The sequence below is a fragment of the Intrasporangium sp. DVR genome, from assembly GCF_040365325.1.
Classification (GTDB): Bacteria; Actinomycetota; Actinomycetes; order Actinomycetales; family Dermatophilaceae; genus Intrasporangium.
Genome location: NZ_BAABZW010000001.1, coordinates 170325 through 226387 on the forward strand (window position 1 = coordinate 170325; position 56063 = coordinate 226387).

Sequence of the window (56063 nt, forward strand, 5' to 3'; positions counted from 1 at the left end):
CCGGACTTCCTGCGGCACAACCACTTCCTCGACCGGGTCGACATCCGGCTCGACCCCGCGACCGCCGGCTGGGCGATGGGCCGGCCCTCGATGCGCGGGCTCATCCAGGGCTGGCTGCGGCTGCGCGACCCCCGTGAGCCGGACACGACGATGCTCGCCCTCGCCCTCGACGCCTTCCCGCCGGTCGCCTTCGACCTCGGGCTCTACGGCTGGACCCCGACGCTGGAGTTCACCGGTCACATCCGCCGGCGGCCGGCGCCGGGATGGCTCCGGGTCCTGCTGACCACCGAGAACGTCGGCGGGGGCCTCATGGAGGAGGACGCGCAGATCTGGGACTCGACCGGCACTCTCGTGGCCCAGTCCCGCCAGCTGTGCGGCGTCCGGCCCGCTTCCTGAGGTCAGCGGGCTCAGGGCGGCGGGCTCAGGTCGGGAGGGCTGGGAGCGCGGGCCCGGCTGGGAGCGAGCTCAGCGGCATACGACGTGGTCGGGAGCCCGCCACACGGCCACTAGACTCTTGTCCCCGTGGCACTCACCATCGGAATCGTCGGGCTCCCCAACGTCGGCAAGTCGACGCTCTTCAACGCACTGACCAAGAACAGCGTCCTCGCGGCGAACTACCCGTTCGCGACGATCGAGCCCAACATCGGTGTCGTGCCGCTGCCCGACGGGCGTCTCAACACGCTCGCCGACATCTTCGGCTCCGAGCGGATCCTGCCGGCCACGGTGAGCTTCGTCGACATCGCCGGCCTGGTGCGCGGCGCGAGCGAGGGGGAGGGGCTCGGCAACAAGTTCCTCGCCAACATCCGCGAGTCCGACGCGATCTGCCAGGTCGTACGCGTCTTCAACGACGACGACGTCGTCCACGTCGACGGCAAGGTCGACCCGCGCGGCGACATCGAGACCGTCGAGACCGAGCTCGTCCTCGCCGACCTGCAGACGCTCGAGAAGGCGGTGACCCGCCTCGAGAAGGAGGCCCGGGTCAACAAGGACCGCAGGGCAGCCCTCGACAACGCGCTCGCCGCCCAGAAGGTGCTCGAGGACGGCAGGACGTTGTATGCCGCTGGGCCCGCTTCCGGGGTCGACCTGGCCGAGGCGAAGGGGCTGGGTCTGCTGACGACGAAGCCCTTCATCTACGTGTTCAACCTCGACGAGGACCAGCTCGCCGACGAGGACCTGACGCGCCAGCTGGCGGCCTCGGTGGCCCCGGCGGACGCGGTCTTCCTCAACGCCAAGCTCGAGATGGACCTCATGGACATGGAGCCCGACGAGGCCCTCGAGCTGCTCCAGTCGTTCGGTGCGGAGGAGTCGGGGCTGAACCAGCTGGCCCGGCAGGGCTTCCACACGCTGGGGCTGCAGACCTACCTCACGGCCGGGCCCAAGGAGGCTCGCGCGTGGACCATCGGCAAGGGGTGGACCGCCCCGCAGGCGGCGGGCGTGATCCACACGGACTTCCAGCGCGGCTTCATCAAGGCCGAGGTCGTGTCGTTCGACGACCTCGTGGCGGCGGGGTCCATGGCGGCGGCGAAGGCGGCCGGCAAGGTGCGCATCGAGGGCAAGGACTACGTCATGCAGGACGGCGACGTCGTGGAGTTTCGTCACGGAGCAACAACAGCTGCCAAGAAGTAGGGGCCCGCCCTGCGGCCATCCTGGGCAGGCGCCGGAGGATGCGTGATCGGCGGGCGGGTCGAGCGCGGGCACCCCCCCAAGAGCGGGGACCCCCGGCGGGGGCGTGGGCCAGTCAGGCGTCGTCTATTTCGCAGGACTCGGAAAGATCGTTACGTAGCCAAGAGACCTGAAGGTGAGGCAGGACCTCGGCATACTTCACGCTTGCGTCGCTGAGTGCCTCGAAAGAGATGAACCTGCACGTCTTGTGGAGAGGCTTCTTGGTCTTCATGGCCTTGAACGACGGACGGTTGACCTCACGAATCACCCGGTCGCGCCGGTCCTCCGGGGCGACGAGGAAAATCGGGATGTCCAGGTTCGGCTGCATCACCAAGAGGTCACTCATGCGGAGGAGCCCGCTGTAGATCACGGTGCTGCGCTCGACCTCGAATGCGGCTGCAACGGCGTTGTCATCGAGCCAGAGGACGTCGATGAGCTCAATCACCTTGTTCGTGGCGTCGTTGAACTGCGTGGGCAACGTGTCGACCACCCCCGGTAATGACGCGAGCGGCTGGCCCCGCCACTCCCGGCTCCGGTCATTACGGGCGATGAAGACTTTGTGCCCCATCAGACGGCCCATGCGTGCCAGAAGACCCTGTATCTCTGTGTGCTCCGACGCGGGTGCTGAGCCGGGTGGTAGCTCCTCGGTTTCGTCCTCCGCCTCAGGCAGCGCCACGGTGCCAAGCTCGGGGGCTTCAGCTGTCCTGACACGCTTGCGCAGAGCTCGCTTCGGGATAGGTCTGCTGACCGGATGGTCAATGGCCGCACGCACCGCTTCCGCTACCACCTTGCCGTCGGCGTCCGCCCATGCCGCAGGGCTGCCCATGAAGAAAGCGCCCCATCCCCTTGTGCCGTCGAGCTTGTCAAACATGGGCATTTCAGGGAGAAGCTCGATGGCAGGGACGGCGGTTTCAGGAGTGAGCTCCAGCTCGACCTCGACTTGCACTCTCGCGGGGAAAGCATCGCTCTCCCAGATTCGCGGCTCTGCAGCGTAGAAGGGTTCGCCCGTGATCTTGAGTACGGCGATCCAGCGCTGTAGGCCCACGACGTAGCAGAGCAAGAGGTCGCCAGGCTTCATCTTCCTCACCCGGCCCCAGCGGGATTCTCGGAACCCTGACGTGGTCGCCCCAGCGGCCTTGAACTCCTGCCACGTCTCGACGGTGAATAGGTCCAGCCAGTACGTCAAAAGCCCCCCTAGTGGTCATTCCGAACACTAGACCTCGGAGTGGTCGGTTTGCGGCTTTACGTACATCGAGCGGCAAACCGTTGGGCGCGCATCCGGGCCTTGGCTCGCCCGTGCAGGACCCGCTCACGGCGGCACCGCAGGCACAGCACGTCCGACGCGGGCTCGAAGCACACCGAGCAGGGCCGGGACGGCGCGACAGGCGCGCACCGGTCGCACAGCTGCCCGTCGCAGCAGGAGCCGCAGAGGGTGCACACGTCCATGCCGAGGTCCTTTCCACTCGACCAGGTGCGGGGTCCGGCGCTGGTGCGGCGCTCGTGGCTGCGAAAGGAAACCCACGAGCAGGTGCCGCCCATCGGTCCCGGTCAGGGTCCCCGGTGACGCCATGGAAGAGGGACCCTGCCGGGTGGCGTTGACGCCGGACCCCAGCCGGGGGCGGTCAGGCCGTCAGGTCGACCACCGCGACGGCCCACGGCTGCTTGGCCGCGAACCCGAAGCGGCCCTCGACGCGCATCGTGGCCGTGTTGTGGGTGAAGTTGTCCCCGCCGAGGTCGATCGCGAGGGTCGCGTCCTGCCGGACCACCAGCTCTGTCGTCGTCCAGTCCGCGAGGATCGCGGTGCCTGCCGTGAGGGAGGTCGACGTGACACGGGGGATGGACCACAGCTGCAGGTCGGACGCAGCGCCGGGACCACCGAGCAGGTACTGGCCGGTGCCCGCACCCTCACGGAGCAGGTCGAAGGCCTCCGCGTCGGCAGGGGCCATGACCCACGCGTTCGGGGTGACCCCGTAGTTGTCCATCGCCGTGATCGCCTTGCGGGCGGTCGTGAGCAGGTCCGTCGCGAACGGCACGGCTTGGACGCCGCTGGTGTTGAGGACACCGACGAGCTGGGCGCTGGACGGGTCGCCGGGGATGGTCTCGGCCCCGGTACCTGAAATGACCTGCTGCTCAAGCTTCTCCCGCAGCCCGTACTCCATCTCCATCCGCAGGAAGTCCCGGAGGCGGGGGTGGTCGGCGAAGTAGCGCAGCGGCACCGGCTCGGACAGGTGGGCGATGATGCGGAACCAGTCGTTGACCTCATCGAGCGTGTAGACGCTGGTGGGCTTGAGGGCGAGGTCCGGGGTGACGTTGGCGTTGTTCGTGCGGACCGTCTGGCGCAGGTACTGGAAGGTGTTGGACCCGTCCTGCGTGGCCCCGTCGCCGAGGCTGCCGGGGGCGGTGCCGAGCGTCGACGGGTCCGGGTTCCACTGCGGCCCGCGGGGAGGCGGGGTGGGGATCAGGTCGAGCACCGTCCGGGCGGTGCGTGCCATGGGGACGGGGTTGGCCTCGATGACGTTGGCGGTCGTGATGGTGCCGGACACGAGGGCCTTGGTTCCGCCCGGACCCGCGGGCATCGCGGCCATGAGCGCGTCCGCGGTCTTGGTCGACCAGGTGGACGACTTGCGGTCGGTCCCCGGTCCGGGTTCGAGGCCGAGCAGCTGCTCGAAGCCCTTGAGGCCGGTCGGCCAGCCGGGCGTGCTGGGCTTGGTGCCGGCCAGCCAGCTCTCGTGGGCCTTGAGGTGCTGCTCGACCTGCGCCCGCTCGTCGGCGGTCAGGTCACGGTTCTCGGCGTCGGCCTTCGCGAAGACGTCGCGGGCTGCCTTGAGGTGCTGCGGAATCTGCTTCATGTCGTGCTGCTCTCCTGCCGCAGCTGTGGCGGCATGGGCGAAGTGATGGGGGGTGCCGCTGCGCCGGGTGCGGAGGCTCGACCCCCGGGTGAGGGGGGAGCGTCGGCGGGTCCGACCGCTTCGGGTGCACGGTCCTCGGTCTTGACCCGGGGGTGGGTTCCTCGGCCTTGCCCTCGCGGGTCCTCGGCCTTGACCCCCCGTTGGGGTTCCTCGACTTTGCCGTGCAGCCTCAGCGTATCGCGCTGTGGGGCCGCTGGGGCTGCTGTGGCGCGTGTCCCATCCAGCAGTCGCGGCAGGGCCGTCGAGGCCCGCAGCGAGGCGCACAGCGAGCCCCGGCACACGTGTCCGGGCGGACGGGCTACTCCCGGGCTGCGGCGCGCAGCCCGGCGACCACCCGCTCCCGCGTGTCCGGGTCGACCAGCAGCAGCACCGACCCGGCAAGGCCGACAGCTGCAGAGGCCAGCTCCCACGGGTCCGTCGAGGCGCGCACGAGGTGGTCGGCCCCGTCGAGGTCGCCACGGACCAGGGCATCGACCGCTGCGAGGGCGTCGAGCCGGGCGTCAACGGCATTCGGGTTCTCGGTCATGGGTGGGGTCCTTCCGTCGTGTTCCTGCGGGGGTGGTCTCGGGTGGTCGAGCGGCTGCAGCTGCGGCCTCGGAGCAGCTCGCCGGGAGGGGGGTGGTGCGTCGGGAGGCAAAACGCCCGAGGGTCGACCCACGCGCGCGCGTGAACGGGGGTGGGGGGTGCCGGAGGTAGAGCCCCTGCTACCGGGGCAGGGGGGAGGCGATCTGGTGCAGGGATTGGGCACCCCCTCCCCGCCCTCGTCGTGTCGGGCTGTCGCTGTGCGCCTCGCTGGCGGGCTCGAGCTGGTGTCCGGGTCTGGTTGGGTCGGGTGGGGCTGCCGTGGCTGCTGTGAGGCGCACAGGCACCGTTTACGGGCATGTACGGGGTCATGGGTCGATCACCGTCTCGGGGCCGGGTTCGCCGATGTGGTAGCCGCCCCGGTTGCAGTAGGCCATGCGGTGCCCGGTCGGTTGGCTGGCGATCAGGTTGCCGTGGAGGTGGGTCCGCCCGCAGTGGGGGCACTCGACCCACAGGAGGACCGCGCCGGGGTAGTCGGGGTTCGGTGCTACCCGGGCGGGTGTGACGGTCGGGTCCTGCGCTGTCGCGGTGGATGGGCGGCGGGGTGTCATGCCGTTCTCTTTCGGGGCGGTGGTTTGCGCAGCCAAGAGGGTGCGCGGTCGGCGTGGCGTTTGCATTGGATGGTGCCGTCGCGCAGGACGATCGCGGCACGGCGCTCGCAGTTGGGGTGTGAGCAGCTGGTGCTCATGTGCTCGCGCCTCCCGTCGAGCAGGAGCACACGACGCGGTCGCAGGTGCGGCAACGGCCTCCCAGCTCTGCGATGACCGCGGCCAGATCAGTACCAGAAATGTTGGTAGGTAGGCGCGCTGTCTGCTCCGTCTCGGGCTCCTTACTAGGGGAGTGGGGATGGGTACTAACAAATCTGGTACTGATTTGCTCGACGTCGAGCGCGGAGGCCTCGATGCCCTCGGCCACGCGGTAGCGCCACACCGTGGAAGGCTTACCGGCCCACATGCCCTCCTGCTCGTCCACCTCAAGCACGCCCAGCATGTGGAGCGCCTGCAGTTGCCGGTCCACCGTCGCCCGCGGCTTGCTGAGTCGCTTCCGAACCTCCGCCGTGGGGCTGTCCGGGTGGGCCGCCACGTCATCGAGGATCGCCAGCCGCAGGGGTGGCATCGAGTCGCGCGCGCACCGGACCGCGAGACGCATCGCCCGCCCACGGTCCATCCCGATCGCCACGCCACCCCGAACGATCTGCGCGAGCTGCTTGGCAAACCGGGTCGGCATCTCGGGTGCGTGCGCGTCGATCACGTCACCCCGGTAGTCGTACTCGACCCCCGTCCGGGCCAGCGTGACCAGGTCTGCGGCAGCGAGCAGCACGCCGGTCTCTTCTTCGGTGACGTCGACACCGGGGGTCCTTACACCAGCGAGGACCCCGGCCACCGCGTCGGCCAGCTCAGCTCGCATCTGCACCTCGTGCCCGGTGTTGCCAATCGCCTTGCGACCAGCGGCTTGCCGTCCCTCGCGCGAGTCCATCCGCAGGAGCACGAAACGGTCGCCCATGGACGCGATCACGTCGTGCGCGCGGTCCCACGCTGTCGTGACGGCTCCCACGAGGACGACACGACCTGACCACTCAAGCGCGCGCCCCCCGTCCGTACCGACGCGCCGCGACCACCTGCCGTCGTAGACCTCGCGGAGAGCCCCGAGCACTTCGGCGCGCATATCCCGGTTCATGGACAGGATCGAGGTCACATCCTTGATCACGAGCACCCCGCGGGCGCCGAGCTCCCGCAGCAGGCCACCGGTCGCGTCCTTGCTCCGCTCCCGCTGGGCTGTCGCGGACAGGAGCGCGCCGGTGGAGCTGATGGTGCTGACGATGTGGGCGTGGATCCCGTCGAGGCTTTGCACGGTCTCTGTCTTGGCGTTGCCGGAGCCGCTGAGGATGAGCAGCCACACCGGGTCGCCGTCCAGTCGCTCAACGGCAACCGCGGCCAGCATCGCGTCGAGCGCGTCGAGGTCGTAGTCATCCCCAAGCCAGCGGGCGAAGACGGCGTGCGCCTCTTCGAGTGAGACAACGGGAACGGTCGGGTCGTACTCGACCGGCTCCGGGTAGTCCTTGCCGTAGAAGCTCATGCGGACCACTCCTCGCGCCACGGCACTGCCGCGGCGTCCTCGACCAGCGCCGCCCACGCCGGACCCACCTTCGAGGCCTCCGACCTCGCCAGCCCCAACGCCTCGACCGCGCGCTCGTGGACCAGCTCGTACGCCCGCTGCTCCGCCTCGACGTCGACCCGCTCCATCCGGCCCTGCTCGATACCGGCGAGGTACGCGGCCTGCAGGTCATCGAAGGTGTAGCCGGGGTGTGGTTCCCGGACTGTGTCGCCGGGGCCTGCCACACTGAGAGCGGATGTTCCCGCAGGTGCGTCCTTGTGCGCGGCCTCGACCCTCGACAGGTCGGGGCCGCTGCCATGTAGGCGGCTCACGGCGCACCCCCGGCGAGGATCAGGGCCAGCTCGACCCGCACCTCGTCAGGCAGGTCCCCCTGCTCGACCAGGTGGCGCACCCGGCCCCGGTGGTCGACGCACCCGGCGCAGCTGCACCCCGCTATGTCGTGCCCGGCGTCTGCGGCCTCGATCAGCGACCGCAGGGCCAACCTCGTGTCGTGGGCAGCATTGAGGCTCATGGCGTTTCACCACCCGCAAGGAGCCGGGACAGCTCGGTCTTCCGGGCTTCGGACAACGGGGGCGCGGTGTCCACGAGGCGCTTGACGTACTCGCGCAGCGTCTCGACGGGCTTCGGTTCCCGGGGGGCGCGGTCGGTGGTGGTGGTGGTGGTGGTCATCGCTTCCCACCCCGCACCAGCGAGGTGAGGCGCTTGACCTGCTCGGCGGTGAGCGGTGGAGCCTCGGCAACGACTTGCGAGACGTGCTCGGCCAGCTTCGCGACCTGCATGGCGCGGCGGTGACGGACGACCTCCGGGTGGTCGTAGGCGTACCCGCGGCCAATGAGGTTGGCGTGCAGGGCACGCTCGTGGTGGTACTCGGACCGGCTCATGGCTGGAAACCTCCATACACGGTGCCAGCCACTTTGAGGTTGAGCCCACGCTATGCGCCGTTAGCGACGGGCAGCAAGTTCAACACGCCGGAATCCCCTTGTGTAAACAAAGGATTCGTGTAAACACAAGCGAGTGCAGAGTGCTACTTCCACACGGGGTCGAGGCGCTCCGGGTCGAACCTGTTCCCCGTGCTGCGGGTGGACGGGCGCACCATCACCGCGTCCAGCACCGACTCCACCACGGCCCGCCGCCGCTCGACGTCGAGCCGGTCCCACCCGGCCTGATCCAGCCGAGTCAGTCCGGGGACAGCAGCCGCGGCCTCGACCTGCTTCCTCGCGGCGCGCAGCTCGTCCCGCTCCTGCTCAAGCGCCCGGACCGCAGGGAAGACGACCTCCCCGGACAGGGCACGGGAGTTGAACTGCCCCATCAGGTACGCGGGCTCGACACCGTGCTCGGGCCGGTCGACGTGCTCGCACTCGACGCGCAGCTCGTAGGTCATGACGCAACCTTCCACTCCACCCCCACGGAGGACGGGTCGAAGGTCTTGCTGCCCCGGGCCGCGCCGTGCAGCGTCACCGTCACGAAGAAGTCGATCACGGCCCGCTGGCGCATCAGCGAGGCGCTGCGGAAGGCCGCTACGGGGTCCTTCGCCGTCAGGATCGCGGCAGGACCCACACCGGCGAGCAGCCGGGCACGCTCGACCTCGACCCGCTGCAGCGAGGCCTTGACCTTCGCCGTCGAGGCGGCATACCGGCGACCGTCGATCAGCTCCGCGTCGTAGTCGGCCTCGATCGTGGCCAGCCGGGCCTGCAGCCGGTGGCTCTCCGCGAGCAGCACGTCGGCCTTGGCGTTGTCGATCCGGGAAGCGAGCACGTCCCCGAGGTCGGGCCGTGACAGCCGTTCCTCGATCACGTCGCGAACGAACGCGTCGACGTTGCGCCCGGAGCGGGAGTGGCAGCCGTCAACGCACCGGTACCGGTGGCCGGACCAGCCGCGGACGGGCAGGCCGCAGGCGCACCGGTAGAGGCCGCTGCCGAGGTGCTTGCGGTCGGTGCCCTCTCGGTTCATGGCCCGGCGTGGGTCGGCCAGCCGGTGCTGGACGAGGGCGAAGACGTCCGGGCTGACCAGCGGCTCCCAAGACACGTCCTGCGCCGTGTCGAGCACCTTGCCGCAGTAGACGGCGTGCCCGGCATACCGGGGGTTGGTGAGGATGGAGCGGACGGTCGAGGGAGACCACGGCTTCCCGCGGCGGGTGGTGTGCCCTTGGGTCGCGAGCATCCGGCAGATGCCCCGCAGCGACTCCCCGGCGTTGAAGGCGGCGAACATCCCGCGCACCATCTCGGCCTCGTCGGGGACCAGGTCACCGCTCGTGGTGTAGCCGGTGAGGCGCACCCCCAGCGGGGGCCTGCCCTTCTCGGCCCGCTGCTGCAGGGCCCGCTTCTGCCGGGCGGCCTTGCGCTGGACCTCGCTGCGGGCCACGGACACCTTGACGCGGGCGAACAGCTGCCCGCCGTCCGTGGACAGGTCTGCCTCCCCGTTCGCGGTCACCAGCTGCAGCCTCCGCTTCTCCGCCGCCTCGATCCAGTCCTCAAGCTGCCGGGGCTGGCGGGTGAGCCGGTCGAGGTCCCAGCAGACCAGCGCGTCGAATGCCCCGTCCCGGTAGTCCTGCACCATCCGCTCGTAGGCGGGCCGCACCTTCTCTGAGTCGCTGGCGCTTATGGAGTTGTCGACGTACTCCCCGGTGACGGTCCAGCCTCGGTTGGCGGCGATCTTGCGGCAGTCCTCCCGTTGGCGCTCGACGGCCAGCATCTCGCCGGTGGCATCGAGGGAGACGCGGAGGTAGACGGCGGCTCGGGGTGCGGTGCTGGTCTGTGTGGTGCTCATGGAACCACCGTAGACCCGTTCACGTTTAACGACCACGAAGATGCGTGGAGTTCCGCTTCAACGTGTGATCAGAGGGATTTGCGCAGGTCAGACCGCGCCGGGCCTTGACCCTTGGTTGTCGGACACGGGGTGGGATGGCGCCGCTGGCGGGAGCGTAGCGGCGGTGAGGGCCTCGTGGGCGATCGGTCTGCCGTTGCCGCACCCGGAGTGGCGTCGGCGGGCGTTCTACCGGGTGAGCGCCCAGGCCCAAGCGGTCGACCGATGCCCCGGCCTGGCCACAGGGCGCCGTGCAGACGGTCCATCGGTCCCCGGGGCCGTGGCCTCCGTCGCTGGCGTCGAGGCGGTGGACGTGGACGAGGTGCTCCCGCTCGAGGACCCACGGCCTGGCGCCGCGCAGACACCGACGCCCCAAGACCCGCCAGGGTCCGCGACTCCGGCGGTCAACCCCTACATGCCGATCGGCGACACTGGCGCGGCGCAGTTCGTCGCGGCTCATCCGACGTGGGATGGGCGCGGGACGACCATTGGCATCATTGACACGGGTGTCGACCTGGCGCATCCGGCCCTCTTGGCCACCCCGGTGGGTGAGCGCAAGATCGTTGACTGGGTCACTGCGACGGCCCCCACGTTCACGGACGGGAAGAACGACGACGGCGACCCCACGTGGATCCAAATGGGTACCCAGGTCAGCGGGTCCTCGTTCGGCTACAAGGGCGTCACCTACATCGCACCGGCGGCCGGCTCGTACCGCATCGGCGTCTTCGACGAGCGCGATCCGGCGCTGGGGGGCGAGCTGGGCAACGATGTCAACCGCGACGGCAACCCCGCCGGCTCGTCTGGCCTGTTCGGGGTCCTGTGGGACGCGAAGGCGGGCAGTGTCTGGGTGGACACCAACCAGAACAGCTCGTTCGCGGACGAGATGACCATGACTGACTTCAAGGTCCGCTACGACGTCGACTATTTCGGCGTGGACAACCCGGCCACCCCGGTCCAAGAGCGGTTGCCGTTCGTCGTGCAGACCGACGGCGGCAACAAGGCGGTCAACATCGGCATCGTCTCCGGTGCGCATGGCTCGCACGTGGCGGGCATCACTGCGGCGAACGGCATGTTCGGTGGGGCGATGACAGGCGCCGCGCCTGGCGCGAAGATCGTGTCGGTCCGTGCCTGCCTGTTCGTGGCCGGGTGTACAGCGCACGCGCTGATCGAGGGCATGATCTACGCGGCCAAGACGGCCAACGTCGATGTCATCAACATGTCGATCGGCGGACTACCAGCTCTCAACGATGGCAACAACGCTCGGGCGACGCTCTACGACAAGCTGATCACGCAGAGCAACGTGCAGATGTTCATCTCGGCCGGCAACAGCGGTGCCGGTCTTAACACGGTCGGCGACCCCTCCGTGGCGTCCAAGGTCATGAGTGTCGGCTCGTACATCACCAAGGCGACCTGGGCGAGCAACTACGGTTCCACGGTCGAGGACCCCGACAACATGCACCCGTTCTCATCACGCGGCCCGCGCGAGGACGGCGGCTTCAAGCCGCAGGTCATCGCTCCAGGATCGGCCGTGTCCACGGTTCCGACCTGGCAGAGCCCTGCGGGCGCGTGCCTGCCGTATGCATGCCCCGTGGGCTACGCGATGTTCAACGGTACGTCGATGGCCTCTCCTCAGGCGGCCGGCGCTGCGGCGCTGCTGGTCTCGGCGGCTAAGCAGACCGGTGTGCAGTACCAGCCGGAGAAGCTTCGCAAGGCGATCAACTCGACGGCCCGGTTCATCGACGGCTACGGCGCGTACGAGCAGGGCAACGGGCTCTTCCGTGTCTCCAACGCTTGGGACGTCCTCAAGACCAACGTCAAGACGGTCGATATCCGCTCGTCCGTGCCGGTCCGCACGGTGCTGTCCGGCTTCTTGGCCACCCCGGGCAAGGGGCAGGGCATCTTCGACCGTGAGGGCGTCAAGGCAGGCGACTCGTACGTGCGGACCTACACGTTCACCCGCACCAGTGGCGGTGGCGGCACCCGGACGTACGCCGTCGGCTGGGTCGGGGGCGACGGGACCTTCTCGTCCGCCTCGTCGATCGCGCTGCCGCTGAACAGCCCCGTCACCTTCCCGGTGACGGTGGCCCCGACGACGGCTGGGGTGCACTCCGCCATCCTCAACCTCGACGACCCATCGAGCGCCGGCGTAGAGGCCCAGACGCTCAACACCGTGGTCGCCGCCGAGCAGTTCACCGCCGGTAACAACTACACCATCAGCCACACCGGAATGATCGAGCGCAACCACTCGGTCAGCTACTTCTTCAACGTGCCGGCCGGCACCCCCGCGTTCAAGGTCGACCTGCAGGGCGGCGGCACCACTGCTGGGACCGGGCAGATCCGGTTCCTGCGGTTCCACCCCTACGGCGTGGGGATCGACAGCAACGCGTCGACGAGCTGCTACAACCCGTCTGCTGGTTCCTGCGGGGGCAGCCCGACGAGCCGCACGACGAGCAACCCGCAGGCGGGGGTCTGGGAGGTCACAGTGGAGGCCCGACGCACCTCTGACGTTCTCGATGCCTCGTACACGGTCACGGCTTCGATTCTCGGGGCGTCGGTCACGCCGAACCCCGACGTGATCGCATCGGCCACCCTCGGCACTCCGCTGGGCCGGTCGTACACGGCGACCAACCTGTACGGCGCGTTGACCGGCCGGATGGTCGGCACCACCTTCGGCAGCGCCAAGTTGTCCGTCGAGTCGATCGCCAACGGCGCGCAGCAGCAGTCCCCGATCACGGTGACCGCCGGAAGCACATCGCTGCGGGTGACGATCGGCGGCACCTCCGATCCTGGCGCCGATCTGGACCTGTATGTCTTCAACTGCGTCTCCGGCTCGTGCGTACTCGCCGGACAGTCCGCCGACGGTGACAGCGAGGAGTCCGTGACGATCGCCAGCCCGGCGGCCGGCACGTGGGTCGCGCTCGTCGATGGGTACGCCGTCCCAGCCGGGACAACGACGTACAACTACACCGACGTGTTCACCAACGCGGCCTTCGGTTCCATCAACGTCACCGACGCCAACGCGGTCCGACCTGCGGGCACTGGTTGGACGGTGCCGGCGACGGTGTCGGCCGACTCGGCGGCGGCGGCCGGTCGGGTGCTGCTGGGCAACGTGCAGGTGCGCACCGATGGCAACATCCTGGTCGGCTCCGCAGACGTGGTCGTCCAGGCCGTCACGCCCTGAGCACCTCGCTCCCAACCAGTCAGGGCCGGTCACGCACGCCGTGACCGGCCCTGCCGGCCCCCGCGCCTTCCTGCTCAAGACCATCTCTTTGCGCCTTCTCGTCACCGCTACGGTGACGAGCAGCGATATCCGTATCGGGCAGTGGCATGCCCGGCCAGGTCCTGGAGTGCCGAAATAGGTCTGCGGACATGGCGGTCATCACCCAGCAGACAGAGTTTGCGACGTGTGCTGGGACCCAGGACGTGAGGTGAGGGTTTACCGCGTCGCAGAGCAGGAACGACGTGTCAGGGTGGCGCTCTGCGCCGCCGAACATGCTGCGGCGTTGGAGAAGCTAGTCGCACTCGGGACGGCCTTCCCGGGACCTCGCCACACGTGCGTGTGTGGGACATGGAGGAGATCGAGCGCTAGAAGGCACAGCAGGGGAGCCGTCGGCCAGTGTGAAGTCCGGACTTCGTCCGTCACTATCCCCCTCCGAGCGAATCAAGCCTCGTCGCGATCTGGCTTCTCACTAGCCCGGTGTCAATGCCTTCTCATCGGCGCACCCGGAAGAAGTAGGGCTCCACCTCCGGGTCAGCGAGCCGATCCACCGATCTGCCTCCTGAGAACGAGCAGGACGGCGATACTGTCCTCATGAGCGAGCGGGTCGACCCCGCAGAGTTGCTGGGCTCGCTGGCCGAGGGCTTCCTCGGTTCGCGGTGTCTGCACGTCGCGGTCAACCTCGGCCTGGCCGATGCGGTCACCGATGAGCCGCGCAGCGTCGCGGACGTGGCCGAGCAGGTGGGCGCGGACGCCGGGGCGCTTGGCCGCGTCGTCCGGCATCTGGCCGCTTTGGGAGTCTTCGCCTGCGCGGGTGAGCGGATCGGGCACAACGACGCGTCACGGCTGCTGCGCGCGGACGACCCGGGCGGCCTGGCACCGTTGATCCGAATGTTGGGCCTGCCCGTCATCTGGGAGTCGGTGGGGCACTTGGAGGAGGCGGTGAGGAGGGGGCGTCCCGGCACGAGCTTCGTTGACCCCGAGGGCTTCTTCAGCTACCTCGACGGGCACCCGGAGGAGTCGCAGGTCTACGACGAGGGAATGTCGGCCATGACCCTTCGACGGGTCGCCCGGATGGTGCCGCGCTACGACTTCACTCCGTTCGGGGTGATCGCCGACATCGGCGGCGGCCGCGGTCACCTGCTCCGGGCCGTGCTCGAGCAGACACCGGGCGCCCGCGGAGTGCTGTTCGACCGGGCCCAGGTGGTCGGTGACCTGCCGCCGGATCCGCGGATCGAGGTACAGGCCGGCAGCTTCTTCACCGACCCGCTCCCGCAAGCCGACTGCTACCTGCTCTCGAACGTCGTCCACGACTGGTCCGACGAGGACGCGGTGTCGATCCTCACCGCGGTCCGCGCGTCGGCCACGCCGTCGTCCGTCCTCTTGTTGTTCGAGTTCGTCATCCCGGACGGCGATGGCGACTTCGAAGCCACCGACATCGACGTCTCCATGCTCGCGCTCGTGGGAGGGCGCGAGCGCACCCTCGGTGAGTACAGTGATCTGCTGGCTCGGTCCGGTTGGCGCATCACCGGCACCGTTCCGACGCCCGTGCACACCATCATCGAGGCCGGTCCGGCGCAGGGTGAGGCCGCGGAGCGGGACGTCGAGGGGTCTGATGCGGAGCAGGACGGCACATGATCGCCGACGAAGAGACCCGGCTCGCCGTCCTGGCCCTGGTCCAGACGACCTACGATGCCATGTCCACGCCCGATTCCGAGGTTGGCGAGCTCTTCGGGGCTGAGGACATCGCGATCGCAGGCTCCGGACAAGGTGAGCTGTGGAGCGGGCCGGAGGAGGCCGTGGCCGCGGCGCGGGCCGTGTCGTCCTGGGGTCTGAGGTGGACGCCGGAGACGGTCACGGTCTGGCGGCGAGGCGAGGTCGCCTGGGCGCAGATCCTGGGCTCGGTGCATGTCATCCGTGACGGGGTGGACGAGCTCGTTCCGTACTGGACAACGGGCGTGTTCCAACTCGACGGCGACCGGTGGCGCTGGTCCTACTGGGGCGGGTCGGAACCACAGGCATCGGCGAAGGTATAGGAGCCCGCCGCGGCAGGCGCGAGTCGTCGCACCATCGCTCGACCTCGAGCGACGTTGGCCGGCCGCTCACGCCTATGCGGCGGGGACGCTCCTCACGATGAGCTTGGACCGAGTTCTGGTCGCGCAGCCGGATCCGGGTTACCAGCGGATGTATCCCTGGACGTCAGCGCTGAGGTAGGTCGACGCCGACGTCACGATGCGAACCTTTCCGTCACTGCCCACGGGCACGACGACGGTGTTGGTCACCGACCGGCCGTAGGGGTACTTCGCCGAGGCGTAGGCAGGCTCGGGTGTGCCGCTGGGGTGGGCGGTGAAGTAGCCGGACGCTGTCGGGGACGTGGCCCTCACGGTCAGCACGACGGCCCGCACCCCGGTCGACGGCACGCCGGCGAGACCGACCACGTTGAGGGTGACCGCTCCGCCCGCTCCGACGCGACCGGCAGGGTAGCCGAGCCCCTTGGCGGTGTTGAGGATCGGCTTCGGAGTGACCGCCACCTGGTCGGCGCCGGTGGGCAGCCAGCCGACGACGTCGACGAGGACATTGGTCTGAGCGGTCGTGTGGATGCGGACGGCGCCCGACGACCCGATCCGGGCCACGACGAGTCCTGTCGCGGGCTTGGCCGTCCCGAAGCGGACCTGCGGCGTGGACGGGCGCGTGACCCCGTTGGGGTACGCCGTGAGCCAGCCGGCGCTCGAAGCATCGGTGGATGACACGTTGAGCACGGCGGCTGCAGCGTCGGTAGGCACGCCGGCCTTGCCGGTGACCGTGAGGGTGAGGGTGCCGCCCGCGGCGAGCTTCCCCGTCGGGGCGCCGAGACCCTTCCGGGTGTCCAGGACCCGCGCGGGCGCGCCACCCGAGAGGAAGCCGTCGGTCGGCGACCAGCCGACGACGTCGGCGGAGAGGTCGGTGGTCGCCGACGAGTACAGTCGCACCTTCCCGTCGGCGCCGACGCGGCTCAGGACGACCTGCGTGTTGACCGAGCTGGCCAGGAAGGACATGCTGCGCGAGCCGGGCTGTGTCGTCCCGTTCGCGTGGACGGTGAGGTAGCCGTTCGACGTCGGCGAGGTGGCGTTGACGTTGATGAGCACCTTGTCCACGCCGGAGGCCGGCACGCCCCCGCGGCCGGTGACCTGCAGGGTGACGGCTTGGCCGGCGAGCACCTTTCGCACCGGCGCTCCGACTCCAGTGCGCGTGTCCAGCAGACGCACGGGTTCGACCACCTGCCAGGCGCGTGCATCGGTGGCGACGGTGGAGCCTTGGTCCTCGAGGTGGATGAAACCTGTGGGCCAACGCCCGCCGCCGAGAGTGACTCGCCGCCAGCGGAAGTCGCCGCCCCAGTTGTCCTCCGAGATCACGATCTCGGAGGCCGAGATGACCTGCTCGACGTAGGCGACGTGGCCGGTGGCCGAGAAGGAGGTGTCCCACCACGCGATGGACCCGACCGCGGGGCTGGAGTTCGTCTGCGTGGTGAACGAGGGCCCCCAGTTCGAGGCGTTGCCGCTGAGCGTGGCGGGCTTGGTGCTCGACATCCCGTTCTGGACCAGGCGGTAGGCGGCGTAGTTGGTGCAGTTGTGGCCCGTGGACTGGCTCCACCAGCTCGTCGACGCGTTCTCCTTGTACCCCGAGTGCGAGTACCCGGCGGCAGCGCACGCGTCGTAGCCGGTGCACAGCACGATCCACTCCGCGGACCGTGCGGGCGCTGCGACGCCGAGGGTCGTCGCCCACATGGTGAGGAGCGCCATGACCAAGGCAAGGGGACGCGCGGGTCTGGGCTTCGCTGGCGTCTGCCGGCCCGGTCGGGTCGTCGCGTCCATGGTTCTCCCGTTCGCCGTGTTCTCCGTCGCAATCTAGGACGAAGTAGGCGCTGCGTCTCAGGAATCCCAATAGAAACACGCGACACGTGCCTGACATGCGGGCCAAATCACTTCATTTGTGCTACGGGTCGGCAGGGAGTTCTCGTCCGGTCCATCCCTCGAGCGGCTGTATCAGCCTGTCCGCCGGCTGCTTCTGACCGAGGAGTCGGAAGGGGGTCTCCGTCGTGAGTGCTCATGAGCTGTTCCCGCTGATCAGGGTTCCGTCCGGGTGGCCGGTGCCGGTCATCGCGACCGTCGCGATGGTCGTGCTCGCCGTGCTCGATCTCGTCGGCGCGGTCGCCGCCAAGGAATGGGCCGACAACGGCACGGTCCGCGCCCTCGCGCTGGGCTCGGTCTCCTTCCTCGTGCTCTGGTGGGTGTATGCCTCCTCACTGAGGTACGCGGAGCTGTCCCTGGTGACGATGGGGTGGATCGTCATCCTCCAGGTCGGGCTGCTGCTCATCGACCGGTGGAGGTACGGCGTCGAGCTGCCGACCGGCAAGTGGGTCGCGATCTGCGTCGTGCTGATCGCGCAGGGCTACCTGCTGCTCGCCCCGTCCGCGGAGTCGACGGCCGCGGCACCAGGCTGACGACGGCGAGGTCCCGTATGCCGCTGAGCTCCTTTCGTGGTCAGCGTCCTGCGCGTCCTCCCGCCGTGACCGGTCGAAGGTCTCCCCGCGATCACCAGTCCAGCTCATGGCACTCGGTGCTGCGGGCGGGCTCGACCTGGAGCGTGGCGTGGAGGACTCCGTGCGTATCGCGGAGCACCGCTCTGGCGCTGTGCAGGACCTCGGGTGTCTGCGCGCCCTCCTCTGCGACGAGGTGTGCGGTGGCGACGAGCATTCCGGAGGTGAGGGTCCAGAGGTGCAGGTCGTGGACGTCGCACACGCCGGGGATGCCCTCGAGATCGGCAGCCACCTGCTCGGGATCCAGGCCCTCGGGGACGCTCTGGCCGAGGACGTCGAGGACCTGCCGCCCGAGGAGCACGGCCCGCACCGCGACGAAGGCACCGATGGCGAGTGCGACGACGGTGTCCCAGATGACGTCGCCGGTCGAGCTGACGAGCCACCCGGCTGCGATCACGCCGACCGAGCCGGCAGCGTCGGCCAGCACCTCGAGGTAGGCCCCCTTGACGTTGAGGGACTCGGTGGCGCCGCCGCGCAGCAGCAGGAGCGCCAGGATGTTGACGCCGAGGCCGATGGCGCCGACGACCAGCATGGGGCCGGCCCGCAGCTGCACGGGCTCCCCGATGCGGCCGACGGCTTCGACGACGACGTACGCCGAGACCCCGAGCATGAGCAGGGCCGCCAGGCCGGAGGCGAAGATCTCGGAGCGGTAGGAGCCGTAGGTCCGTCGGCCGGTCGAGTCAGGGCGCGCTGCGACGGTCGTCGCGACGAGGGCGGCACCGAGAGCGACGACGTCGGCGGCCATGTGGCCGGCGTCGGAGAGCAGGGCCAGGGACTGGGTGAGCCAGCCAACCCCGAGCTCCACGCCGAAGAACGCCGCAGTGAGCAGGAATGCTGCTCGCAGGCGCCAGCGGTGGCGGCGCCCGGCATGGCCCGGCGTCACGTGGCCGGTCTGGCCGTGCCCATGCGCCGTTCCCATCCGGTCAGTCCTCGCCGTGGCGCTCGTGCTGGTCGACGTCATCGTCATCGTCATCGTCGTCGTCGTCGTCATCCTCGACGAGCTCGCCCTCCCAGGCCTCGCGCCCCTCGTTGATCGCGAAGGCGGCGATGACGAAGCCGGCCACCGGGTCCAGCCACGCCGCCCCCGTCAGGGCGTAGAGGCCGAGACCGAGCAGCGTCGAGACGCTGAGGAGCACGCAGATCTTCGTCTCCGCGGCGTCGGCGAGGATGAGCCGGTCGCCGCCGAGCTGGTGGCCGACCCGTTCCTTGGCGGCGGCGAGGAGGGGCATGACGATGAGGGACGTGCTGAGCAGGATGATGCCGACGAGGGACTGGTCCGGCTCCTCCCCGGAGATGAGGGACCGGATTCCCTCGACCACGACGTAGGCGGCGAGGAGGAAGAAGGTGATGGCCACGCCACGGAGGGCGCGGCGCTCCTTCTGCTCGTCCGCCTCGCCGTGGCGCAGTCGCGCGGCGAGGCGGAGGCCGACGAGGACGGCCGCGGCCGACTCGATGCCGGAGTCGAGCCCGAAGCCGACCAGCGACACCAGGCCGGCCATCAGCCCGGCGGTGACGCCGACGATGCCCTCGACGATGTTGTAGGCGACGGTGAACTGGGCCAGCCGTAGCCCTCGCCGCGTCAGACGCTCGGTCTCGGCGGCCTCGTGCTGCAGGAGGGCGTGCTCGTGGGACGGGGTCGACATCAGGACTCTTCCGTGGCTTCGGCGCCGTAACGGGGACACAGCACGACGGCGTCGCCGGTGAGGCCGAGCAGACGCTCGGCGGCCTCGAGGAGGTCCAGGACTGCACCGGGGTGGCTGAGCGAGAAGACCGAGGCCCGGCCCTCGGGCCTGGAGGTGACGAGACCACAGTCCTTCAGGCAGGCCAGGTGCTTCGAGACGGTGCTCTGGGCCAGGCCGAGGTGAGCGGTGAGGTCGACCACGCGGTGCTCGCCGAGGGCGAGGTGCTGGAGGATCGCCAGCCTCGACGGGTCGGAGAAGCCGCGGAAGAGGCAGGCCGCCGCCCTGAGATCTCGGGTCTCCACGTCGGGCTGCTCAGGTGGACGTTCAGCCAGCATCGTCATGCGGCGATGCTATCGCTACAGGTTGCGGCTGCTGAGCACCGTCGAGCTGTCGATCTTCAGGACGCCGTCGTCCTCGACGAGTCCGTACGCCGTGCGCTCCTCGACGACTCGGCCGGCATCGAACGTGTACGTCAAGGTGGCCTCAACCGCCCCCGGCGGGGAGGCGCTCAGGTTGCGGACGCTGACCTTCCTGATGTCGTCCCAGAACGCCTCGTACGTGTCCTGGCTCCCGGCGGTCGTGCTCCGATACCGCTCGGTCAGCAGCTGGTATCCCTCGTCGGTGTCGTCCGGCAGCAAGGCGTAGTAGTCCCGGACGGCCTTGGTCAGCTGGGCGCTGCGGGGCGCGGGCTCCGTGGCCGTGGTCGTCGTGCCAGCTGTCGGTGACGCGCTGGAAGAGCTCGTGGTCGGCTCGGACGGTGTGGTCTTGGTCGGGCGGCTGGTCGCCCGCGATGACGGCGAGCTGCCCGCCGCGGCAGACGTCTCAGGCGGTGCTGCGGCGGGGGTCTGACCCTCTCCACCGAGCAGGGCCTGGACCGCAAGAAAGGCCACCAGAGCCAGTGCGAGCACCGCGACGGCGACGGCGACCCCGCGGCGCGAGCGGCGCTGGAGCGGCGGCGGGCCGGCAGTCCGGTGCCCCTCCGACGGGCGCGGCGGCAGCGCCGGCGGCAGGGCTTGGGTAGCAGCGGCCGCGGCCGGCAGGGCGACCGTCGGCTCGGGGACGGTCGGCTCGGGGACGGTCGGCTCGGGGACGGTCGGCTCGGGGACGGTCGGCTCGGCGACGGTCGGCTCGGGGACGGTCGGCTCGGCGACGGCACCAGCCTTCAGGTCGAGCCGTTGCAGCGACTCGACCACCTCTGCCATCGACGGCCGGTCCTCGGACCGGGCTGCGAGCATGCCGAGCAGGAGGGGAGTGAGCGCGCCCGCGCTGGCGGGCGCCGAGACCTGCTCGGAGGCGACCCGATGCAACAGCGCCATCGGGTTGTCGTCGAGGCCGAAGGGCGGCGCGCCCTCCACTGCGGCATAGAGAGTCGCCCCGAGTGAGAACACGTCGGACGCCGGCGACGACTCCTCTCCGCGCGCCACCTCCGGGGCGAGGTAGGCCGGCGTCCCCGTGACCATGCCCGCAGCCGTCAGGGTGGCATCTCCCAAGGCGCGCGAGATCCCGAAGTCGGTGATCTTCGCCGAGCCGTCCTCGGTGATGAGGATGTTGGCCGGCTTGACGTCGCGGTGGACGATCCCCGCTGCGTGGGCGGCGGCGAGCGCACCGCCGACCTCGGCCCCGATGAGCGCCACCTCGTCCGGCGCCAGCGCCCCACCCTCGGCGAGGACCTCCTGCAGCGTCCGCGAGGGCAGGTACTGCATGATCAGGCACGGCTGTCCCTCGTGCTCGACGACGTCGAAGACCGGCACGGCGTGGGGATGGTGCAGCTTCGCTGTGATCCGCGCCTCCCGCATCGCGCGGTTCTTCGCCGTCTCGGCCTCGGCGTCCGTAGCGCCTGGTGGCAGGTGGAGCAGCTTCGCCGCCACGGTCCGCTGCAGGCGCTCGTCCCGGGCCTGCCACACCGATCCCATCCCGCCGACGCCGATGCGTTCGATCAGGCGATAGCGCCCAGCGATGATGACATCGCGTTGGCTCATTCCTCGAGCTCCGTCCCGTTGCTGGCGGCCGCGCGGCCGAGGTCACCCCGTCGACGTACCCAGCAGCACGCCAGGCACCACCCACCGGCCCCAGTCGCTCAGCACGCCTGAGGGGCGCCTGAGCGGGGCCCGAGCGGCGCCTCAGCGGCGCCTCAGCGGCCTCGGCGATGACTGCGGCGGCTCCGTTCCGGGTCAACCCAGGGGGCCGGTCGCCGGGCGAGCAGGGTCGCCGGGTCTGCGCTCGTGGTGAGGCTGCGCAGCAGGCGCAGCTCGTCGCGCAGCCGCGGGGGCGTGGGCAGCCGGTAGACCGTCAGGGCTCGCTGGTAGGCGAGCATCGCGAGGAGGTAGTCGCTGCGTGCCCTCTCCAGCTGCGTGTGCGCGGCCGGGACTCGCCGGGCTTCCATGACGGCCTCGCGGGCTTCTTCCATGCTGTGCCGGAGCGCCTCCAGCAGGTGGGAGGCGTCGCGACCCATGGAGCCGGTGACGGCGGAACCGGCATCCGGAGGGTCCATGGTCATAGCGGAGTCGGGCCGCTCATGCGTGCCACCCTGCTTTCCACCGCTATCGGAGGGGTCGAGCGCGGTTCCCTCCACCATACGCTCACCCGAGCGGGCAGCGGGTCTGGGCGATCAGTGGGACGAGCCTCACACACCGGGACGTTCGACTCTGGTGCAGCCCCGCCGGCGCCACGACGCTGAGTCGGCGGTGACCCGTCGCCGACCTTCGGCGGCCATGGCGCCGCAGAAGGAGGACACCATGGATTCCACCAAGAAGCCGCTCAGTGACGCCGCGCTTCGCTCCTTCGCGAAGGCCCACTTCGACGCCTGGAACGCGCACGACGTGGAGGCCTGCATCGCGCTGATGACGGACGACGTCGTCTACGAGGACCCCGGCTTCGAGTCGGCTGCGCACGGCAAGGCCGAGGTGGCCGCCCGGATCCGCGCCATCTTCACGGCGTTCCCGGACATCCACTTCCCGGAGGAGATGGCGCACGTGCACACCAACGTCGACGACGCCGAGTGCGTTCTGACGTGGACGTTCTACGCCACGATGACCGGCGACCTCGTCGCCCCCGAGGGGAAGATGCCGGCGACCGGCAAGAAGATCCAGGTCAGCGGCGCATCGTTCAACCGCTTCCGCGGCGACCTGCTCAGCCACTTCACGATGTACTACGACAGCCTCGACATGATGGTGCAGCTGGGCTTCCTGCCGAAGACGAACGGGCTCGGGTTCAAGGCCGTGGTGCTCGCCGACCTGCTGGCGGGCAAGGCCAAGAAGGTCCTGCACATGGCCTGACCGTCCCGGATGGGGACGGGGCCGTTAGGCGCTCTTGTCCCGCTTGGGCGCGGCGCTGAGGGGCGCCTCTGGAGCCGGGCGAGCCGGATGGGCCGGGCGGGCGGAGCGAGCGGTGGCCCGGCGAGGCCGGCTCCGCGGGTGGGCAGCCCGCGCCGGCCTCGGCGGGAGGTCGTCCTCGCGCTCGGTCGTCGCCATGAAGTCACGCAGGACGTCGACGAAGTGGTCCGGCTGGTCGAGGTGCGGGAAGTGGCCGGCGCCGTCGAAGAGCTCGACCCGGCAGGCCGGCGCCAGCTCGGCGGCGCGCTTGGCGTGCTCGGCGGGGATGACCATGTCGTTGGTGCCCCAGACGATGAGCACGGGGACACCGGAGAGCTCGGTGAGGTACTCGAGCGCGGCGATCCGCTGGCCGTTGGCGTTCATCACGGCCCGCGTCGTGGCGAGGAAGGCGCGCCGGCTGTCGGCGTCGCTCAGCTCGGTGAAGCCCTCCCACGCTGCGCGGATGTCGTGGCTCGCCCGCCACCCGAGCAGGGCCAGGCCCCGGCCGACGAGCTCGGCGCCGCCGCGCACCCAGGGTGAGGCGATGACCGGGAGCACGACGTCGGCGACGGGCAGGGTGGCGGCGCGCAGGACCGGGCTGACCTCGCGGCCGAGCCCGCCGGTGCCGACGAGGACGAGGCGCTCGACCCGCTCGGGGAAGAGGTAGCCGAAGGCGAGGGATATGCCGCCGCCGAGCGAGTGCCCGACGATGGTGACGCGGTCGATGCCGAGCCGGTCAATGAGGTCCCGCAGGGTCCCGGCCTGGGCGGCGGGGGAGTAGTCGCCCTCGTGCTTCTCGGACGCGCCGTGCCCGAAGAGGTCGGGGACGATGACGCGGTTGGTGTTGTCGAGGCGGTCGACGAGGTAGCGCCAGTTGCGGTGCGAGCCGAGCAGGCCGTGGACGAAGAGGATCGCCTCGCCCTCTCCACTGTCCACGTAGGACAGGGTGTGGCCATACAGCGTGGTCTGCCGCGGGGTGAGGGGACTCACGACGCCTCCTCGGGTCATCAGTGCTTACTTGAGAGTAACCCGAGGAGGCGCCGGGCCCCGCCAGAAGCTGCCAGACTCACCCGTGTCGTGACCGGATCCTTATCCGGCGCGGGTCCCCGTCACGAGCAGGTACTCCCACTCCATCCGCCCCGAGCCGTCGGAGTGCTCGGCCGCCAGCGCGTCCAGAGCAGCGTCCAGCGCGGCGGCGCGGTCCCCGTCGTCGCCGATGAAGCGGTAGGTCGCGATCGTCGGGCCGTAGTTCGCCTTGAAGAACTCCCGGAAGTCCGTCGGGCCGGGGAAGGTCTCCGTGACCGTGCGCCGCTCCATCGAGAGGCCGTCGAACGCCTCGTCGAAGAGGCCCCGGACGTGGTCCTCACGTCCCCACAGCGGCGGGGGTGTCGCCCCGGGAGGGGGCTGAGCGGCATACGGCTTCATCACGGCGAACATCTGCCCGATGAAGCCCTCGGGTGTCCACGAGATGAGCCCGAGCCGGCCCCCGGGGCGCGTCACGCGCGCGATCTGCGCGGCGGAGCGCTCGTGGAAGGGCGCGAACATCACCCCGACGCACGAGATGACGGCGTCGAACTCCGCGTCGCCGAAGGGCAGCGCCTCGGCGTCGGCGACCCGCCAGTCCAGCTGCGCCCCGGCTCGCTCCGCGGCGGCTCGGCCCGACTCGACGAGCTCCGGCGTCAGGTCCGACGCGACGACGTCGGCGCCGGCCAGCGCGGCCGGGATGGCGGCGTTCCCCGAGCCGGCGGCCACGTCGAGGACGCGGTCCCCGGGGCCGATCCGGGCCGCCTGGACGAGCTCGGCGCCGAGCCCGGAGATCAGCTGCCGCGCCACCTTCGGGTAGTCGCCCAGCGCCCACATCGCCGCGTGCTTCGCCTTGAGTGCCGCGTCCGCGGCAGGGTCGATGACGGTGGTCATGAAGGTCCTCCCTGTGTCGGCCGGCGCCCCCTCGGCCGGGCGGCCCCACGCCGCCCCTTGCCGGCCTCCACCGAGGATGCGGCCGCATCCGCGAGCCGCGCCAGTACAGGGATTGGACTGACAGCGCGCCGCCGCCTGCCGATACTCGACAGATGGGACGTCACCAGCCCGGCGCCGGGCAGTACTGCCCCATCTCGCGGGCGCTCGACGTGCTCGGGGAGCGGTGGACCCTGCTCATCGTCCGCGACATGCTCGTCGGCGCGACGCGCTTCAACGACATCGCGCGCGGGCTGCCCGGCCTCTCGCGCACGCTGCTCGCCACCCGCCTTCGCCACCTCGAGCGCGCGGGGATCATCGAGCGGTCCGACACCGGCTACGGGCTCACCCAGTCCGGCCGTGCCCTCGAGCCGCTCGTCTTCGGGATGGCCGAGTGGGGTGCGCGCTGGGTCTTCGGCGAGCCGGAGGAGCACGAGCTGGACGCTGAGCTGCTCGTCTGGTGGATGCACACCCGCCTCGACACGAGCCTGCTCCGGTCCGAGGGCCCGTCGGGCGAGCGTCAGGTCGTCCACGTGCGTTTCGCGGACGAGCCGAAGCGCTTCTGGATCGTCGTCGACCGCGGTGTCCCGTCGGTGTGCACGGCCGACCCGGGCTACGAGGTGGACCTGACGATCCGCTCCGACGTGCGCTCCCTCTACGAGGTCTGGCTCGGGCGGCTGCCGATCGCCACCGCGATGCGCCGGGGCGTCCTCGCCGTCGACGGTCCGCCGGGCGTCTCCCAGCGTCTGGGGGAGGTGCTGCGCCTCAGCCCGGTCGCGGGCGCCGTCATGAACGCCTGAGGGTGCATCCCGAGCTCAGGAAAAGAAGATTCGGGGAGTGTGTAACGTCCGCGTGCCCCCGAGCGCTGTACGGGGTGAAAGAGGCGCCACTCGGACCCCCGAGCGAGTGGCGCCTCTTCCTTTGTGCCCGGGCACGTCGAGTCCGTATGCCGCTGGGCTCGCTCCCGCTTGAGGATCCTCCCTCGCGGACGTGGCTTGGGTCACGGCGTCCACCTTCGGCGATTTTGGATGTTCGGGTGCCTTTGTCGGCACCCCGACATACCATGCTTGTGGGTTGCCTGGGGGAGGCATTGGGTGTTCGGGGTGGTAGGGGTTCCAGGGGTGTCAATCTCAATTTTCAATGACAGGCGATGGCTCGTCATCGCCTGGGACGCGATGGCGTGGGTCATCGCCCTGTTCGCGTTCATCGTGGTGCGCTTCGCGATGGTCCTGCCCGCTCGCGTCTGGCAGGCCGCCCTGACGTACGTCGTGCTGGCCATCGTGCTGCAGATCGTGGCCGGCTACCACTTCCATCTCTACCGCGGCCGGAGCCGGCTCGGCAGCTTCGACGAGGTGAGCCTGTCGGCCCTCATCGTCGCCGGCATCAGCGTGGTCCTGGGCGGCTGGTACTTCATCTCCCAGCCGGTCTTCTCGCGGTCACTCGTGATCACGGTCCCGGCCTTGGCGTTCGTCATCATGGGTGCGGGCCGCTGGGCGTTCCGCACCGCGACCGGCAGCACTCGCCGCAACCGGGACCAGGAGTCGTCGGTCCCGGCGCTCGTCTACGGCGCGGGTGAGGCGGGGCACCAGGTGGCCCACCTCGTCGACCTCGACGACCACCCTCCCTACGCCATCGTCGGCTTCCTGGACGACGACCCCCGCAAGCGGTTCCTGCGGGTCAGCGGCCGGCGCGTCATGGGCCGTGGGGCCGACCTCCTTCAGGTGGCCGAGGCGACCGGGGCCGAGGTCGTCATCGTCGCGATCACGCATGCGTCGCCACAGCTGCTCCAAGACCTCTCCGACCGCTGCACCGAGGCCGGGCTGAGCCTCGTCGTCGTGCCCCCGGTCCGCGAGATGATCGGTGGGCGGGTCGAGCTCGACAAGCTGCGCGAGTTCAACGTGAGCGACCTGCTCGGCCGCCGCGAGATCGAGACGAGCGCCGCCCAGATCTCCGGCTACGTCACCGGCAAGGTCGTGCTCATCACCGGCGCCGGCGGGTCCATCGGCTCGGAGCTGGCGCGTCAGGTGCACGCCCTGGGGCCGGCCTCCCTCGTCCTGCTCGACCGGGACGAGTCGGCGCTCCACGCGGTGCAGCTGACCATCGACGGGTCGGGCCTGCTCGACGACGACACCATCGTCCTGTGCGACATCCGGGACGCGGACGCGCTCTGCGACGTCTTCGACCGGCACCGCCCCGAGGTCGTCTTCCACGCCGCGGCGCTCAAGCACCTGCCGATGCTCGAGCGGTTCCCCGAGGAGGGCTGGAAGACCAACGTCCTCGGGACCCTCAACGTCCTGCAGTGCGCCGTGGACATCGGCGTCGAGCACTTCGTCAACGTCTCCACCGACAAGGCCGCCGACGCGACGAGCGTGCTCGGGCAGACCAAGCGGCTGGCCGAGCGGCTCACCGCGTGGTTCGGCGACGAGACCGGGCGGTCCTTCCTGTCCGTGCGCTTCGGCAACGTCCTCGGCTCCCGCGGCTCCGTGCTGGAGACCTTCCGTGCCCAGATCGACCGGGGCGGTCCCGTGACCGTGACCCACCCTGACGTGACGCGCTACTTCATGACGATCCCCGAGGCGTGCGAGCTCGTGCTGCAGGCCGGTGCGATCGGTGCCGCGGGCGACGTGCTCGTCCTCGACATGGGCCAGCCGGTGCGGATCGTCGACGTCGCTCGTCGCCTCATCGACGAGTCCGAGCGCTCGATCGACATCACCTTCACGGGCCTGCGCCAGGGCGAGAAGCTGCACGAGGTGCTGCTCAGCGCGGCAGAGCAGGGACGGCCGACGAGCCACTCGCTCATCACCCGTGTCTCGGCCCCGCCGCTCGACCCCGTGCCGCTGCTCGCTGACCGGGTGACCGAGAGCGATCTCGGCGACCTGGTCGACCCCCGCCCCACCGGTTCTGGCGGCGTGGACAATAGGCACTGATGGGACTACCGCGTTTCCCGCAGGACATCCGCCTTGCCGTCGTCGGCCTGGGTTACGTCGGCCTGCCGCTGGCGGTCGAGTTCGGCAAGGTGCTCGACGTTGTCGGATATGACATCGACGCGCGCAGGGTGAAGGAGCTGCGGGGCGGTCACGACCACACGCTCGAGGTCGAGGACGGCCAGCTGGCCGCGGCGACGCGGCTGCGCTACAGCGACGACGAGACCGATCTCCGCGATGCGAACGTCTACATCGTCACGACGCCGACCCCCATCGACGAGTTCAAGCAGCCGGACCTCTCACCGGTCCTGTCCGCGACCGAGGCCATCGGTCGGGCGCTGCAGCCCGGTGGCACCGTGATCTACGAGTCGACCGTCTACCCGGGAGCCACGGAGGAGCGCTGTGTCCCCCTGCTCGAGGAGGTCTCGGGGCTGAAGTTCAACCGCGACTTCTTCGTCGGCTACAGCCCCGAGCGGATCAACCCCGGCGACCGGGAGCACCGGCTGCCGACCATCGTCAAGGTCACCTCGGGCTCCACGCCGGAGGTGGCGGACTTCGTCGACTCCCTCTACCGGCTCGTCATCACGGCGGGGACGCACCGCGCGCCGTCGATCCGAGTCGCCGAGGCCGCGAAGGTCATCGAGAACACGCAGCGCGACGTCAACATCGCCCTGATCAACGAGCTCGCGGTGCTCTTCAACCGGCTGGGGATCGACACCGAGGACGTGCTCCGTGCAGCCGGGTCGAAATGGAACTTCCTCGGCTTCCGGCCCGGCCTCGTCGGCGGCCACTGCATCGGTGTCGACCCGTACTACCTGACGCACAAGGCGCAGTCCGTGGGCTACCACCCGGAGATCATCCTCGCCGGCCGTCGCCTCAACGACTCGATGGGCTCCTACGTCGCCTCGCAGCTCGTCAAGCGGATGACGAAGCAGGACCTGTCCGTGCGGGGGGCCCGCGTGCTGATCCTCGGGCTGACGTTCAAGGAGAACACCCCCGACCTGCGCAACACGCGCGTCGTCGACATCGTCGGCGAGCTCGCTGACTACGAGATCTCCGTCGATGTCCACGATCCCTGGGCGGACCCGGAGGACGCGCGCCGCCACTACGGGATCGACCTCGTCCCCGAGCCGGAGCCCGGTGCCTACGACGCGATCATCGTGGCCGTGGCGCACCGGCAGTTCGTCGAGCTCGGCGCGGCCGGGATCAGGGCGTTCGGCGCCAGGGATCGCCACGTGCTCTACGACCTGAAGTACGTCCTTGACCAAGCCGACTCGGACCTGCGGCTATGAGCGACCGGATCTACCTGTCGTCGCCGGACATCACCGTGGCGGAGGAGGCGGCGGTCCTCCGGGCCATCCGGTCCGGCTGGGTCGCGCCGCTCGGTCCCGAGGTCGACGCCTTCGAGGCCGAGCTGGCCGAGTTCTGCGGCCGCCAGCACGCGGTCGCGCTCTCGTCGGGGACGGCCGCGCTGCACCTCGGGCTGCTCATCCTCGGTGTCGCCCCCGGAGATCTCGTCGTGACGTCGACGATGACCTTCGCGGCGACCGCCAACGCGATCACGTACACCGGCGCTGAGCCGCTCTTCGTCGACTGCGACGAGACCGGCAACCTCGACCCTGCTCTGCTCGACAAGGCCTTCGCCGAGACCGCTGGGAGCGACCGCCGGATCGCGGCGGTCGTGCCGGTCGACCTCTTCGGCAAAGTCGCTGACCACGCTTCGATCGCGGCAGCTGCTGACGACCACGGGGTGCCGGTGCTGTCGGACGCAGCCGAATCGCTGGGGGCCGTTCGCGACGGACTGAGCTCAGCGGCATACGGACTGGCGGCTGCGGTCTCGTTCAACGGGAACAAGGTCATGACGACCTCCGGTGGGGGAGCGCTGCTCACGGACGACGCCGGCATCGCGGAGCGGGCGCGGTATCTGGCGACGCAGGCGCGGCAGCCGGTCGTGCACTACGAGCACACGGACATCGGCTACAACTACCGGCTGTCGAACCTGCTTGCCGCGCTGGGGCGGGCCCAGCTGGCGCGGCTGCCGGAGATGATCGAGCGGCGGCGGGGCCATCGGCTGGCGTATCGAGAGCTGTTTGCCGGGGTGCCTGGCGTGACCGTCTTCGGGGAGCCGTCCGGAGCCGATGGTGGCGAGACGCGCGACAACTTCTGGCTGACGTCGGTGCTGGTCGAGCCGGCTGTGGCTGGGTTCAGCGCCGAGGACCTGCGGCTGGCGCTGGCAGCCGACAACATCGAGGCGCGGCCGCTGTGGAAGCCGATGCACCTGCAGCCCATCTTCGCGGGGGCGCGGTCGGTGCTGAACGGGACGAGTGAGCGGCTGTTTGAGCTGGGCCTGTCGCTGCCGAGCGGATCGGCGCTGACTGCTGCCGAGGTTGGCCGGATTCACTCGGTGGTCGAGTCGTTCCTGGAGGTGGACCGTGCGGCGGGCTGACCGGGAGCGGCAGCTCCGCCGCTACGACGCGGTCAAGCGGGGGATGGACGTCGTCGTGAGCGCTGTGGGGCTGGTGGTGACCGCGCCGGTGCAGCTGGTTGTCGCTGGAGTCGTGCGGGCCGCGCTTGGGTCGCCTGTGCTGTTTCACCAGCGGCGGCCGGGCAAGGATGGCGTGATCTTCGAGCTGGTGAAGTTCCGGACGATGCGGCATCCCGATGCGGAGCACCAGACCGACGCTGAGCGGCTGACGGGGGTCGGTCAGTTCCTGCGCTCGACCAGCCTCGACGAGCTGCCGACCCTCTGGAACGTGCTGAAGGGGGACATGAGCCTGGTGGGGCCTCGGCCGCTGTTGGTGGAGTACCTGCCGCTCTACAGCGCGGAGCAGGCCCGGCGACATGAGGTCCGGCCAGGGATAACCGGCTTGGCCCAGGTGTCCGGCCGCAACTCGGTCGACTGGGTCGACAGGCTTGCACTCGATGTGAACTACATCGACCGCCGCGATCTCGCACTTGACGTTGAGATCCTGTGGCGGACTATAACCGCCGTTTTGATGCGCCGAGGCGTAGCCCAGGACGGCCAGGCAACGATGAGCGAGTTCATGGGGCCCATGACCAGCGTGCGTCCCAATGACTGAACTTCCTGTGAGCAAGTCAGCCGCGAGTGCTGAGGAGCCACCCAAACCTATTTCCTGGAGGGCCCGCGCTATAGCCTTGTACCTACCGCAATTCCACACGATTCCCCAGAATGACGAGTGGTGGGGGCCCGGATTCACGGAGTGGACGAACGTCGCTCGTGCTCGCCCATTGTTTCCTGGCCACTCACAACCGCATCTGCCTGCGGACCTCGGCTTCTACGACTTACGCGTCCCTGAGGTCCGGGAACAACAGGCGGCTCTTGCTCGCGCTAACGGTATTGAAGCCTTCTGCTATTGGCATTACTGGTTCGGAGACGGTCGTCGAATTCTCGAACGACCCTTCCAAGAGGTGCTTTCGTCCGGGGTGCCCAAGTTCAGTTTCTGCCTGGGATGGGCAAACGAATCGTGGACTGGGATCTGGCACGGAGCGGCAGACAAGGTGCTGATTGAGCAGCGCTATCCGGGACCAGAGGATTCTGCTGCCCACTTTAGGACCCTCTTGAGTGCCTTTCGGGATGAGCGTTATCTCCGAGTGCATGGTCGACCCATCTTCTATGTGTACCGCCCGGGCGCGCTGCCAAGCGCCTCACAGTTCGTCGACTACTGGCAGGCATTGGCCAAGGCTGCGGGCCTGCCTGACCTGTACTTCGTGGCCGGTCTGGGTCACGGGTACGACCATTTCATCGAGGATGGCTTCGACGCCGGATTCCATCAGCGCCTCCCCTACGCGGAGAAGCGAGGCCTACAGCTAGTGACCCGGATCCGACGTAAGCTGCTGAAACATCCCTTGGTGCGGCGATACTCCGAAGAGCCGCCTCAGCAGAGCCCTGACCCAAATCATGCCAGAGTCCAACCTTGTGTAATTCCCAACTGGGACAATACTCCTAGATCCGGACGCAACGGGGTGGTCCTGACCGGCGCGACACCCGATCGATTCAGGGCCCACGTTCGCTCGGCCGTCGCCACCCTTGCGGCGCGCCCACCGGAAGAGCGACTTCTGTGGGTGAAATCATGGAATGAATGGGCTGAAGGCAACTATCTTGAGCCAGATTGGGAAGTCGGCCACGCCCGGCTTCGGGTGCTCAAGGAGGAACTCCAATGACGAACCCGCATGCGACACTCGCTAAAGGGAGGGCTCCATCGGCCTTCGTCCTCACCCTGGGGGGGCGCGGATGAATCATCCCCCACAGCAGTCGGTGTACGGGGACGAAGCACGCCCCGAGGTGCGCCCTCTGATTCCGTCAGGGGTCACGAGCGCCCTCGACGTCGGATGCGGTCGCGGTGGCTTTGGACGTACGTTGAGGGATCTCCTGGGCGAGCATGCCCGCATTGTGGGCATTGACGCCGTGGAAGAGAACGTACGTCAAGCTCGGGTGGGTCATGGGTTCGATGAGGTTGTTCTTGGGTATTTCCCTGACGCGATGACGCCGCCGAGTGAGCGATATGACTTGATCATCTTTCTCGATGTGCTCGAGCACGTCCTGGACCCTTGGAACGTCTTGCGCGCCGCTCGGGATCATCTCAACCCGGGCGGACGGGTGGTTGCAGCCATTCCCAGCATTCAGATGTGGAAGGTGCTGCGGGGACTCATCAAGGGTCGATGGGACTACACCGAGATGGGCACGCTTGACCGAACTCATGTGCGATTCTTCACCAAGGCGACGATGATCGAACTGTTCGAGGGGGCGGGTTTCCAGGTGGACGAGTGCCGAGGTGTGAATTCTCAGAAGCCCAGACTGCGCCCCGTTCGCGGCATAATCAACCGCAGAATGCTGAAAGACATGAAGTGGCTCCCGACGGTCCTTCCCGACTCGCAGTGGCTACATTTTGTGGTCGTGGGACGCATGCGTTGAAGGGGGTGCCGCGGGCTGTTCATTAGGGGGTGATGCGCGGGTCCCTAGCGCGGGGGTCACAGTGCACGGACCTCACCAGCGCTTCGCCGGCGCATGACCAGGGCGCGCCAGAATAGGCTTGGAGACAGCAGGAAAAGGGCTGTACCGAGTGCAGGCTTGGTCGATCTTTGAACCCGACGTTTCATGATCCTTCGCATGCATTGATTTAGACCAGGGTATCGCCGGTCGATCTCCAAGAGTAGATCCTTCATATTCGCGTGCTCTCCGTACCGCATGCAGTTCTCGAGGTGACGAAAGTACCCACCAACTGCGTTATTAATCAGGATGCTTTCCGCCAAATTGTTGGATTCCTCGTTCTGCGATGCTGCTGCCAAGTAATGCGAAGCTCTGATGTGCGCCTGTACAGAATCGAATTGCCGGATGTCACCGCTACGCGTCATGGACCCAGGCCTAGCGACGTAGAACGAGAGTGTCTGGGGAATGAAGACGGTCACCTCCGAACGACAGGCGGCCTTGTATATGAACTCGCGATCTTCTCCGCTTCGACATCCCTCTGTGAAGTTGATTGTATATCGGGACAGGAAACTTCTTCTGAAGGCGGCGCTTCCCATCCAGATCGAGAAATCACCACGGACGAGGTGACGAGTCAGCGCGAGGCCACCCAGCGGCCGCTCTGTTGGGGGACGGAAATGTTCGAAATAGTGTCCAATAACCATCGTGTCGGGGGTCACAGTGTCGAAACCCCAGCACACTATGTCCGGACTTTCGGTCTGGAGCACGCCGCGGAGCTGGGACACCAATTGAGGCGAGACATAATCGTCTCCATCGAGAAAGAGAAGGTAATCGCCGGTTGCAGCGCGCGCGCCCGCGTTCCGTGCCGCGCTAACACCAGCATGGCGTTGAGTAATGAGTCGAGAGGGGATGCTGGGTGCGCTCTCGAGCAACTCCGTGCACAAGGCCGCAGTTCCATCGCTGGAACCGTCGTCCACCACTATGATTTCAGTATCATCTCCGCTCTGAGCGAGAACGGACCTTATGCTGCGGCCTACGTAGGGGGCTACGTTGTACGTCGGGATGATGACGCTCAGTCGCATTGTGTGCCCTTCACATAACACATTTCATCTACTACGCCACTGGCGCTCGCGTAGCCACATAGCCGGCCTGTGGAGAGTTGGAAATAGTGCCAAGAGTAGACTCTTGACGTTGCCGAAGTGCATTGGCTGGACGCGTAAGGCGCCTAGCGCAGCAAGACATGCGGCACGGTACCTATGTTCAAGGCGCTCGTGCCGTGCAATGATGCGAAGCAGTGACGCCTTGGTCGAGGGGTCCGCGGTGAGGCGATGGCGATAGCGATCCTGGAGCAGTTTGGCAGCCTCTTTGTGCGAGGATCCATAACGATGGTCCCGCTGCGAGTGATTTTCGACGAACACGTCGACCACCGCGTGCTCGACCCTTGGGATAGCTCCCTCCAGGCCGGTAGCTGAAATATATTCGCAAAGCCGAAGCCCGAGGTCCTGGTTCTCGGAAACCCTCAGGCGTGCGTCGTAGCCCCCAACGGCGAGGAGTAAGTCCCGCCGAACCGCAAACCCGCCGGCGAGGATGGTGCTCGCGCCCATTGTGGGGTCGGTCGTCGAAAGGTGGCACTCACGGAGGGACCCAGTCTCATCGCCCTCTCTTCGGTAAGAGATCGCAGCCGTCACAGCCAGTGAGTCGTCGGAGATGGCCGACGCCCAGCTCTCCAACCAGTGCGGTCGCGCGAGGTCGTCGTCGTCCAAGAAGGTCACCCAAGGGTGCCTAGCCTTGGATATCCCCAAGTTCCTCGCTGAGGACACTCCCTTGGGTTCCTGGTTAACGATCCACACCCGTGGGTCCGCAACCTCCGCGAGCATTTCCCGGGTTCTCCGGACGTCGCCATCTGAGACCACGACCAACTCGAAGTGGGGATAGGACTGCTGGAGGACCGATTCGACGGCCGCACGCAGCGACTGCCGCGAGCCCTGTGTGGGGATTATTACGCTGAAGGCAACAGGTGTGTTCATGGGGCCGCCGTGTCCAGGTGTGGGGCATGACCTCGGCCGACGGGTGTCCCAAGCCGACCCGTCGCCGTCGAGTCGAAGAAGGCGTACATTCGGCGAGCGATCGCGTCGATCGTGTAAAACTCCTCGAAACGGGCTCTAGCCATTTGCGCCATGCGGAGTGATCCGCCCGGATCATCCAGCGCAGTGATCAGGATGCTGCTGAGGTGCTGATGGTCACCTGTCCGAAAGGTTCGACCGCCCGAGGCAGGACCCCGTCCCAGCACTTCTTGATTGGGCTCGATGTCGGAGGCCACCACGTGACAGCCGGCGGCCATCGCTTCGATTACTGTCCCCGGGCTGCCCTCACGATGAGAAGGGAAACACAGGACGTCGGCCGCAGACAGGAGTGCGTTCACATCATTGCGGTGACCGAGAAACCTGATGTCCGCATTGATGTGTGATGCGGACTGCTTCAGCTCCCGCGAGGATTGCCCGTCCTTGCCGGCGAGCAAGACTACTAAGTCGGAAAATCTTGCTGCGACGCCGGTCAAGGAGCGCATTAGTACCTCAAAACCTTTCGCGGGCTCCAACCGACCGACCGCAAGGATCACAGGGGCCTGTACCGGGATGGCAAGCGAGTTGCGCGTTCTCCGACCGAGTCCGACTGGACGGTATCGGTATTTGTGAGGATTGCGCCCCCGGGGAATGACGTCGATGCGCGACTGAGGAAAGCGCAGATCGCGTGTAATGCTATGGGCAACGGACTCGGAGACAGCATGAATTCGCGTAGCGAATCTCGCCGTGAGCCGGTCCGCCGCCAAGGCGAGGCGTAGGCGCTCAGAACCAATCTCTTTCCTGCGCGCCGCGCCGTAAGAGTCACCAACTACGCTGGTAGACACACGAGTATGTTTGAGCCGTGCGGCGATACGGCCCGCGAGGTCGGCTTCATAAAGCGTCGTGTGCACCAAGTGGGGTTCGATCCGCCTAACGGCATCAGCGACCATGTACACATTGCCTATGCGTCCCAACTCCCTCGACCCGGTATAGACTGTTGCGCCCTGACTCTTCAGTGCCGTACCTAGGTCAAGCTTCGGCTGGAGGGCCAGGACGTGCAGGTCGATGCCCATCTCCACAAGGCCCGGGGCCATCTCAACCAAGGAAGTTTCGGCGCCGCCGGGCGCTAAGGAGTCTATAACGTACAGCAGTCTCACAAGGGCCTCCTCGGAATCGGCGGGATGCCCGCGATGGCCATGGCCTTCTCATAGAACTCGCTGTGAGCGCGAAGTGCGGAGGGTGAGTCGAATGCGGTCATTCGTCCCGTCTCGATAACCATTATCCGGTCGCAGATATCCAAGGTGGACATTCGATGAGCGATGATCACAACAGTCACCCGGCCCTTCAGGCTGGCTAGGGTGTCCCGGACTAAGGCTTCACTCTGTCCGTCGAGTGCCGAGGTTGGCTCGTCGAGGATAAGAAGTTCGGGGCTTCCGGCGAGCGCGCGCGCGATGGAGAGGCGCTGACGCTGGCCGCCAGAGAGTTGCGTGCCACGCTGGCCGATATGGGTATCAAAAGCGTGCGGAAGGGCCTCGATGTCCGACAAGATGTTCGCCTGCCCGGCCGCCCGCACCAAGGCCGATTGATCGATGCCATCGCGAAAGAAGCGGATATTCTCCGCCACTGTCCCCGTGAAGAGAAGTGCCTCTTGTGCCACAAATGCGACCCGCCGGCTCCACCAGTTTCGATCCACCTCGAGCAGATCGACACCATTGACCCTTACGGAACCTGAGGTTGGCTTCCTCAGCCCTAGAAGTAGCTGAGCCAAGGTCGACTTGCCGGCCCCTGACGGTCCGATCACGCCTACGATCTCGCCGCCATTCAAGCGGAACGTGGCATCTCGTAGGGCCAATGCCCCCTCGCCGTAGGAAAACCTCACATCGTGAGCCTCGAGTGGCGCGACGCTGGCGGGAGTGAGAGCGCCGCCTTGGGCGGGAGATGCGGTGTATCGCTCAACAGTATGTCTGACGAGATCAAGGAAGGGTGCGTTGGCGGCCAAGGAGCCTATCGCCGAGGCAAGTTGTTGCCCGTAGCTCAGCGAGCGCAGCATGAGGAGCATTACGGCGCCGATCACGGTGAGGTTACCGACCCCCACCACACTCAGGATCGCGACTCCTGAGAGAATGGCGGCGTAAGCCAACGACATGTAGACGGGGGCCAGAGACCCGGTCACAATCTGTACCTTGCGCTGGGTGTCGGCCGCGTCGTGTGTGAGCTGGTCGATGCGCTTGGCAAAGCGTGCCTGAACACCAAAGGCCTGCATCTCAAGCCCTAGCGACCCGAGCTCGGAAACGGAGTTGGCGAAGCTCAAACCAGCGGCTGCGGCTGCTTCAGCGCGGCGGCGAATGCGTCGGCGGAGCGGGGTGAGGATTGCGCCGACCAGACCCAGAGCCACCAAAACGGCAACGGTCGACGCAACGTCGACAAATAGCCCCGTACCCAGGAAGGCCAGCAGGCTCAACAGGGCTGTCACTGCCTGAGCGAACGTGGAGATCGTACTATTCACCCGCTGAACGAACGTAGTGAGGAGCTCCTGGAGCCGCCCAGCAGGCTCCGCCTGTTGGACGGCCCAGCTTGCCCGGAGGTACGCGTGGGACAAGACCTCCCGCTGTTCGGTGGTAACCGTTTCGGTCAGTGTCGCGGAAACCGAGACGCCCACTAGGCTTAGGGCTAGGCGCATGATCAGGACGAGAGCTGCGAGTGCAAGGGCGCCGCTCACGGATGCCGAGTGGCCGAGAACCGGACCCACTGTCGCCTTCTGAGCCACCAAGGCCATTGCCACCCCGGTGATGATTACCAGGAACAGCGCCTCGAGGAGGGCTCCCAAGAACGAGACGCTGGCGAGGGCCGCTAGTCGGGCTCGGTACTTTGACACGAGCTCGATAAGAATCGAAGAGCCAGTAGATGACTTGCCGGCCTTACCCCTAAGCATTCTCATTTAGGCTCAGCTCGATCTCTCATTCGGAACGTTCACCAATCTAGCGTGCGTGGCCGCCTCCATCGTTCGCCCAGATTGCTTTGCAACCTTCGAGACAAGGTTCCGCCAGAGACCGGCCGTTGCACTCAAGGAGAACTCTTCTTCGCACCAACGACGAGCATTCGCCCCCAGTTGCTGCCGTAGGTGCGCGTCCTCCAAGAGAGCGCCGACACGTCTGGCGAGGTCCACAGCGAGTCCGGTGTCGACCACCGAGCCGGTAACGCCGTCGGACACGACATCGTTGACACCTGCTGCGGCCGTTGTGACCACAGGAACGCCGCTAAGCCCTGCCTCAATGAGCACGCCGGGCATACCCTCAGTCGCCGGGTCGCTCGTCATCACGAGCACGCTGGCTCGCCGCAGGAGATTGGGCACGTCATTGCGGATGCCCAACACGGTGACGCCCAGCGCCCCTGCGCGACCTTCCACAGCCGGTCGCAACGGGCCGTCGCCAACCACTGAGGCCTCAAATTCGATGCCTTTGGCGCGCAGGATGTCCACCACATCGAGGAAAAGATCAGGGCGCTTCCCCTCCTCCAGTTGTCCTATGAACAGCATAAGTGGCGGGTGCGCACGATCGTCGACGTCCGGAGGCGGGTGGTAGATGCGTTCATCGCGCCCGTTCGGGATGAGAGACAGCTTCGCCTCGGGTACTCCAAGCACTGCGTGCGCCTGATCGAGGATGGCCCGCGAGACGCCTACCACTTGCGCCGCGCGGCTGACGAGGGCGCGATAGAGCCATTGTCGCGATCTTCGGCTGAGCTCCGTAGAAGACAGCCCCACCTTGTAGTACACAATCGGGACGCGTCCGAACGCGGCAACCGCGTACTTCAAGGGTTCCCCGCCATGAGCGACAACGAGGCTCGCACGCTCGGCTCGTATGGCTCTTCGTAAAGCCCAGGCCGACCGCGGATCGAAGCCCAGCCGTCGAAGCATGCCGGAGGAGACCCGAAGCTGAACGTCCGGCCTCAGACCCCCCGGCGGGGCCTCAAACAGGGCGACAACGAGGTGGCGTTGGCCCAGGTCGTCGGCGAGCGCGTCCCGCAGCTGAGCGGCATACACTTGGGCGCCGCGGGCGAGATCGGTGGGCAGCACATGCAGTACGGTGAGGCGGTCCTCTGGCCTGCTGCGCCGCTTCGTGGCAGCCACCCGGGCGTAAGTATCGAGTGAAGCCTGCGCCACCACGCGCTGGTTGAATTCCCGCAGTGCCCGTTCGCGCGACGCATGGGCGAGGCGCGTTCGAAGCGACGCGTCACTGATGAGGCGATCGACTCCTTGGAGGAGCGCCGCTCCGTCTTGAGGGGACGTAAGAAGTAGGTGGACGCCATCGCGCCCAATCTCCCTGCACCCCCGAATGTTCGTGAGAACCATGGGAAGGCCACAGGCTGCGGCTTCCATGGAGGCCCTGGAGAAGCCTTCGCGGTGAGACGCCAGGACGAAGATGTCGAAAGCTGAGTAGACCGCGGGCATGTCGGTGCGTTCATCGACGAATCGGACTGCGCTCCTGTCGACAGCTGCTGCGTCGGCGTCAGCGCCGTCGGCTGGCCCGACCCAGACGAAGGTCGCTTTGTCTCCTAGTCGTCTCGCCGCGTGCGCGAACTCCGTCAAACCCTTCTCTCGGACGCGACGGCCTACGGTTCCGACGAGCAGCTCGTTGTTGTCAACACCTAGCTCTGCGCGCACTCGTCGCCGGCCCTCAGGGTCCCGCGTGAAGCGGGTCAGGTCGACACCGTTGCCCACGACCCGGTGCTTCCCACGTTTCAAGAAGCGTCGAAGGGTCGCCTCGTCCTCGGCGTTCTGGAACAGCTCGTAGTCGGAGAAGCGCGCGGCGAGAGCCTCGAGCCCATAGACGAAGGCGCGCTTTGCGACTGAGTCCTCGGGTCTGGCCCATAGGCCGTGGCACGTGTTGACCACCACGGGAACCCCCACAAGTCGACCGGCGATGCGACCCATGACCCCTGTCTTGGGATTGTGGGTGTGGAGGACATCGAGGTCAAGCCTGCGGATCGTCCGAACCAATTCAACGAAGGCTCGGGCATCGCGGCCGGGTTGCCAAGTGCGTGTCAGTGCGTCAATGGGAATGTGCTGCACCCCGATCGCCTCCACGCGCTCGACATACGGACCGGGAGCGCTGAGGCCAAAGACGTCATGCCCTTGCTCGACGTCCACGGCCAGTTCTGTGCCGAGGAGGAGAGCGAGACTCATGTCCACGGTGGTGAGGTGCCCGATCCGGAGCCGGGCATCGCTCGACGTCGGGGCGGGGTCGGCAAGCACTCCGGCATCGTCGCAGGATTGGGCCTGAACTCAAAGGCCGACCAATCACCGTCGGATACGATCCATGTCAAGAGCCCATTCGTGGGAAGGTTCACGCATGCTTTCCGTGGGGACGCCGCCATTGCCGCGACACCAAGGAGAGACTGCATGACGCTCAGCGAGTACCTGAAGGTCTTCCGTCAACGCTGGCTCGTCATTGCCATCACGACCCTGGCAGCGGCTGCAGTGATGTGGATGACGTCCCCAGCAGTCGCTGACACGTCACAGAAGGCCAGCTCCTACACAGCGACCGCGACGCTCCTGGTCACGAGCTCGGAGACTGACTCAGAGTCCCCGATGGGCAGGATCGCGCTCTACCTGACCACCGGCGAGATCCCGCAGCGAGCCGCTGCCGAGTTGGGATACACGGGTGACCCCGCGGTCCTGGCCGCCAGCCTCACCGTCACGCCGGACTTCACCGCGGGGGCTCTCACCGTGGCGGTGACGGACGCGAACGGAGAGCGCGCTGCCTCGATAGCCAACACTTTCGCCGACGAGACCGTCACCTACTTCAAGAAGACCAGGCCTGGCGTGGGGCGTGCGAACGTGAGCATCCTGCAGCGCGCCACCCCAATCCCAAACGCCACAGGTGGCGGCTTCGTCATTCCGCCGGACCGCACCACTCGCACGGCGCTCGCCGCGGGTCTAGGCCTGCTCCTCGGCTTGGGCCTAGCGCTTGTGCTGGACCGGGTGGACTCTCGGCTGAGGACGCGTTCTGAGATCGCCGCTGCTCTGAGGCTGCCGATCATCGCCGAAGTGCCGAAGATCAGTCGCTCCCTCCGACGCGGCCGGAGCATCGGCGTGGCGGACGAGCCGCTGAGCCCCTATGCAGACGGGTACCGCGCTGCCCGCACGGCATTGGTCCACACATCGAGCCTGCTCGTCCAGGGCGACGAGCGGCGACCCACGGCACATCCGGAACCGGTGCCCGCTGCGTCGGCGAGCCTGATCCTCGTCACCTCTGCACACCCCCGCGAAGGCAAGACCACCAGCGTCGCAAACCTCGCGGCGAGTTTCGCCGAGACCGGACAACGGATCCTCGTACTCGACGGCGACCTCCGTTCGCCCGACACCCACAACATCTTCGACGTCCCCCAAGGCGCCGGGATCTCGGACTACCTGACCGGACCCGACGACACGCCACTCGAGTCGCTGATCCGACCCACCAATGTCCCTGGTGTCCGGATCATCACGGCAGGCACGCGGTTGGAGCACCCCGCATCCTTGGCAAGCCGAATGGGCGGTCTGCTGACCGAGGCACGGGGACTCGCGGACGTCGTGCTCGTCGACAGCGCTCCGCTGCTCGCGGCCAGCGACGTCTTCGATGTCCTGCCCCTCGTGGACACTGTGCTTCTCGTGGTCCGCTCCGGGCGGCTCACTGAAGTAGCGGGCCACCGGGTCTCTGAGCTGCTCGGCCGGTTCCAGGTGCCAGTGGCCGGAGTCGTCGTCGTGGGCGCACAGTCCAAGCGCTCAGCGGGCTACGGCTATGGCTATGGCTATGGATACGGCGACAAGAAGAAGGGAAAGGGCCCCGGGAACAGCCCGCGGCCAGCGGTAGAAAGCCCGCGGGAACTGTCTGACGAGCGAGTCCCCGAGAGCCGAAGCGCCAGGCGAGAGGCATCGCGGAAGCGTAGTTCTCGCCGCACATCGTCGTCCGCCTGACCGTCGATGAGGCATCTCTCGGTCCGTGCGGGGGCGGTCACGCTCGCCCTTGTCATCGGAGGCGCCGTTGCGGCGGCGCTCTCGTGGGCCCTTCGGACTCAGTCGTACAACGTCTGGGGCGCCATCATCGTCGTCCCGCTCCTCACCGCACTCAACCTCCTGCTGATCTCGCGGGTCGCGCGGGGGTCACGAGAGAAGTGGCTCGGCTCGCTCCTCGTGTTGGCGCTCGCCGCCAAGATCCTCGGAACCCTCGTTCGCTACGCGGTCGCCTACGTCGTGTACGAGGGGGCGGCAGATGCAGAGCGCTACAACCTCTATGCGGCGGCGCACTACCAGCTGTGGCGGCAGGGATCGATCCAGTGGGAGGTGGCAGGCGCTCGCGGGACGCAATACATGGAGTTCATCACGACAGTCATCTACACGGTCATCGGTCCTTCCCCCCTAGCTGCATTCGTCGTGTTTGCGTCGTTTGCGTTCTGGGGTCAATACCTGTTGTACCGGGCATTCTGCGTTGCGCTGCCCTGGGCCAACGCGCGGCGCTACGCCCTTCTCGTCCTGCTGCTCCCATCGATGTTGTACTGGCCCTCGAGCATCGGCAAGGAGGCATGGCTGATGCTCTTCGTCGGGGTCACCGCTCTAGGAGCGGCCAAGCTGTTCGCCCACCGATCAGGCGCTGTCGTTCTACTGGCAGTGGGGGCGGCGGGCACGGGCATCATCCGGCCGCACATCGCCCTGCTGCTCTTCGCTGGCCTCGCGGTGGCTCAGCTCTTCCGCCCCACCGGCGAGAGGTCGACCGACATCCTCAGCAAGCTGGGCGGGCTGCTCGTCGTCGGTGCGGTGACCGTGGTCCTCACGACACAGTCCGCCGCGATGCTGGGGATCGACGATCTCAGCTGGCAGGCGATCTCCGAGAGCGTCGATTTCCGACAGGAGCAGACCGCTCAGGGCGGGTCCTCCTTCTCCCCGGTCCCGGTCACGTCGGTCATCGGGATCCCCATTGCCGTCATCACCATTTTGTTCCGCCCGCTTCCGTGGGAAGCCCAGAACGCCCAACTTCTGCTGCAGAGCATCGAAGGGCTGGTTCTTCTGGCCATCACCGTCAGAGCATGGCCCGCCATCCGACGACTGCCGCAGGTCATGCGCCAACACGCGTACGTCGTGTTTGCGATGACCTACTCGATGGCGTTTGTCGTCGCGTTCTCCGGCTTCGGCAACTTCGGCATCCTCGCTCGCCAACGTGTGCTGATGCTCCCCTTCTTCTTCATCCTTCTGGCTCTCACCCCCGCCAACGCACCGCAGTCGCCGGCCCGAGCCACGAAAGACGTTCACCATGCGCCCCGCTGACACGACTGCCAGCGCGATACCACGCCATCGTGGTCGCAAGCGAGTCAAGGAGGTCCTCGCCCTCGGACGTGGACGCCGTGTCGCTGATGGGGCGACCCTGCTGATCTACCACCGAGTCGGCGGGGCCACGAGTGACGAGCTCGACCTGTCGCCTGAGGACTTCGCGAGGCAACTGCGGATGCTCGAGCACCACGACGTCGTGTCCCTGGACGATGCACTCGACCGCCTGGACCGGGGCAACACCACCCCGAGTGTCGTGCTGACCTTCGACGACGGGTTCGAGGACGTCTACGAGAATGCCTGGCCGCTCCTCCGAGATCGCGGCCTTCCGTTCACGGTCTACCTCGCGTCGGCTTACATGGGGGCGGCGATGGTCTGGGAGGGGGCGACCGCTCAAGGGGCGCCGGGACGGGGAATGTCGTGGGTGCAGCTCGGCGAGATGCTCGATTCAGGGTTGTGCACGGTCGGCAACCACACGCACCTGCATGTTCGCCCGGAAGATCTCTCGGTGGGGGAGCTCGACCGGTGCAACGACGAGGTTCGTCAGCACCTCGGCGTGACGCCGCAGCATTTCACCTATCCATGGGGCGTTCCGGTCCCGGACCTGCGCCCGGCGCTCCGAGAGCGGTTCCGCAGTGCCTCCACAGGCCATCTCGGACGCAACCGTCCTGACACGGACCGCATGGAGCTTCGCCGGGTGCCCGTGCGGCAGAGCGACCCCGACCGCTTCTTCCGCGCCAAGGTCGAGGGATCTCTGCTGCCAGAGCGGGTCTACTCGCAGTTCGTGCGCGCCGGCAAGGCAGCAGGGATTCGGCCCTAGCGACGAGCCAGCTGGGTGTAGGCCCGCTCCTCTTCCACTACGGCGGTCCTGATGTCGAAGGACCGAGCCCGTTCCTTGGCAGCCGCCGACATGGTGAGTCGAGCATTGACGTCGCTCGCCAGTCCGTTCAGGGCGTGAGCGAGCGCCTGCGGGTCACGCGGTGGCACGAGTCGCCCGGTCTCGCCGTCGGTCACTGCCTCGGGCACCCCACCCACTGCGGTGGCGACCACGGGCAGGCCCTGCGCCATGGCTTCCATGATGGACACGGGCAGGCCTTCATAGGCAGAACCAAGGATGAAGATGTCGGCTGCGGCGAGCAGGTCGGCCACGTCGGTTCGGTAGCCGAGGAGGCGAACTCTCTCGCCCAGCTGGAGTCTGTGGTGGAGAGCCTCGATCTCGTCGGCCAGCGGTCCCTGGCCGACGGCGAGCAGGACCAGCCGATCATCGTCCCGGAGCGCCAGGCGTGCCGCCTCGAGCAGGTTCGGATAGTCCTTTTCCCGCCGCAGGTTGGCGACCGTGATGGCCACGACCGCGTCCTCCGGGATGCCTAGCTCACCTCGGACGCGCCGTCGCGTCCCCTCCTCAGGGGTTGCCGCGCCCTGCACGATCCCATGCACGAGGACCGACGTGGAGGAGCGGCGCGACGGCCACATGGAGCGCCGCACCTCTTCCGACACTGCCCAGCGGCGTGCATCGAGGCCGGCGGTCACGGCATTGAGCAGACGGGTCGGGCGCGAGAAGTTGCCCCACACGTTGTGCTCAGTGGAGACCGTGACCGGCCGCCGCTGGGCCGGGAGAAGGCGGGCAGCGACCCTGGCCACTCCAGCGACAAGGGGGGAGTGCGCATGAACGACGTCAAAACGGGGGAGGAGCCGCCACAGCCGGATCGGCCAGAGGTACCTGCCCCAGCGCCCATCACCCACCAGGGTGGACGGCACCCCCGCCCGAGCCAAGGCCCCGACCAGCTGGTCCTTGTCGGGTCGCACGTACGCGGCCTCGTAGCTGAAGCGTTGGTGATCAGCGACTGCCGCCGAGGACACGAGGAGCTGCTCGGCGCCGCCCGGGCCGAGGCCCTTGATGGCCCACAGGACGCGGACAGGGTCGGCGTGGTCGCGCCCCGCATTCGGCATGGGGTCAGTCTGCCGCAGACCCATCCTCCGCAAGCCGCGGCGACATAGACTCGGTCCGGCGCCAAGGAGCTGGCGTCTTCCTGGGCATGAGGGGAACCTATGTGCGGCCTGGCCGGTCTGCTCGGTCCCGGCAGCGCGCACCTCGCCGACGATGTGGATCGCATGTCCGCAGCAGTGGCTCACCGCGGCCCCGACGACCGTGGACGATGGCTGGACCTTCAGGCCGGGGTGGTCCTGGCCCATCGGCGCCTATCCATCGTCGACCTGTCGCCGGCGGGCCACCAACCCATGGTCTCCTCAGACGGCAGGTGGGTGGTCGTCCTCAACGGCGAGATCTACGACCACGCCGACCACCGGGCGGAGCTGGAGTCCCAAGGCGTCAGGCTCCGCGGACACTCGGACACCGAGGTGCTCCTCGAGCTCATCGCGAGACAAGGCCCCGAGGCCGCGATCATGGCCGTCGACGGCATGTTCGCGCTCGGCCTGTGGGATCGACAGGAGCAGCAGCTCACCCTGGCACGCGATCGTCTGGGCGAGAAGCCGCTCTACTACGGCCGAGTCGGCTCGACCTTCGCCTTCGCCTCGGAGCTCAGTGCCATCCGACGACTTCGGGCGGCTCCGACGGAGCCGGACCGTGAGGCCGTCGCGGCCTTTCTCCGGCTGGGCTTCGTCCCCGCTCCGTACTCGATCCTTCCGGGCATCTCCAAGCTGCCCCCGGGCACGATCGTTCGCGTTGGTCGGGACGGCGTCTCCACAGAGCCGGCCACCTACTGGTCACTCGGGCGGGTCTCCGCCGCCGGCTCGGCAAACCCGTTGACCCTGCACGACTCGGAGCTGGTCGACCTTGCGGAAGACGCCTTGCGCTCCTCCGTCCACCGTCGCCTGCAGGCTGACGTTCCCGTGGGCGCGTTCCTGTCCGGGGGCCTCGACTCGACGACCATCGTCGCACTGGCCCAGCAAGTGAGCACCCAGCCGGTGCGGTCGTTCACCGTGGCCGTCGGTGGTGCCGGGGACGAGTCGGAGGCCGCTTCCCGCGTCGCCGCTCACCTCGGCACGGCGCACCAGACGCTGCCGCTCCCCGAGCTCGACGCCGTGAAGCTCGCCACGCGGGTCGCCGAGATGCACGACGAACCCTTCGCCGACCCGTCCGCGATGCCCACCGCGCTCCTCTGCGCAGCCGCGCGGGAGCACGTCACCGTTGCGCTCAGCGGCGACGGTGCCGACGAGCTGCTGGGCGGCTACAACCGCTACCAGGTGGCTCACGGTGGGCTCTCCCGCATCTTCGGGCTTCCGGCTCCCCTTCGCGCCGGGATCTCTGCCGGAGTCCGCAGCATTCCGCCGGCCGGCTGGGACCGCCTGGCCGCGTTGACGGGGACGCGGACCCCCGACCTCGGCACGAAGGCGCACAAGCTGGCCGCCGCACTGAGGGCCGAGGACTCCTTGGCTGCCTTCGGCGTCCTCTCGACGCAGTGGGACCCAACGCGCGTGATGGTGGCCCCCCCAGCGCCGTTGGCCCGAGCGAGCACAGCCGCCGCCTCCATGAGCCCGCTGGCAGCCATGCTCTTGGCGGACCAGCTGACGACCCTTCCGGACGACATGCTGGTCAAGGTGGACCGCGCCAGCATGGCCGTCGCCCTCGAGGTCCGCGTGCCGTTCCTCGACCACCGCTTCGTCGAGCTGACGTGGCGTCTGCCAGACAGGGCGAAGGTGCGCGATGGCCGCGGCAAGTGGCTGGTGCGACAGATCCTCAGTCGCCATGTGCCGCAGGCTCTCTGGGAACGACCCAAGGTCGGTTTCGACCCGCCGTTGGCTGCGTGGCTGCGGGGACCGCTGAACGAGTGGGCACATGACCTGCTTGCGACTGACCGCCTGCGGCGGCAGGGAATCCTCCGTCCCGACATCGTCGCCGTGGCCCTTGCGGAGCACGAGTCAGGCCGCAGGAATCACGACTACGCCCTCTGGACGCTCCTCATGCTCCAGTCGTGGCTCGATGGAGGCAATGCATGACATCGCAGTCCGATCGGCCGGAGCTCGACTTCCGACCCGCACAGCCCGCCGACGAGCCGGGAGTGCTCGAGCTCTTCCGCTCGTCACTCGGGTGGGCGACGGGCGATCCGAACGAGGTCTTCTTTCACTGGAAGCACAGGGAGAACCCGTTCGGGGAGTCGCCGGGATGGGTTGCGCTCCACGAGGGGCGGGTGGTCGGCTACCGCACCTTCCTGCGCTGGCGGTTCCTCGACGACAAAGGCAAGGCGGTCCCGGCCGTCCGGGCCGTCGACACCGCGACCGACCCGGCCTTCCAGGGGATGGGCATCTTCCGCACGCTCACCCTGCAGAGCGTCGCGGAGCTCACGTTGGCGGGCGACGCCATCGTGTTCAACACTCCCAACGACCAGAGCCGACCCGGCTACCTCAAGATGGGCTGGAGCCTCGCCCGGCGCCTGCCCGTCGGGGTCCTCCCGGCGGGCGGCCGCTCCGCCCTGACGATGGTGCGCTCGCGCGTCCCGGCATCCCTGTGGTCCGAGCCCACGACGGTGGGTCTCGATGCTGCCACCGCGCTGGCCGACCGCGACGTGGCCGCCCGCCTACTCCAGCATGCACCGCGACGCGGATTCCGCACCGACCGGACCCCGGCGTACCTCGTCTGGCGGACCTCGTTCGAGCCGCTGCACTACCGCCTCCTGCTCGCGTCCCCCGGCGACCCCTCCGAGGGCGGCCTCGTCTTCCGGCTCCGCCGCCGCGGCCAGGCGCTCGAGGCTGCCGTCATCGAGCAGCTCGTCCCCGACTGGCGCACCGGAGCCCGCCTCGTGCGCCGCGCCCTCAAGGAGAGCGGGGCTGACTATGCGATCGGTCTGCGCACCGGCCCGTCGGCCGGCCTGGTGCCGCTGCCCGGCCAGGGACCCCTCCTGACGACACGCCCGCTGGCCGGCTCGCCGCCGGCACCGTCAGCGTGGAGGCTGACCCTCGGAGACGTCGAGCTGTTCTGATCGCCCGCTCGCGCCGCTCCAGCCGAGGACGATGCCCCCGGCCAGGACAACCAGTGGGAAATCCACCAGGTGGTCCGTCATCGAGTGGACGACCAGCGCGGTCCACGTCGCCACACCGACCACTGCGGACGCAGGCCGGCCCTGTGACGCCCACCACGAGCCGGTCAGCCCGATGGCCAGCAGGAGCGCCACGCCCACCCAACCGGTCTCGGCGCCCACCTGGAGCACGACTGAGTGAGCCGACGCGGTGTCCGGGTCGTGTCCCAGCGTGCTGATCCGCTCGAACGCCCCGGGGCCCGCCCCGAAAGCCGCGTGTTCGCGCCACAGCCGCACGGCGTCCCCCCACATGGTGTGTCGGGCTTCGTCGAGGAGCCTCAGGACCAAGCGAGGCCAGCTCGGCTGGGTGGCAAGCGCCATCACAGCCGTCGCTGAGACAGCCATCGCCGCAGTGCTCAGGCCGGTCGCCACCACCTTTCCCGTATGCCGCTGGGCTGGCTTCCAGCGCATCGTCAGCACCAGCGCGAGCAGTGGTCCACCCAGGGCAATTGCTCCCACTGAGGCGTTGGCCACCGTCACCCCCAAGCTGGAGATCGCCGCCACGACCAACGGCCATCGACGCCCGCGAGGAGCGGCGAGGAGAGCCAGCCCGGACAGGCCGATCAGCTGAACCGCAAGGGCCGCGTTCGCGTTGGCGTAGCCGGTGGGGCTCTTTGCGGGGCCACCGGTGGCCAGCACCGCGACGAGGAGGTAGAGCGTTGCCCCGAGCAGGGCCAGCGTGACGCCGCGCCTCCAGGAGTATGGCGCCAGGAGGGCGCCGAGCGCTACGCCGACAGCCAAGGACAACGGCGCGGCGACGTAGGGCGACAAGGGCGAAAGCGCTTGGCCGGCGAGGGCCGACCTGATGCCCGCCCAGCCAACCCAGACGACGAGCACGGCCAGCCCGAAAAGCTCCCTGCCGCCGAGACGGCCCAGCATCTGGGGCCCGCCTCGCTATCGCTGGTAGTCCGGCAGGGTCCGGAACCAGTCCACCGTCGCCTGGAGCCCGTCGCGCAGCGAGACCGGCTTGACGTCGGGGAAGAGGGTGAGCAGGCGCGAGTTGTCCGCCTGCGAGTCGCGGACGTCCCCCGCCCGCGGCTCGACGTGCTCCACCGTCGGACGGTCGTCGAGGACATGTGCGAGCTCGTCGATGAGACCGTTGAGCGACGTCCGGGTGCCGAACGCGAGGTTGACTGGATCCAGGTCCGCGACCTTGTTCGTCACTGCGTCGGCGAGGACCCGCGCGACCGTGCCGACGTAGGTGAAGTCGCGCGTCTGCTCACCGTCCCCGTGAACGGACAGTGGGACACCTCGCAGGGCGGCATCGATGAACGCCGGCACCACCGCGGCGTAGGCATGGCCGGCGGCCTGCAGTGGCCCGTACACGTTGAAGAAGCGGAACGCCAGCGTGGGCAGCCCATACGTGTGGCCGAAGGCGATCGTGTAGGCCTCCGTCGCCTGCTTGCTGACGGCATAGGGCGAGATGGGGCCGGTCCGCATGCTCTCCCGCTTCGGCAGCTCCCGGTTCGCGCCGTAGACCGAGGACGACGAGGCCACCACGACGTGGGTGCCTCCGGCGCGGCGGGCGGCCTGCAGCACCTCTAAGGTCCCGGTCGCGTTCGAGTGGTGCGAGGCGATCGGGTCGATGACCGAGCGGGGGACCGAGGGGAGAGCGGCAAGGTGCACGATGGCATCGGCGCCCTCGCACGCCTCATCCAACGCAGCGGGGTCCAGGATCGTGGCTTCGACGAGCTCGATCCCGGTGCCTTCGAGGTTGCCGCGGAAGCCGGTCGTGAGGTTGTCGAAGGCCACCACGGAGTCGACCTCCGGCCGCCTCAGCAGTTCACGGCCTAGGTTTGCGCCGATGAAGCCGGCGCCTCCGGTGATGACGACCTTCATACCGCCCCATTCACTGTCAGCACACGATGCCAAGACGTCCCGGACGCTATCACCGGCAGCACACCCTTCTCGCCGTTCCAGTGAGGATGGACCCGGTTACTCTGAGCGCGTGAGCGACCTGATGCCCCTCGACGTCGGGATCCGGCTCACCCACGCGAGCGTCCAAGCCCTTGCCGAGGACGTCCGGGTCGACGTGCTTCATATCAAGGGTCCGACCCTGCATCCGGACTTACTGGAGCGGGTCGATTCACCTGCCGGTCTTGAGGGGGCACTGTCCCGGACGGTGCCCCGCCGTAGCTCTGACGCCGATGTCCTGGTTCGTCCGAGCCACCTGCCGGTTCTCGTCCGGGCTATGCATGCGCATGGCTGGATGACGAAGTTCGACTTCGAGGACGGCTCCGCGTTCGAGCACGCAGCTACCATGCGGCACCCCCAGCTTGCTCTGGTCGACGTCCACCGTGCCTTCCCCGGGATCGGCGTCGACCCGGAGCGAGCGTTCGACCGACTGTGGGCCGACCGGGTCCAGACCCCCATCGCCGGCTACCCCTGCCCCGTCCCGGGGGTGACGGCCCAGCGGCTCATCCTCCTCCTCCATGCGGCACGCATGAGCGCGGAGAACCTCGGCGACATCCGGCGGAGCTGGACCGACGCCAGCGGGCCTGACCAACGGGCCGTGGAGCAGCTGGCCCGTGAGCTCGACGCCGAGGTGGCGCTCGCCGCCGCCACTGGAAACCTTGACCGTTTCCGGTCCCGACGGGAGCACGGGCTCTGGACCGCCCTCTCGAGTGGTGAGATGTCCCGGCGCCGCCTCTGGTGGGCGCGGGTTCGTGCCGAGCCGACACCGCGCCGCGCGCTCCGCAGGGCGGTGAGGCTGGTGGTGCCCAACCGCCGACGGATGACCGAGTGGCTGGGACGGCCGCCCACCCGGCGGGAACTCGCCCGGGCGTACGTCGAGCGGATCGGTTGGGTCCTGGCCGAGTCAGCGTCGATTGTCACGAGGCGCCGCAGGAGGAGGTCGGGGTGAGATTCGCCGTGCCTCGGCGGGTGGCGTACGTCATGCACGGCGAGCCGCCCGAGGGGTCGCCCCAGCCGTCGCCCGAGAACCCGGAGCTCTACCTCATGCGGCTGCCCGACGGGCCCCCGGTCATGCTGAGCGGCACCGCGGCAGTCATCTGGCTGGTCGCCTCAGCAGGGGAGGAGGACGTGGTCGACGGCGTTGCCCGGCTCGTGGCCCGGGAGCCGGTCGAAATCGAGCCGGATGTGCTGCGGTATCTCGACCTGCTGGTCGTGGACGGCTTGCTCGAGCGACTCCGTAGTTGACCGCCGTCCAGTGCCTCTCCTATCACACTTGCCTCCGAACGGCATCAGCGGTGTTACGCTCGGCATGGTAGTCGGGGAGAGGGTGCAGGCGCTCGCGCGCCGCGGAGCAGGGGAGAATCGCAATGTCTGAAGAGGGCCAGCGCAAGGGCGTCTCACGCCGCACGCTCGTCAAGGGCGCAGCCTGGGCCGTTCCAGCGGTCCCGATCATCGTCGCGGCGCCCGCCCACGCGGCATCACCCGAATGCATCCAGATCACTCTGGGCCAGAGCGCATGCAAGTGGCCGGGCGCCACGAACTACTACTCGTACAAGCTTCAACTCTGTTTCAAGAACAACTGTGGCGGGACGTACCAGGTCTGGATCCACCACTTGGAGAACAACTCGAACAAGCCGCTTGCCAAGTGTGGGGCCGGTTTCGAGGATGCCCCCTTGACGGTGGGTCCGGGCGCAGAGGAGTGCCGGACCTTCGTCTACTCCTCTTGCAGCAGTGCGAGCACGATCCGCGTGTACGGCTGGGTCGGCGTGAAGGACACCGTGGACCCTTACCTGATCGGCGAGGTTGCGACCTCCGGCCAAGTGGTCCTCGACGAGTGCATTGGCGCCACGCCCTGCACCTCCCTCCCGACCGGCTGCTGAATTTATCTCGATCGACTTAGAGGGGCGCCGCTTGTAGGAGCGGCGCCCCTTTGCCGTCAGCCGATCTCGCCGATCGAGGTCGGGCCGATGATCGGCGAGTCCGGTTGGTTGATGAGCGCGGCCTGCTCCACCGCGACGGCCTGCACCTCGTGCGGGCGCAGCTCGCCCGAGGCGATCTGCTCGGCCCAGTGGCAGGCCACCCGCTGCTCCGCGGGCACGCCGGCGATGTCCACGGTGCGCAGGGCCGGCCGCTCGGTGTCGCACCGGGTCGGCTGGCGCCAGGGGCAGCGCGTGTGGAAGCGGCACCCTGACGGCGGGTTGGCGGGGGAGGGCAGGTCACCGGTCAGCAGGATGCGCTCGCGCTGGTCCTCGATCACCGGGTCCGGCACGGGGACCGCGGAGAGCAGCGCCCGCGTGTAGGGGTGCAGCGGCTGGGCGTAGAGGTCCTTCGCCGGAGCCTCCTCGACGAGCGCGCCGAGGTACATCACGCCGACCCGGTCGCTGATGTGCCGCACCACCGCGAGGTCATGGGCGACGACGAGGTAGGTGAGGCCGAACTCGTCCTGCAGGTCCTCGAGGAGGTTGATCACCTGCGCCTGCACCGACACGTCGAGCGCCGAGACCGGCTCGTCCGCGACGATGAGCTTGGGGTTGACCGACAGGGCCCGGGCGATGCCGATGCGCTGGCGCTGGCCACCGGAGAACTCGTGCGGGTACTTCTTCAGGGCCGCCGGGGGCAGGCCGACCGCCGCGAGGAGCTCGCGGAGGCGCTGGTTGGCCGCGTGGTCGTTCTCGACGAGCCCGTGCGCCTTCATCCCCTCGAGCAGGAGCGACTCGACCGACTGGCGCGGGTCGAGGCTGCTCATCGGGTCCTGGAAGACCATCTGGATGTCCTGCCGCTTGCGCCGCAGCTCCTCGCCCTTGAGGCTCGCGATGTCCACCCCGTCGAAGCTCACCGACCCCTCGGTCGGCGGCTCGAGGTTGAGGATCGCCCGGCCCAGGGTCGACTTGCCACAGCCCGACTCGCCGACGAGGCCATAGGTCTCCCCGCGCCGGATCTGCAGGTCCACCCCGTCGACGGCGTAGACGTAGCCGATCGTCTTGTCGAAGATGACGCCCTTCTTGATCGGGAAGTGCACCTTGACGCCGCGCACGTCGACCAGGACGTCCCGGTGGTCGGCGTCCGCCGGGACCGTCGCGGTGGACGCTCCGCTCTCGTCTCGGCCAGGGTTCACGGTCGAGGTCACCGACCCACCTCCACAGGGTTGAAGCAGCGCAGGGCGCGGCCGTAGTCCATCTCCAGCTGCGGCGTCTGCTCGCGGCACACCTCGAGCGCGTTGGGGCACCGGGGCGCGAAGGCGCAGGCGCTCGTCCACGGGAGGTTGTCGGCGACTGAGCCGGGGATCGGGTTGAGCCGCTCGCCGCGGCCCACCTCGAGCTTCGGGATCGACTCCAGCAGGCCGTGCGTGTAGGGGTGGCGCGGCTGCTGGAAGAGCGCGTGCCGCTCCGCCCGCTCGACGATGCGGCCGGCGTAGAGGACGTTGACCTCGTCGCAGAGGCCCGCGACGACGCCGAGGTCGTGCGTGATCATGATCAGCGCCGTGCCGGTCTCCTGGACGAGGTCCTTGAGGAGGGTGAGAATCTGCGCCTGGATCGTCACGTCGAGCGCGGTCGTCGGCTCGTCCGCGATGAGCAGCCGCGGCTCACAGGCCAGCGCCATCGCGATGAGGGCCCGCTGGCGCATCCCGCCCGACATCTGGTGCGGGTAGTCCTTGAGGCGTCGTTCGGGGTCCGGGATGCCGACCTTGTCGAGCATCTCCTTGGCCACGCTCATCGCAGCCTTGCGGGACATCCCCTTGTGCCGCTCGAGCACCTCGGCGACCTGCAGGCCCACCGGGACGACCGGGTTGAGCGAGCTGAGCGGGTCCTGGAAGATCATCGCGAGCTCCTGCCCGCGGCGGTCGCGCATCTCCCCGTCGGAGAGCGTCAGCAGGTCGGTGCCGGCGAAGCGGACCTCGCCCTCGACCCGGTTGCCCCGCTTGGGGAGCAGGCCCATGATCGCGAGCGACGTCACCGACTTGCCACAGCCGGACTCACCGACGAGGCCCACCGTCTGCCCGGGGCGGACGTCGAAGTCGATCCCGTCGACCGCGACGAACGACTCCTCGCCGTGCCGGGTGAAGGTGACCTTGAGGTCACGCACCTGGAGGAGCGGCTCGTCGCCGTGGCGTCCGGTGCTGGCACTGGTGGACGCGGATGAGATGGTCTGGGACACCCCGGTCACCTCCTGCTCTTGGGGTCGAGGGCCTCACGCAGCGACTCACCCATGAGGGTGAAGCCGAGCGCGACGACGATGATGCAGAGCGCCGGGTAGATGGCCAGGTGGGGGTAGTCGCTGACGTAGTTCTGGGCCTGGCCGAGCATCTGACCCCACTCGGGCTGCCGGTCGTCGGGGTTGCCGAGGCCGAGGAAGGACAGGCCGGCGGCCTCGATGATCGCGGTGGCGAGGACGAGCGTCGCCTGGACGATCACTGGGCCGAGCGAGTTGGGCAGCATGTGGCGGAAGACGATCGCCGCCGGCTTGACCCCGAGCGCTCGGGCGGCGAGCACGTGGTCGCTGGCCCGCTGGGCGAGCATCGACCCGCGGAGGAGCCGCGCGAAGATCGGGATCTGGACGACGGCGATGGCGATGATCACCGTGGTCTGGCTCGGGCTCGCGGCGATCGCCGCGATGGACACGGCCAGGATCAGGCCGGGGATCGAGAGCATGACGTCGACGATGCGCATGACGAGCGCGTCGACCCAGCCGCCGATGGCGCCCGCGAGGGTGCCGAGGGTGAGCCCGCCGAGCAGGCCGCCCACGGTCGCGAGGACGCCGACGATGAGGGTCTGGCGCCCGCCGACGAGGAGGCGGGAGAGCAGGTCCCGGCCGATGTCGTCCCCCCCGAGGGGGAAGCCGGGCTGCGGCCCGGGCACCGGGTTGCTCTGGCGGCGCACCTGGTTGAGCAGGGGCGTCGACGCCGCGTCGTGGGGCGCGATCCAGGGGCCGATGATGGCCAGCACGACGAAGACGAACGTGATGGCGGCGCCGGTGAGGAAGACCGGGTTGCGACGCAGCCGCTTCCAGGCACTGGCGATGAGCGACTGGCCCTCGCCGCCGGCCACCCGGCCCGCGTCGGCGACCGTCAGGACGGTCCCGTCCTGCGGTCCACCGGCCGCGCCGGAGGACTGCCCGGCCGTCTGCGCCAGGGAGTCGATGCGGTCCTTCTTGTCGTCGCCGAAGCGGCGCGGATCAGGAGATGGGGTCATCGCTGGTCACCTCGTCCGGATGCGGGGGTCGATGATGGCATAGGTGATGTCCACGAGCAGGTTGACGACGACGTAGACGGCGGCTGCGGCCATGATGAGCACCTGGAGGACGGGGTAGTCCTTGAGCTCGATCGCCATGGCGAGCGCCTGGCCGATCCCGGTGTAGCTGAACACCCGCTCGGTCAGCACGGCGCCGGCGAGCAGGGCACCGGTCTGCAGGCCGATGGTCGTGACGACCGGCAGCAGCGCGTTGCGCAGGATGTGCCGGCCGCGGATGATCCGCGAGGTCAGTCCCTTGGCGTTCGCCGTACGGACGTAGTCCTCCTCGACCACGTCGAGGACGGAGGCACGGGTGATCCGGAAGATCACCGCGAAGGGGATCGAGGCCAGCGCGAGGGCGGGGAGGATCAGGTGCTCCAGGGCGTCCCACGCGGCGTCCCACTCCTGAGTCAGGATGCCGTCGAGGACGAAGAAGCCGGTCACGCGCGTCGCGTCGATCGTGGGGGACTGCCGGCCTGACACCGGGAGCCACTGGAGCTCGACGGCGAACCAGTGCTTGAGCATGAAGGCGAGGAAGAAGACCGGCACGGCGACCCCGACGAGCGAGCCCATGACGGACAGGTTGTCCAGCCAGCTGTCCCGGCGCCGGGCCGCGAAGTAGCCCAACGGGATGCCGATGAGGACGGCGAGGAGGATCGCGAGCGTGGCCAGCTCGACGGTCGCGGGGAAGCGGGAGAGGAAGATCTCGAAGGCGTCCCGTCCGGGCAGGACGCCGTTGGACGGACCGAAGTTTCCGGTCGCCATCCGCTTGATGTAGTTCCAGTACTGCACCCACAGCGGCTGGTCGAGCCCGAGGGCCTGCTCGAGCTGCGCCCGGCGCTCCGGCGTCGCCC

53 protein-coding genes (2 of these 53 cut by a window edge) are annotated in these 56063 nt (G+C 68.4%); 22 read left to right on the forward strand and 31 right to left on the reverse strand.

Annotated elements, in window-relative coordinates; genetic code table 11:
• Positions 1-396: the final stretch of a thioesterase family protein gene (locus ABWV20_RS00835; RefSeq protein ID WP_353352850.1), read on the forward strand. It extends 441 nt beyond the left edge of the window; the window shows 396 of its 837 coding nt (coding positions 442-837); the start codon falls outside the window, past its left edge; it ends in the stop codon at positions 394-396.
• 126 nt (positions 397-522) lie between these two features.
• Positions 523-1626 (forward strand): redox-regulated ATPase YchF, encoded by a 1104-nt coding sequence (ychF, locus tag ABWV20_RS00840; RefSeq protein ID WP_353352851.1) that lies wholly within the window; start codon positions 523-525, stop codon positions 1624-1626.
• A 112-nt stretch (positions 1627-1738) separates the two neighbouring features.
• Here the strand turns inward: ychF and ABWV20_RS00845 are convergent, their stop codons facing one another.
• The 11 genes from ABWV20_RS00845 to ABWV20_RS00895 form a co-directional block, all read right to left on the reverse strand.
• Entirely contained in the window at positions 1739-2848 is a 1110-nt protein-coding gene (locus ABWV20_RS00845; protein WP_353352852.1) for a type II restriction enzyme NmeDI-related protein, read from the reverse strand.
• Positions 2849-3284: 436 nt separating this feature from the next.
• On the reverse strand, positions 3285-4511 hold the full coding sequence (locus ABWV20_RS00850; RefSeq protein ID WP_353352853.1) for a phage major capsid protein: 1227 nt from the start codon (positions 4509-4511) through the stop codon (positions 3285-3287).
• Between the two features lie 358 nt (positions 4512-4869).
• Positions 4870-5097 carry a hypothetical protein gene (locus tag ABWV20_RS00855; RefSeq protein WP_353352854.1) on the reverse strand — a complete coding sequence of 76 codons (228 nt, stop codon included), beginning with the start codon at positions 5095-5097 and terminating at the stop codon, positions 4870-4872.
• A 364-nt stretch (positions 5098-5461) separates the two neighbouring features.
• Entirely contained in the window at positions 5462-5704 is a 243-nt protein-coding gene (locus ABWV20_RS00860) for a hypothetical protein (protein ID WP_353352855.1), read from the reverse strand.
• Between the two features lie 133 nt (positions 5705-5837).
• Complete coding sequence (locus ABWV20_RS00865; RefSeq protein ID WP_353352856.1) at positions 5838-7229, reverse strand: hypothetical protein; 1392 nt, start codon at positions 7227-7229, stop codon at positions 5838-5840.
• Positions 7226-7579: a hypothetical protein gene (locus tag ABWV20_RS00870; protein WP_353352857.1), complete on the reverse strand. Its 354-nt coding sequence runs from the start codon at positions 7577-7579 to the stop codon at positions 7226-7228. The genes ABWV20_RS00865 and ABWV20_RS00870 overlap by 4 nt, the downstream gene beginning before the upstream one ends.
• A complete protein-coding gene (locus ABWV20_RS00875) occupies positions 7576-7779 on the reverse strand; it encodes a hypothetical protein (protein WP_353352859.1) in 204 nt (67 codons plus the stop codon). The genes ABWV20_RS00870 and ABWV20_RS00875 overlap by 4 nt, the downstream gene beginning before the upstream one ends.
• Entirely contained in the window at positions 7776-7937 is a 162-nt protein-coding gene (locus tag ABWV20_RS00880; RefSeq protein ID WP_353352860.1) for a hypothetical protein, read from the reverse strand. The genes ABWV20_RS00875 and ABWV20_RS00880 overlap by 4 nt, the downstream gene beginning before the upstream one ends.
• Complete coding sequence (locus ABWV20_RS00885) at positions 7934-8149, reverse strand: hypothetical protein (RefSeq protein ID WP_353352861.1); 216 nt, start codon at positions 8147-8149, stop codon at positions 7934-7936. Before ABWV20_RS00885 ends, ABWV20_RS00880 begins: the two co-directional genes overlap by 4 nt.
• A gap of 143 nt (positions 8150-8292) precedes the next feature.
• The gene (locus ABWV20_RS00890; protein ID WP_353352862.1) at positions 8293-8649 is read right to left on the reverse strand and encodes a hypothetical protein; all 357 of its coding nucleotides are present in this window, start codon (positions 8647-8649) and stop codon (positions 8293-8295) included.
• Positions 8646-10034 (reverse strand): recombinase family protein, encoded by a 1389-nt coding sequence (locus tag ABWV20_RS00895; protein ID WP_353352863.1) that lies wholly within the window; start codon positions 10032-10034, stop codon positions 8646-8648. The genes ABWV20_RS00890 and ABWV20_RS00895 overlap by 4 nt, the downstream gene beginning before the upstream one ends.
• A gap of 316 nt (positions 10035-10350) precedes the next feature.
• On the opposite strand from ABWV20_RS00895, the gene ABWV20_RS00900 reads away from it, so the two are divergent.
• The 3 genes from ABWV20_RS00900 (at position 10351) to ABWV20_RS00910 (ending at position 15323) form a co-directional block, all read left to right on the forward strand.
• The gene (locus ABWV20_RS00900; protein ID WP_353352864.1) at positions 10351-13251 is read left to right on the forward strand and encodes a S8 family serine peptidase; all 2901 of its coding nucleotides are present in this window, start codon (positions 10351-10353) and stop codon (positions 13249-13251) included.
• A 630-nt stretch (positions 13252-13881) separates the two neighbouring features.
• Positions 13882-14925 carry a methyltransferase gene (locus ABWV20_RS00905; RefSeq protein WP_353352865.1) on the forward strand — a complete coding sequence of 348 codons (1044 nt, stop codon included), beginning with the start codon at positions 13882-13884 and terminating at the stop codon, positions 14923-14925.
• On the forward strand, positions 14922-15323 hold the full coding sequence (locus ABWV20_RS00910; RefSeq protein ID WP_353352866.1) for a nuclear transport factor 2 family protein: 402 nt from the start codon (positions 14922-14924) through the stop codon (positions 15321-15323). Before ABWV20_RS00905 ends, ABWV20_RS00910 begins: the two co-directional genes overlap by 4 nt.
• A 138-nt stretch (positions 15324-15461) precedes the next feature.
• On the opposite strand, the gene ABWV20_RS00915 is transcribed toward ABWV20_RS00910, so the two are convergent.
• Positions 15462-17066, reverse strand: coding sequence for a CHAP domain-containing protein (locus ABWV20_RS00915; protein ID WP_353352867.1), 1605 nt, complete (start codon positions 17064-17066; stop codon positions 15462-15464).
• 296 nt (positions 17067-17362) lie between these two features.
• On the opposite strand from ABWV20_RS00915, the gene ABWV20_RS00920 reads away from it, so the two are divergent.
• On the forward strand, positions 17363-17767 hold the full coding sequence (locus ABWV20_RS00920; protein WP_353352868.1) for a hypothetical protein: 405 nt from the start codon (positions 17363-17365) through the stop codon (positions 17765-17767).
• A 91-nt stretch (positions 17768-17858) separates the two neighbouring features.
• Here ABWV20_RS00920 and ABWV20_RS00925 read toward each other — a convergent pair whose 3' ends face one another.
• The 5 genes from ABWV20_RS00925 to ABWV20_RS00945 form a co-directional block, all read right to left on the reverse strand.
• Positions 17859-18782: a cation diffusion facilitator family transporter gene (locus tag ABWV20_RS00925; protein WP_353353189.1), complete on the reverse strand. Its 924-nt coding sequence runs from the start codon at positions 18780-18782 to the stop codon at positions 17859-17861.
• A 4-nt stretch (positions 18783-18786) separates the two neighbouring features.
• Positions 18787-19506, reverse strand: coding sequence for a cation diffusion facilitator family transporter (locus ABWV20_RS00930; RefSeq protein ID WP_353352869.1), 720 nt, complete (start codon positions 19504-19506; stop codon positions 18787-18789).
• Positions 19506-19886, reverse strand: a complete 381-nt coding sequence (locus ABWV20_RS00935; RefSeq protein WP_502901733.1) for an ArsR/SmtB family transcription factor — start codon at positions 19884-19886, stop codon at positions 19506-19508. Before ABWV20_RS00935 ends, ABWV20_RS00930 begins: the two co-directional genes overlap by 1 nt.
• Positions 19887-19901: 15 nt before the next feature.
• Positions 19902-21524 (reverse strand): serine/threonine-protein kinase, encoded by a 1623-nt coding sequence (locus ABWV20_RS00940; protein ID WP_353352870.1) that lies wholly within the window; start codon positions 21522-21524, stop codon positions 19902-19904.
• 152 nt (positions 21525-21676) lie between these two features.
• A complete protein-coding gene (locus ABWV20_RS00945; protein WP_353352871.1) occupies positions 21677-22036 on the reverse strand; it encodes a hypothetical protein in 360 nt (119 codons plus the stop codon).
• Positions 22037-22280: 244 nt separating this feature from the next.
• Between ABWV20_RS00945 and ABWV20_RS00950 the strand changes: the two genes are divergently transcribed.
• Complete coding sequence (locus ABWV20_RS00950; RefSeq protein WP_353352872.1) at positions 22281-22820, forward strand: ester cyclase; 540 nt, start codon at positions 22281-22283, stop codon at positions 22818-22820.
• Positions 22821-22844: 24 nt separating this feature from the next.
• On the opposite strand, the gene ABWV20_RS00955 is transcribed toward ABWV20_RS00950, so the two are convergent.
• Together ABWV20_RS00955 and ABWV20_RS00960 are read right to left on the reverse strand one after the other, a co-directional pair.
• Positions 22845-23846 carry an alpha/beta fold hydrolase gene (locus ABWV20_RS00955; protein ID WP_353352873.1) on the reverse strand — a complete coding sequence of 334 codons (1002 nt, stop codon included), beginning with the start codon at positions 23844-23846 and terminating at the stop codon, positions 22845-22847.
• Between the two features lie 99 nt (positions 23847-23945).
• Positions 23946-24773: a class I SAM-dependent methyltransferase gene (locus tag ABWV20_RS00960; RefSeq protein WP_353352874.1), complete on the reverse strand. Its 828-nt coding sequence runs from the start codon at positions 24771-24773 to the stop codon at positions 23946-23948.
• A gap of 152 nt (positions 24774-24925) precedes the next feature.
• On the opposite strand from ABWV20_RS00960, the gene ABWV20_RS00965 reads away from it, so the two are divergent.
• The 7 genes from ABWV20_RS00965 (at position 24926) to ABWV20_RS00995 (ending at position 32666) form a co-directional block, all read left to right on the forward strand.
• Positions 24926-25609, forward strand: coding sequence for a winged helix-turn-helix transcriptional regulator (locus ABWV20_RS00965; RefSeq protein ID WP_353352875.1), 684 nt, complete (start codon positions 24926-24928; stop codon positions 25607-25609).
• A 321-nt stretch (positions 25610-25930) separates the two neighbouring features.
• Positions 25931-27736, forward strand: coding sequence for a polysaccharide biosynthesis protein (locus tag ABWV20_RS00970; RefSeq protein ID WP_353352876.1), 1806 nt, complete (start codon positions 25931-25933; stop codon positions 27734-27736).
• Entirely contained in the window at positions 27736-29025 is a 1290-nt protein-coding gene (gene tviB / locus ABWV20_RS00975; protein WP_353352877.1) for a Vi polysaccharide biosynthesis UDP-N-acetylglucosamine C-6 dehydrogenase TviB, read from the forward strand. Before ABWV20_RS00970 ends, tviB begins: the two co-directional genes overlap by 1 nt.
• Positions 29022-30179, forward strand: coding sequence for a DegT/DnrJ/EryC1/StrS family aminotransferase (locus ABWV20_RS00980; RefSeq protein WP_353352878.1), 1158 nt, complete (start codon positions 29022-29024; stop codon positions 30177-30179). The genes tviB and ABWV20_RS00980 overlap by 4 nt, the downstream gene beginning before the upstream one ends.
• Positions 30166-30813, forward strand: a complete 648-nt coding sequence (locus ABWV20_RS00985) for a sugar transferase (RefSeq protein WP_353352879.1) — start codon at positions 30166-30168, stop codon at positions 30811-30813. The genes ABWV20_RS00980 and ABWV20_RS00985 overlap by 14 nt, the downstream gene beginning before the upstream one ends.
• Entirely contained in the window at positions 30806-31915 is a 1110-nt protein-coding gene (locus ABWV20_RS00990; protein ID WP_353352880.1) for a glycosyltransferase WbsX family protein, read from the forward strand. Before ABWV20_RS00985 ends, ABWV20_RS00990 begins: the two co-directional genes overlap by 8 nt.
• A 70-nt stretch (positions 31916-31985) precedes the next feature.
• Positions 31986-32666: a class I SAM-dependent methyltransferase gene (locus tag ABWV20_RS00995; RefSeq protein ID WP_353352881.1), complete on the forward strand. Its 681-nt coding sequence runs from the start codon at positions 31986-31988 to the stop codon at positions 32664-32666.
• A gap of 56 nt (positions 32667-32722) precedes the next feature.
• On the opposite strand, the gene ABWV20_RS01000 is transcribed toward ABWV20_RS00995, so the two are convergent.
• From ABWV20_RS01000 to ABWV20_RS01020, 5 genes are read right to left on the reverse strand one after another with little or no spacing between them, the layout of a single operon-like run.
• Positions 32723-33760, reverse strand: coding sequence for a glycosyltransferase family 2 protein (locus ABWV20_RS01000; protein WP_353352882.1), 1038 nt, complete (start codon positions 33758-33760; stop codon positions 32723-32725).
• Between the two features lie 24 nt (positions 33761-33784).
• A complete protein-coding gene (locus ABWV20_RS01005; RefSeq protein ID WP_353352883.1) occupies positions 33785-34705 on the reverse strand; it encodes a glycosyltransferase family 2 protein in 921 nt (306 codons plus the stop codon).
• The gene (locus ABWV20_RS01010; RefSeq protein WP_353352884.1) at positions 34702-35895 is read right to left on the reverse strand and encodes a glycosyltransferase; all 1194 of its coding nucleotides are present in this window, start codon (positions 35893-35895) and stop codon (positions 34702-34704) included. Before ABWV20_RS01010 ends, ABWV20_RS01005 begins: the two co-directional genes overlap by 4 nt.
• Positions 35892-37676, reverse strand: coding sequence for an ABC transporter ATP-binding protein (locus tag ABWV20_RS01015; protein WP_353352885.1), 1785 nt, complete (start codon positions 37674-37676; stop codon positions 35892-35894). The genes ABWV20_RS01010 and ABWV20_RS01015 overlap by 4 nt, the downstream gene beginning before the upstream one ends.
• 6 nt (positions 37677-37682) lie before the next feature.
• Positions 37683-39989, reverse strand: coding sequence for a glycosyltransferase (locus ABWV20_RS01020; protein ID WP_353352886.1), 2307 nt, complete (start codon positions 39987-39989; stop codon positions 37683-37685).
• A gap of 147 nt (positions 39990-40136) precedes the next feature.
• Here ABWV20_RS01020 and ABWV20_RS01025 point away from each other — a divergent pair, with 147 nt between their 5' ends.
• Genes ABWV20_RS01025 through ABWV20_RS01035 form a run of 3 tightly spaced genes read left to right on the forward strand, consistent with a single transcriptional unit; the run spans position 40137 to position 43854 of the window.
• Positions 40137-41690 (forward strand): nucleotide-binding protein, encoded by a 1554-nt coding sequence (locus tag ABWV20_RS01025; protein ID WP_353352887.1) that lies wholly within the window; start codon positions 40137-40139, stop codon positions 41688-41690.
• 6 nt (positions 41691-41696) lie between these two features.
• Positions 41697-43034, forward strand: coding sequence for a hypothetical protein (locus ABWV20_RS01030; RefSeq protein WP_353352888.1), 1338 nt, complete (start codon positions 41697-41699; stop codon positions 43032-43034).
• On the forward strand, positions 43021-43854 hold the full coding sequence (locus ABWV20_RS01035) for a polysaccharide deacetylase family protein (protein WP_353352889.1): 834 nt from the start codon (positions 43021-43023) through the stop codon (positions 43852-43854). Before ABWV20_RS01030 ends, ABWV20_RS01035 begins: the two co-directional genes overlap by 14 nt.
• Here the strand turns inward: ABWV20_RS01035 and ABWV20_RS01040 are convergent.
• Positions 43851-44984 carry a glycosyltransferase gene (locus ABWV20_RS01040; protein WP_353352890.1) on the reverse strand — a complete coding sequence of 378 codons (1134 nt, stop codon included), beginning with the start codon at positions 44982-44984 and terminating at the stop codon, positions 43851-43853. The genes ABWV20_RS01035 and ABWV20_RS01040 overlap by 4 nt on opposite strands.
• Positions 44985-45083: 99 nt before the next feature.
• On the opposite strand from ABWV20_RS01040, the gene asnB reads away from it, so the two are divergent.
• Together asnB and ABWV20_RS01050 are read left to right on the forward strand one after the other, a co-directional pair.
• Positions 45084-46991 carry an asparagine synthase (glutamine-hydrolyzing) gene (gene asnB / locus ABWV20_RS01045; RefSeq protein WP_353352891.1) on the forward strand — a complete coding sequence of 636 codons (1908 nt, stop codon included), beginning with the start codon at positions 45084-45086 and terminating at the stop codon, positions 46989-46991.
• Entirely contained in the window at positions 46988-47971 is a 984-nt protein-coding gene (locus ABWV20_RS01050; RefSeq protein WP_353352892.1) for a GNAT family N-acetyltransferase, read from the forward strand. Before asnB ends, ABWV20_RS01050 begins: the two co-directional genes overlap by 4 nt.
• On the opposite strand, the gene ABWV20_RS01055 is transcribed toward ABWV20_RS01050, so the two are convergent.
• Both ABWV20_RS01055 and ABWV20_RS01060 read right to left on the reverse strand, forming a co-directional pair.
• Positions 47930-48946: an O-antigen ligase family protein gene (locus ABWV20_RS01055; RefSeq protein ID WP_353352893.1), complete on the reverse strand. Its 1017-nt coding sequence runs from the start codon at positions 48944-48946 to the stop codon at positions 47930-47932. The genes ABWV20_RS01050 and ABWV20_RS01055 overlap by 42 nt on opposite strands.
• 15 nt (positions 48947-48961) lie before the next feature.
• Positions 48962-49906 (reverse strand): NAD-dependent epimerase/dehydratase family protein, encoded by a 945-nt coding sequence (locus tag ABWV20_RS01060; protein WP_353352895.1) that lies wholly within the window; start codon positions 49904-49906, stop codon positions 48962-48964.
• 109 nt (positions 49907-50015) lie between these two features.
• Here ABWV20_RS01060 and ABWV20_RS01065 point away from each other — a divergent pair, with 109 nt between their 5' ends.
• The 3 genes from ABWV20_RS01065 (at position 50016) to ABWV20_RS01075 (ending at position 51861) form a co-directional block, all read left to right on the forward strand.
• On the forward strand, positions 50016-50930 hold the full coding sequence (locus ABWV20_RS01065; protein ID WP_353352896.1) for a nucleotidyltransferase family protein: 915 nt from the start codon (positions 50016-50018) through the stop codon (positions 50928-50930).
• On the forward strand, positions 50927-51226 hold the full coding sequence (locus tag ABWV20_RS01070; RefSeq protein WP_353352897.1) for a hypothetical protein: 300 nt from the start codon (positions 50927-50929) through the stop codon (positions 51224-51226). The genes ABWV20_RS01065 and ABWV20_RS01070 overlap by 4 nt, the downstream gene beginning before the upstream one ends.
• A gap of 122 nt (positions 51227-51348) precedes the next feature.
• Positions 51349-51861 (forward strand): hypothetical protein, encoded by a 513-nt coding sequence (locus ABWV20_RS01075; RefSeq protein ID WP_353352898.1) that lies wholly within the window; start codon positions 51349-51351, stop codon positions 51859-51861.
• Positions 51862-51917: 56 nt separating this feature from the next.
• On the opposite strand, the gene ABWV20_RS01080 is transcribed toward ABWV20_RS01075, so the two are convergent.
• The 4 genes in view from ABWV20_RS01080 to ABWV20_RS01095 are tightly spaced (at most 6 nt apart) and all read right to left on the reverse strand, a layout consistent with a single transcriptional unit that may run on beyond the window.
• Positions 51918-53108, reverse strand: a complete 1191-nt coding sequence (locus ABWV20_RS01080) for an ABC transporter ATP-binding protein (protein ID WP_502901734.1) — start codon at positions 53106-53108, stop codon at positions 51918-51920.
• Positions 53105-54136, reverse strand: a complete 1032-nt coding sequence (locus ABWV20_RS01085) for an ABC transporter ATP-binding protein (RefSeq protein ID WP_502901735.1) — start codon at positions 54134-54136, stop codon at positions 53105-53107. The genes ABWV20_RS01080 and ABWV20_RS01085 overlap by 4 nt, the downstream gene beginning before the upstream one ends.
• Positions 54137-54141: 5 nt before the next feature.
• On the reverse strand, positions 54142-55170 hold the full coding sequence (locus ABWV20_RS01090; protein ID WP_353352899.1) for an ABC transporter permease: 1029 nt from the start codon (positions 55168-55170) through the stop codon (positions 54142-54144).
• A gap of 6 nt (positions 55171-55176) precedes the next feature.
• Positions 55177-56063: the 3' portion of an ABC transporter permease gene (locus ABWV20_RS01095; RefSeq protein WP_353352900.1), read on the reverse strand. Its footprint extends 124 nt past the window's final position; the window shows 887 of its 1011 coding nt (coding positions 125-1011); its start codon lies off the right edge, out of view — the gene reads right to left on this strand; it ends in the stop codon at positions 55177-55179.

Bases quoted from the DNA above. Each gene is read 5' to 3' on its own strand.
- ABWV20_RS00905 (WP_353352865.1), top strand. From the start codon at position 13,882: ATGAGCGAGCGGGTCGACCCCGCAGAGTTGCTGGGCTCGCTGGCCGAG.
- ABWV20_RS00850 (WP_353352853.1), bottom strand. From the start codon at position 4,511: ATGAAGCAGATTCCGCAGCACCTCAAGGCAGCCCGCGACGTCTTCGCG.
- ABWV20_RS00940 (WP_353352870.1), bottom strand. From the start codon at position 21,524: ATGAGCCAACGCGATGTCATCATCGCTGGGCGCTATCGCCTGATCGAA.
- ABWV20_RS00980 (WP_353352878.1), top strand. From the start codon at position 29,022: ATGAGCGACCGGATCTACCTGTCGTCGCCGGACATCACCGTGGCGGAG.
- tviB (WP_353352877.1), top strand. From the start codon at position 27,736: ATGGGACTACCGCGTTTCCCGCAGGACATCCGCCTTGCCGTCGTCGGC.
- ABWV20_RS00880 (WP_353352860.1), bottom strand. From the start codon at position 7,937: ATGACCACCACCACCACCACCACCGACCGCGCCCCCCGGGAACCGAAG.
- asnB (WP_353352891.1), top strand. From the start codon at position 45,084: ATGTGCGGCCTGGCCGGTCTGCTCGGTCCCGGCAGCGCGCACCTCGCC.
- ABWV20_RS00965 (WP_353352875.1), top strand. From the start codon at position 24,926: ATGGGACGTCACCAGCCCGGCGCCGGGCAGTACTGCCCCATCTCGCGG.
- ABWV20_RS01055 (WP_353352893.1), bottom strand. From the start codon at position 48,946: ATGCTGGGCCGTCTCGGCGGCAGGGAGCTTTTCGGGCTGGCCGTGCTC.
- ABWV20_RS01060 (WP_353352895.1), bottom strand. From the start codon at position 49,906: ATGAAGGTCGTCATCACCGGAGGCGCCGGCTTCATCGGCGCAAACCTA.
- ABWV20_RS00960 (WP_353352874.1), bottom strand. From the start codon at position 24,773: ATGACCACCGTCATCGACCCTGCCGCGGACGCGGCACTCAAGGCGAAG.
- ABWV20_RS00890 (WP_353352862.1), bottom strand. From the start codon at position 8,649: ATGACCTACGAGCTGCGCGTCGAGTGCGAGCACGTCGACCGGCCCGAG.
- ABWV20_RS00855 (WP_353352854.1), bottom strand. From the start codon at position 5,097: ATGACCGAGAACCCGAATGCCGTTGACGCCCGGCTCGACGCCCTCGCA.
- ABWV20_RS00930 (WP_353352869.1), bottom strand. From the start codon at position 19,506: ATGTCGACCCCGTCCCACGAGCACGCCCTCCTGCAGCACGAGGCCGCC.
- ABWV20_RS01015 (WP_353352885.1), bottom strand. From the start codon at position 37,676: ATGAGAATGCTTAGGGGTAAGGCCGGCAAGTCATCTACTGGCTCTTCG.
- ABWV20_RS00875 (WP_353352859.1), bottom strand. From the start codon at position 7,779: ATGAGCCTCAATGCTGCCCACGACACGAGGTTGGCCCTGCGGTCGCTG.
- ABWV20_RS01040 (WP_353352890.1), bottom strand. From the start codon at position 44,984: ATGCCGAATGCGGGGCGCGACCACGCCGACCCTGTCCGCGTCCTGTGG.
- ABWV20_RS01090 (WP_353352899.1), bottom strand. From the start codon at position 55,170: ATGACCCCATCTCCTGATCCGCGCCGCTTCGGCGACGACAAGAAGGAC.
- ABWV20_RS01030 (WP_353352888.1), top strand. From the start codon at position 41,697: ATGAGGCATCTCTCGGTCCGTGCGGGGGCGGTCACGCTCGCCCTTGTC.
- ABWV20_RS00910 (WP_353352866.1), top strand. From the start codon at position 14,922: ATGATCGCCGACGAAGAGACCCGGCTCGCCGTCCTGGCCCTGGTCCAG.
- ABWV20_RS00995 (WP_353352881.1), top strand. From the start codon at position 31,986: ATGAATCATCCCCCACAGCAGTCGGTGTACGGGGACGAAGCACGCCCC.
- ABWV20_RS00950 (WP_353352872.1), top strand. From the start codon at position 22,281: ATGGATTCCACCAAGAAGCCGCTCAGTGACGCCGCGCTTCGCTCCTTC.
- ABWV20_RS00885 (WP_353352861.1), bottom strand. From the start codon at position 8,149: ATGAGCCGGTCCGAGTACCACCACGAGCGTGCCCTGCACGCCAACCTC.
- ABWV20_RS00935 (WP_502901733.1), bottom strand. From the start codon at position 19,886: ATGACGATGCTGGCTGAACGTCCACCTGAGCAGCCCGACGTGGAGACC.
- ABWV20_RS00865 (WP_353352856.1), bottom strand. From the start codon at position 7,229: ATGAGCTTCTACGGCAAGGACTACCCGGAGCCGGTCGAGTACGACCCG.
- ABWV20_RS01000 (WP_353352882.1), bottom strand. From the start codon at position 33,760: ATGCGACTGAGCGTCATCATCCCGACGTACAACGTAGCCCCCTACGTA.
- ABWV20_RS00915 (WP_353352867.1), bottom strand. From the start codon at position 17,066: ATGGCGCTCCTCACCATGTGGGCGACGACCCTCGGCGTCGCAGCGCCC.
- ABWV20_RS01035 (WP_353352889.1), top strand. From the start codon at position 43,021: ATGCGCCCCGCTGACACGACTGCCAGCGCGATACCACGCCATCGTGGT.
- ABWV20_RS00860 (WP_353352855.1), bottom strand. From the start codon at position 5,704: ATGACACCCCGCCGCCCATCCACCGCGACAGCGCAGGACCCGACCGTC.
- ABWV20_RS01025 (WP_353352887.1), top strand. From the start codon at position 40,137: ATGACGCTCAGCGAGTACCTGAAGGTCTTCCGTCAACGCTGGCTCGTC.
- ABWV20_RS01075 (WP_353352898.1), top strand. From the start codon at position 51,349: ATGTCTGAAGAGGGCCAGCGCAAGGGCGTCTCACGCCGCACGCTCGTC.
- ABWV20_RS01050 (WP_353352892.1), top strand. From the start codon at position 46,988: ATGACATCGCAGTCCGATCGGCCGGAGCTCGACTTCCGACCCGCACAG.
- ABWV20_RS00945 (WP_353352871.1), bottom strand. From the start codon at position 22,036: ATGGACCCTCCGGATGCCGGTTCCGCCGTCACCGGCTCCATGGGTCGC.
- ABWV20_RS00895 (WP_353352863.1), bottom strand. From the start codon at position 10,034: ATGAGCACCACACAGACCAGCACCGCACCCCGAGCCGCCGTCTACCTC.
- ABWV20_RS00990 (WP_353352880.1), top strand. From the start codon at position 30,806: ATGACTGAACTTCCTGTGAGCAAGTCAGCCGCGAGTGCTGAGGAGCCA.
- ABWV20_RS01005 (WP_353352883.1), bottom strand. From the start codon at position 34,705: ATGAACACACCTGTTGCCTTCAGCGTAATAATCCCCACACAGGGCTCG.
- ABWV20_RS00925 (WP_353353189.1), bottom strand. From the start codon at position 18,782: ATGGGAACGGCGCATGGGCACGGCCAGACCGGCCACGTGACGCCGGGC.